At 51.9% G+C, this 57671-nt stretch carries 43 protein-coding genes (2 of these 43 only partly in view); 26 read left to right on the top strand and 17 right to left on the bottom strand.

Annotated features, from left to right (window positions below):
- From P2W70_RS10970 to P2W70_RS10955, 4 genes are all read left to right on the top strand, one after another.
- On the top strand, window positions 1-1746 hold the 3' portion of the coding sequence (locus tag P2W70_RS10970; RefSeq protein WP_276481499.1) for a hypothetical protein. 711 nt of this gene lie to the left of the window's left edge; the window shows 1746 of its 2457 coding nt (coding positions 712-2457); the start codon falls outside the window, past its left edge; the stop codon is at window positions 1744-1746.
- Window positions 1747-1953: 207 nt separating this feature from the next.
- Window positions 1954-2472, top strand: coding sequence for an HmuY family protein (locus tag P2W70_RS10965; RefSeq protein WP_276481498.1), 519 nt, complete (start codon window positions 1954-1956; stop codon window positions 2470-2472).
- A gap of 72 nt (window positions 2473-2544) precedes the next feature.
- Window positions 2545-3783, top strand: coding sequence for a 6-bladed beta-propeller (locus tag P2W70_RS10960; RefSeq protein ID WP_276481497.1), 1239 nt, complete (start codon window positions 2545-2547; stop codon window positions 3781-3783).
- A gap of 2 nt (window positions 3784-3785) precedes the next feature.
- Window positions 3786-6620, top strand: a complete 2835-nt coding sequence (locus P2W70_RS10955) for a carboxypeptidase regulatory-like domain-containing protein (protein WP_276481496.1) — start codon at window positions 3786-3788, stop codon at window positions 6618-6620.
- A 51-nt stretch (window positions 6621-6671) separates the two neighbouring features.
- Here P2W70_RS10955 and P2W70_RS10950 read toward each other — a convergent pair whose 3' ends face one another.
- Complete coding sequence (locus P2W70_RS10950; RefSeq protein WP_276481495.1) at window positions 6672-9275, bottom strand: histidine kinase dimerization/phosphoacceptor domain -containing protein; 2604 nt, start codon at window positions 9273-9275, stop codon at window positions 6672-6674.
- 204 nt (window positions 9276-9479) lie between these two features.
- On the opposite strand from P2W70_RS10950, the gene P2W70_RS10945 reads away from it, so the two are divergent.
- Entirely contained in the window at window positions 9480-9746 is a 267-nt protein-coding gene (locus P2W70_RS10945; RefSeq protein WP_276481494.1) for a hypothetical protein, read from the top strand.
- Between the two features lie 23 nt (window positions 9747-9769).
- Here P2W70_RS10945 and P2W70_RS34385 read toward each other — a convergent pair whose 3' ends face one another.
- The 8 genes from P2W70_RS34385 to P2W70_RS10910 form a co-directional block, all read right to left on the bottom strand.
- A complete protein-coding gene (locus tag P2W70_RS34385; RefSeq protein ID WP_338119829.1) occupies window positions 9770-10027 on the bottom strand; it encodes a helix-turn-helix transcriptional regulator in 258 nt (85 codons plus the stop codon).
- Entirely contained in the window at window positions 10011-10691 is a 681-nt protein-coding gene (locus P2W70_RS10940) for an AraC family transcriptional regulator (protein WP_338119828.1), read from the bottom strand. Before P2W70_RS10940 ends, P2W70_RS34385 begins: the two co-directional genes overlap by 17 nt.
- Before the next feature lie 57 nt (window positions 10692-10748).
- A complete protein-coding gene (locus tag P2W70_RS10935; protein WP_276481493.1) occupies window positions 10749-11591 on the bottom strand; it encodes an SDR family NAD(P)-dependent oxidoreductase in 843 nt (280 codons plus the stop codon).
- A gap of 293 nt (window positions 11592-11884) precedes the next feature.
- Window positions 11885-12658, bottom strand: coding sequence for a hypothetical protein (locus tag P2W70_RS10930; RefSeq protein ID WP_276481492.1), 774 nt, complete (start codon window positions 12656-12658; stop codon window positions 11885-11887).
- A 26-nt stretch (window positions 12659-12684) separates the two neighbouring features.
- Window positions 12685-13488 (bottom strand): hypothetical protein, encoded by an 804-nt coding sequence (locus P2W70_RS10925; RefSeq protein ID WP_276481491.1) that lies wholly within the window; start codon window positions 13486-13488, stop codon window positions 12685-12687.
- 23 nt (window positions 13489-13511) lie between these two features.
- Entirely contained in the window at window positions 13512-16955 is a 3444-nt protein-coding gene (locus tag P2W70_RS10920; RefSeq protein WP_276481490.1) for a TonB-dependent receptor domain-containing protein, read from the bottom strand.
- 170 nt (window positions 16956-17125) lie between these two features.
- Window positions 17126-18082 carry a FecR family protein gene (locus P2W70_RS10915; protein WP_276481489.1) on the bottom strand — a complete coding sequence of 319 codons (957 nt, stop codon included), beginning with the start codon at window positions 18080-18082 and terminating at the stop codon, window positions 17126-17128.
- Between the two features lie 124 nt (window positions 18083-18206).
- Entirely contained in the window at window positions 18207-18785 is a 579-nt protein-coding gene (locus P2W70_RS10910; RefSeq protein WP_276481488.1) for an RNA polymerase sigma factor, read from the bottom strand.
- 161 nt (window positions 18786-18946) lie between these two features.
- Between P2W70_RS10910 and lpxD the strand changes: the two genes are divergently transcribed.
- The gene (lpxD, locus tag P2W70_RS10905; RefSeq protein WP_276481487.1) at window positions 18947-19975 is read left to right on the top strand and encodes a UDP-3-O-(3-hydroxymyristoyl)glucosamine N-acyltransferase; all 1029 of its coding nucleotides are present in this window, start codon (window positions 18947-18949) and stop codon (window positions 19973-19975) included.
- 74 nt (window positions 19976-20049) lie between these two features.
- Here lpxD and P2W70_RS10900 read toward each other — a convergent pair whose 3' ends face one another.
- Window positions 20050-20943: a helix-turn-helix domain-containing protein gene (locus P2W70_RS10900; protein ID WP_276481486.1), complete on the bottom strand. Its 894-nt coding sequence runs from the start codon at window positions 20941-20943 to the stop codon at window positions 20050-20052.
- A gap of 158 nt (window positions 20944-21101) precedes the next feature.
- Here P2W70_RS10900 and P2W70_RS10895 point away from each other — a divergent pair, with 158 nt between their 5' ends.
- The 10 genes from P2W70_RS10895 (at window position 21102) to P2W70_RS10850 (ending at window position 31210) form a co-directional block, all read left to right on the top strand.
- Window positions 21102-22703: a carboxylesterase/lipase family protein gene (locus P2W70_RS10895; protein WP_276481485.1), complete on the top strand. Its 1602-nt coding sequence runs from the start codon at window positions 21102-21104 to the stop codon at window positions 22701-22703.
- 92 nt (window positions 22704-22795) lie between these two features.
- A complete protein-coding gene (locus tag P2W70_RS10890; protein ID WP_276481484.1) occupies window positions 22796-23647 on the top strand; it encodes an aldo/keto reductase in 852 nt (283 codons plus the stop codon).
- A 35-nt stretch (window positions 23648-23682) separates the two neighbouring features.
- A complete protein-coding gene (locus P2W70_RS10885; protein WP_276481483.1) occupies window positions 23683-24429 on the top strand; it encodes a carboxymuconolactone decarboxylase family protein in 747 nt (248 codons plus the stop codon).
- Window positions 24430-24461: 32 nt separating this feature from the next.
- Complete coding sequence (locus tag P2W70_RS10880) at window positions 24462-25523, top strand: alpha/beta hydrolase (RefSeq protein WP_276481482.1); 1062 nt, start codon at window positions 24462-24464, stop codon at window positions 25521-25523.
- Window positions 25524-25528: 5 nt separating this feature from the next.
- Window positions 25529-26005 carry a cupin domain-containing protein gene (locus tag P2W70_RS10875; RefSeq protein ID WP_276481481.1) on the top strand — a complete coding sequence of 159 codons (477 nt, stop codon included), beginning with the start codon at window positions 25529-25531 and terminating at the stop codon, window positions 26003-26005.
- 29 nt (window positions 26006-26034) lie between these two features.
- The gene (locus P2W70_RS10870) at window positions 26035-26520 is read left to right on the top strand and encodes a nuclear transport factor 2 family protein (protein ID WP_276481480.1); all 486 of its coding nucleotides are present in this window, start codon (window positions 26035-26037) and stop codon (window positions 26518-26520) included.
- Between the two features lie 14 nt (window positions 26521-26534).
- Window positions 26535-27647, top strand: coding sequence for an alpha/beta hydrolase (locus P2W70_RS10865; protein ID WP_276481479.1), 1113 nt, complete (start codon window positions 26535-26537; stop codon window positions 27645-27647).
- Window positions 27648-27668: 21 nt separating this feature from the next.
- Window positions 27669-28283: a flavodoxin gene (locus tag P2W70_RS10860; RefSeq protein WP_276481478.1), complete on the top strand. Its 615-nt coding sequence runs from the start codon at window positions 27669-27671 to the stop codon at window positions 28281-28283.
- 150 nt (window positions 28284-28433) lie between these two features.
- Window positions 28434-30716 carry a xanthine dehydrogenase family protein molybdopterin-binding subunit gene (locus tag P2W70_RS10855; RefSeq protein WP_276481477.1) on the top strand — a complete coding sequence of 761 codons (2283 nt, stop codon included), beginning with the start codon at window positions 28434-28436 and terminating at the stop codon, window positions 30714-30716.
- A 26-nt stretch (window positions 30717-30742) separates the two neighbouring features.
- Window positions 30743-31210 carry a (2Fe-2S)-binding protein gene (locus tag P2W70_RS10850; protein WP_276481476.1) on the top strand — a complete coding sequence of 156 codons (468 nt, stop codon included), beginning with the start codon at window positions 30743-30745 and terminating at the stop codon, window positions 31208-31210.
- Window positions 31211-31325: 115 nt separating this feature from the next.
- On the opposite strand, the gene P2W70_RS10845 is transcribed toward P2W70_RS10850, so the two are convergent.
- Window positions 31326-32003 (bottom strand): phosphonatase-like hydrolase, encoded by a 678-nt coding sequence (locus P2W70_RS10845; protein WP_276481475.1) that lies wholly within the window; start codon window positions 32001-32003, stop codon window positions 31326-31328.
- Complete coding sequence (locus P2W70_RS10840; protein ID WP_276481474.1) at window positions 32000-33298, bottom strand: MFS transporter; 1299 nt, start codon at window positions 33296-33298, stop codon at window positions 32000-32002. Before P2W70_RS10840 ends, P2W70_RS10845 begins: the two co-directional genes overlap by 4 nt.
- Before the next feature lie 147 nt (window positions 33299-33445).
- Between P2W70_RS10840 and P2W70_RS10835 the strand changes: the two genes are divergently transcribed.
- The 10 genes from P2W70_RS10835 (at window position 33446) to P2W70_RS10790 (ending at window position 47805) form a co-directional block, all read left to right on the top strand.
- Window positions 33446-34051, top strand: a complete 606-nt coding sequence (locus P2W70_RS10835; RefSeq protein WP_276481473.1) for a helix-turn-helix domain-containing protein — start codon at window positions 33446-33448, stop codon at window positions 34049-34051.
- An 80-nt stretch (window positions 34052-34131) separates the two neighbouring features.
- A complete protein-coding gene (locus tag P2W70_RS10830; RefSeq protein WP_276481472.1) occupies window positions 34132-35007 on the top strand; it encodes an alkaline phosphatase family protein in 876 nt (291 codons plus the stop codon).
- Window positions 35008-35015: 8 nt separating this feature from the next.
- Window positions 35016-36119: an SGNH/GDSL hydrolase family protein gene (locus tag P2W70_RS10825; protein ID WP_276481471.1), complete on the top strand. Its 1104-nt coding sequence runs from the start codon at window positions 35016-35018 to the stop codon at window positions 36117-36119.
- Between the two features lie 28 nt (window positions 36120-36147).
- The gene (locus P2W70_RS10820) at window positions 36148-37254 is read left to right on the top strand and encodes a zinc-binding dehydrogenase (protein ID WP_276481470.1); all 1107 of its coding nucleotides are present in this window, start codon (window positions 36148-36150) and stop codon (window positions 37252-37254) included.
- Between the two features lie 30 nt (window positions 37255-37284).
- Complete coding sequence (locus P2W70_RS10815; protein WP_276481469.1) at window positions 37285-38181, top strand: metallophosphoesterase family protein; 897 nt, start codon at window positions 37285-37287, stop codon at window positions 38179-38181.
- A 25-nt stretch (window positions 38182-38206) separates the two neighbouring features.
- The gene (locus P2W70_RS10810) at window positions 38207-40435 is read left to right on the top strand and encodes an alpha-L-fucosidase (RefSeq protein WP_276481468.1); all 2229 of its coding nucleotides are present in this window, start codon (window positions 38207-38209) and stop codon (window positions 40433-40435) included.
- Between the two features lie 115 nt (window positions 40436-40550).
- The gene (locus tag P2W70_RS10805; protein WP_276481467.1) at window positions 40551-41558 is read left to right on the top strand and encodes a metallophosphoesterase family protein; all 1008 of its coding nucleotides are present in this window, start codon (window positions 40551-40553) and stop codon (window positions 41556-41558) included.
- A 556-nt stretch (window positions 41559-42114) separates the two neighbouring features.
- Window positions 42115-45333 carry a SusC/RagA family TonB-linked outer membrane protein gene (locus P2W70_RS10800; protein ID WP_276481466.1) on the top strand — a complete coding sequence of 1073 codons (3219 nt, stop codon included), beginning with the start codon at window positions 42115-42117 and terminating at the stop codon, window positions 45331-45333.
- 39 nt (window positions 45334-45372) lie between these two features.
- Window positions 45373-47322, top strand: a complete 1950-nt coding sequence (locus P2W70_RS10795) for a RagB/SusD family nutrient uptake outer membrane protein (RefSeq protein ID WP_276481465.1) — start codon at window positions 45373-45375, stop codon at window positions 47320-47322.
- 39 nt (window positions 47323-47361) lie between these two features.
- Window positions 47362-47805: a DUF5018-related domain-containing protein gene (locus P2W70_RS10790; protein ID WP_276481464.1), complete on the top strand. Its 444-nt coding sequence runs from the start codon at window positions 47362-47364 to the stop codon at window positions 47803-47805.
- 164 nt (window positions 47806-47969) lie between these two features.
- Here the strand turns inward: P2W70_RS10790 and P2W70_RS10785 are convergent, their stop codons facing one another.
- The 5 genes in view from P2W70_RS10785 to P2W70_RS10765 are tightly spaced (at most 23 nt apart) and all read right to left on the bottom strand, a layout consistent with a single transcriptional unit that may run on beyond the window.
- A complete protein-coding gene (locus P2W70_RS10785) occupies window positions 47970-48746 on the bottom strand; it encodes a hypothetical protein (RefSeq protein ID WP_276481463.1) in 777 nt (258 codons plus the stop codon).
- Window positions 48700-50526 (bottom strand): glycoside hydrolase family 2 protein, encoded by a 1827-nt coding sequence (locus tag P2W70_RS10780; protein ID WP_276481462.1) that lies wholly within the window; start codon window positions 50524-50526, stop codon window positions 48700-48702. The genes P2W70_RS10785 and P2W70_RS10780 overlap by 47 nt, the downstream gene beginning before the upstream one ends.
- Before the next feature lie 11 nt (window positions 50527-50537).
- Complete coding sequence (locus P2W70_RS10775; RefSeq protein WP_276481461.1) at window positions 50538-53783, bottom strand: glycoside hydrolase family 2 TIM barrel-domain containing protein; 3246 nt, start codon at window positions 53781-53783, stop codon at window positions 50538-50540.
- Window positions 53780-57154 carry a DUF5107 domain-containing protein gene (locus tag P2W70_RS10770; RefSeq protein WP_276481460.1) on the bottom strand — a complete coding sequence of 1125 codons (3375 nt, stop codon included), beginning with the start codon at window positions 57152-57154 and terminating at the stop codon, window positions 53780-53782. Before P2W70_RS10770 ends, P2W70_RS10775 begins: the two co-directional genes overlap by 4 nt.
- 23 nt (window positions 57155-57177) lie before the next feature.
- Window positions 57178-57671, bottom strand: the final stretch of a protein-coding gene (locus P2W70_RS10765; RefSeq protein WP_276481459.1) for a sugar porter family MFS transporter. 850 nt of this gene lie beyond the right edge of the window; only the last 494 of its 1344 coding nucleotides appear in the window; its start codon lies off the right edge, out of view; its stop codon occupies window positions 57178-57180.

Below are 57671 nucleotides of genomic sequence, written 5' to 3'. Positions count from 1 at the left end.
CTTAAAGCCGGCTCCCTGCAACCTGCTACACCCGAGGAGATGGGTGTATTGGCCAGTTGGAATGGCACCGCCTGGAACATCATCGAGCGGAAGCAATTTACCGATGTAACCGGCCCGGGTGGTATTTATGGGGCACCCGACAACAAAAGCCCCTTGTGGGCCATTGGCTGGGACCGTCGATCCGTCATCCTCAAACTGCTCGATAACGGGCAATGGTACACGTACCGGTTGCCGAAGGCTACTCAAACTTACGATCACCGGGGTGGCTGGTATACGGAATGGCCACGCATCCGCGAGATCGGCAACGGCCAGTTGATGATGGACATGCACGGCATGTTATACGACTTCCCCAAAACCTTTACCCGCACCAACAGCGCGGGCATTGCCCCCATCAGCACCCACCTGCGGTATATTCCGGATTTCACGTACTGGAATGGCCAGCTGGTGTTGGCGACCGATGAAACGACGATGCTGGAAAACCCCATGGCCGGTCGTTCACAGTCCAACCTGTGGTTTGGTCAATACGAGCAATTGAAACAATGGGGCACGCCCCATGCCTGGGGAGGCCCCTGGGTCAACGATACGGTACAAGCTAACGAACCATCTGATGCTTTCCTCGTCAATGGCCCGCAGCAAAAAGTACTGCACCTGGTGCACAACCAACCATCACCTGTCACCTTTACGGTAGAAATAGACAAAGCGGGTAACAACCAGTGGACTAAATACAAGACGATCACAGTGGGTGCGGGTGGCTATGCGTTCGAGGTATTACCTGCCAGCTTCCGCGCCAACTGGATCCGCTTTACCAGCAACAAAAGCTGTGTGGCTACTGCCTACCTGTATTGGGTAGGTGCTCCACAAGCTTCGAAAGCAGCACCCCTATTTGCCAGCCTCGCCGATGCCAGCGATCAACGCCCGTTTGCCGCCAGCCTTATCCGTCCCGCAGCCCACAATACCAACCTGCAGGTATTGTCGTTGACAACGCCTGGCACCGGTTACCAGGAAGTGCAGGAGGACATTGGTTTTATACAGCCAGCAGCCGACAGCACAGCTGCCATGCAACGGATACTTGCCCTGCAAAAAGATTTCGACCTCGACGACGCCTCCGTGATCGTGCACGATAAAACAGGCACCTTCCGCTTACCAAAAGGACATGCCGCCTTCGACCGTCCGATGGCCGGCCAATGGCCCCGCGGCCGGCGCGAGCTGGAATCGGAGCGGTTGATGCTGAATGCCCACGGTACTTTTTATGAGGTGGGCCGCGAAGCAGGTTACAAGGCCATGCGTCCCGTGACCACGCATAACAAAAAGATCATGGACTTTTGTACCTGGCGCGGACTGCTGGTGTTAAGTGGTACCCAAACAGGCGCTACCAACGATGGACATTATTTTTCGAACGACGGTAATGGCCTGTGGTTTGGCGCCATCGATGACCTGTGGGCATTGGGCAAACCGCGTGGCGAAGGGGGCGTATGGAAAAACAGCGCAGTAAAAGCTGGAGCAGCTTCTCTTCCCTTCCTCATGACGGGTTACGATAAAAAAACGGTGACCATCCAGGCCGACAAAACCGTCAACATCACCCTCGAAGTTGATGTAGACCTCAACGGCTGGCAGACCTACGGGCAATTTACCATCCCGGCCGGCAAGACTGTTACGCATGTTTTCCCCGCAGGATACAGCGCCCGTTGGGTAAGGGCCAGGGCCGACAAAGACTGCCAGGCTACGGTATGGTTCAAATACGAATAAGCGTTCATTCATTTTACAAATTATTCGACGGGGCCCTGCCGGTCCCCGTCTTTTTTTTGTCGATAGCCCGGCTCTGTCGCCCAAAACTGGCGCAGCAACTGGCTTCCCCTTTTTCCGCTTTGCGCAAGCGTTTTTCCCGTCCGGGAAAAAAGTAAGCTGCACTTTTGCCGGCATCCGAACCCCTTCGGTACACCATAACCCACGATCATGAACAAAATATTTTTCGCAATAGCCCAAACCATCGTTACTGTTTTTATCGTCCTCATCGCTGTACCAGCCACTGCGCAGGAGGTGAAACGACTTGCCAATATCGATGGCAGTGAAAAACCGGCTTATATCAACCTCGTGGAAGGTAAGGCGGTGAGTCAGTATGGAGATTGGAATATCGCCTTTCACAAAACCACCATACTGATCAACAGTGGCACCAGCGGATCCAAAAAGGATTCTGCACAACTCGTCACTGCATCCTTCGACCAACTCAACACCGCGCCTGTATCGGGTTACAAAGCCGATGGTGATCAAAAAGCCATTCCCCAGGGCAGTGGTAATGGCTGGTACCTGTACGACATGCAGGACCATTCTATCAATCCTATTCCCGATCGCGTGATCATCGTGAAGACCAGCACCGGTCAGTTTATCAAGGTTCAAATTATCAATTATTACCGCAATCAACTCACATCTGAACCAACAGGATTTTATACCATACGATACGCCATCCTGAAATAACGCCGCAAGTAAAGTATTAAGAGGGCCTTAACATTTACAACTATACTTTTGGGTGACCAACTAACCCTTAAGATGAATTGTATTCGTGGCCTTTTCCTGATCGCTTGTAGCCTGAGCATCGCTCTATCCACCCAATCACAGGTCCAGAAGATCTACCTCCATCCCAAAGCGGCCGGTAGCGAGAAACAATCCAAATTTATCGACTCCGTGCGTTTCATTCCCCTGGAAGTAACACCGGATGCACAGTTCACCCAATACAGCAATGTAGAAGTGACCCGGGATTATTTCATGATCCGCAACTACCAGGCAAAGGAACTAGTACTGTACGACAAACAAGGCCGGTATATCAAGAAAATCAGCTATAAGAAGCTCGCAGGCGACTTGTATCCCGCTTATGACCTGCGCACCAACCAGCTCATTTTTTTTGGCTACAACAGCACCTATGCCCTTACGCCCAAAGACCAGATCAAAATTGAAATGGACTGGAGCAGTCCCAAAAACAAAAAGTACTTTAAAAAATATTCGATCGATCTGAATGACTCCACCTTTGCCATCAAAAAGGAAAAACCGGAACAAAAAGATATCATCCGCGCTTATCACTTTTACGATGATATCTATGCCGCAGGGGTGATCAAAACGAGTGAACTCTTTACCGATAGCCTCGATTACGAGTACAAGCTATACCGCGACAATAAGTTCATCAAAGGATTTTGGCCCTACAACCGGATCAATGAGTTAAAATATCAATATCAACCGGAAAGTATCAGCATCGGCAGAACGGACACCCCCTATATCAACTATATTACGCGCCCTTACAGCGATATTATTTACAAAATGGTGCACGACAGCATCACCCCCTATTACCAGGTCGTGTTGCCGCTGGAAAACAGCTTGCCCCAGAGTTTTTTTACCAAACCTTTCAAGAACAAGACGGAGAAAGATAATTTCAGACGCAACAACGGGATGCTGCTCCACGCGATACATCCCATGTATGAAAATGACCGGTTCCTGTATTTCATGGTAGCTTACCTGTATAACTGGGAAGCATACATTTACCAGAAGCAAACGCAGGTCACGCACAAAGCCAAAAACATCAAAGGGGATAGCAGCCAATATAATTTATCCTTGCTCTCCGATTTTGGTCTTACCCGGAATAAAGACCAATTCTATAAAACACAAAAGGCCGGCGACCTGATCAGCTATTTTGAAAAACACAAAGACGTGGCCATTCCCCCCGAGCTGGAAAAGTTCATCAAAAGCAATCCGCCCGCCACTTCCCCTATCATCATCGAATTCAAATTTAAAAACTAGCCGTGAAGCCGCTAACCCTTACCTGTTTCTTGCTCGCCCTATCCATCCTGACCTATAGCCAATCCGGTAAAATTACCGGCTCCGTCATGGATAGCACCAGTAAAACACCACTCGAACTGGCCACGATCACCATATTGGGACCAGATTCGTCGGTGATCGCTTACAAACTATCCGACAAGGAAGGTCAATTCTCCTTTGAGAAATTACCACTCCGAAAAAAATTGCTGGTCAACATCACCTATACGGGTTATGGATTGTTTCATACTACGATTCAACAGGATTCGGCCCGTACGGATACCCTGAACGTGTTGCTATCGTTGAACAGCAGCGATGCGGTGATCGTTACGGCCGCTATCCCCATCAAAATGAATGGAGATACCCTCGAGATCAATCCGGCTGCCTTTAAGATGAAAGGCGATGCTGTAGTAGAGGAAATGTTGAACCAGGTAAGCGGTATCGTCGTTTGGGCCGATGGCTCCATCACCGTCAATGGTAAACAGGTATCCAATCTCCTGGTAGACGGAAAACCTTTCATGGGATCGACGGATACGCGGGTGGCTACGCAAAACCTGCCCAAAGCAGCCATCGAAAAAATACAGCTTTACCAGGAATTCGACCGTAGCAAGATCGGACAGCCGGGACAAGCGCAGGGACAACCGCAGGATTCGCTACTCACCATGAACCTGAAACTGAAAGAAAGCGCTAAGAAAGGCTATTTCGGAAAAGCGGGTGTGGGATATGGTACGCGTGACCGTTTTGAAGGCGATTTTTCGATGCAGATGTACAACAAGACGAGCAGCGTAGGTATCGGCGGAGGCATCAACAACATCAACAAGAGCATCGGCAACCTGCAGGAGATGTTTCAAAACAACACCTACCGCAATTCCAATCCTAACCTGAACAATGTAGGCCGGTTCGGCACCAATGGCATCAACAAGAACCACAGCTTTGGCGGTGTGCTGGTACACAACTTCATCGAGTCGTCGAATAGCCGGCAAAATGACCGAATCACCCTTAATTACAACAAATCGGGCGTCAATGCCTTCGTCACCGACAACTCCTTCCAAACCAGAACGACGGTGGAAAAACCACAGTTCATCCACGACGAAGGGCAATCGAACAACCGGTCGGACAATCACGATGTCGGGCTTCAATATGTGAAGACCAATAGTTATAACGATAATTTCAGCATCAACGGGTCGTTCAATACCCGCAACGGAAGCAGCAACTCCCAACGATTTACCGAAGTGCGGGATTCTGCCAATCAATTGCAAAGTACCAACCGGGTTAGTAGTTCAGGCAGCAACCGCTCCGACAATCAATCCGTCAGGATGTCCTTTGCCAAAAGCAATAACGATGCACCTGCCCAAAATTTCAATGCCCGGGTCAATGCCTCCCGCGACCAATCATCGTCGGAAAGAAACACGATCAGCGATTTCCGATCCATGACCGCTGCCGGTAACAACACTTTCCTCGACCGCCTATACAACAACCAGAGCGAACGGATCGCCTTCAATGCCGAGCTCAGTTATGCCGGCTTTAAAAGACTGCTGATGGGCCGGCACAACCTGTTTGGTTTCAACCTCAGCCTGGACCAATCGTTCAATTACGACCGCAACACCGACGAAGCTGCAGTATCCGACTACGATACTACCATTAAAAAGCGCAACATCAACGAAAAACTATCGAACTACAACAGGCGCGAGTTGATCGAATACACCCCTTCCCTCTCGTTGATGAAATGGTTCAGCAAAAACACGGAAACCGGCTATCGCAGTATAACCATGTCCTTCTCCCTGATGAATGACTTTAAAATCGACAAAAACAGCTCATCGATCACCCAACGAAACCTGGATCGAAACTTTAGCTTTTTACGATATTCGGGATGGCTTGGTTATAACAAATCCGAATGGCAGAAATACCAGGGAAACGCCAGTCTGTTCATCTCAAAAACATACGGGTATCCCTCCATCGACCGGTTATACACGATCGTAGACGACATCGACGCCTACAATATTCAGGTTGGTAATCCTTTCCTGCGCAACAATGTCAACCATTCGATAGGTCTGAACAGTAATTTCAGTACACAAAACAGAAAATCACCTTATTCCTTCAACGCCGGCCTGAGCGGCAACTACAACACCTCCAAAAACCCCGTCACCGACAGCACGATCAATGATACCAGTGGTAAACGGATCACCTATTTTGTCAATGCCGACCATTCACGCAATGCGAACCTGAGCTACAATTTCAACATCTCCCGGAAATTTGGCACCAACACGCTCCAGTTAATGTACAATGGTAACTTCAACTTCAGGGAGCAACCCAACTACATCGATGGCATCAGCAATACCAGTACCACCAACACCCTGTCGAATACCTTCAAACTGTTTTTCATGTTGGGTTCGAAGTATGTCTTCAGTGCCGAACAGGTGTTGCAGCGAAACAAATCAAAGCCAACCGCTCCCGGGTTAAATGCTTTTACGAACAACAATGGCGTTTCGAGGCTGGGCATCACGGTGAATGCGACCAACAACCTGACCTTCAGCAGCACGGCTGAACGAGTCACCAACAGCAACCTGGACAAACCGTTCATACTCTGGAACTCCTTTGCCACTTATCGATTCATGCAGCAACAAGGAGAGCTTAAGTTCTCGGCGATGGATCTCTTAAAGAAATACCAGAATATCACCAACAGTGTGTATTCTTATGGTACCACCACGCGGATCTCGAATGGCTTGCAACAGTATTTTCTGCTGACCTTCTCCTATTATCCCCGCAAGTTTGGGAAAACGGAGATCAGGCGGAAAGAGGGCCCCAAAAACGATTGGGATTAAAGGGCAGCCGGGTTTTGGAAGTAACCAGCGTTGCCGTCATTCAATACCTGGCTAAACACCGACGGACCCACGCTCAGCAGGCTGAAATACCGGACGTGCAAATACCACACGAATATGGGTACCATGGTAGCTGTCGATGGTACAGGTGCCATTGAAATCGCGACATAGGCCCTGCATCAGGCTCATACCGAGCGAAGCGGGTCGTACAGCAGCCTCATTGGCCGCCATCCCTATTCCATTGTCGGATATCCGCAGCTCCCATTGCTGGTCGTGAAGCGGTTGTAAAGAGATGGCCACCTGGCCACGGTCGCGGCCGGTGAAAGCGTGTTTGAATACATTGGTGACGGCCTCGTTGATGATGAGGCCGAGTGGAATAGCCAGCGTTACATCCATCGCTACGGGCGCTACTTCAATATCGAACCGGATCCGCGTACGTGATACAAAGCTATCCTGCAGGTATTGAACCAACTCCGGAATATAGGTATTCATTTGAATGGTCGTCACATTATCGGCCTGGTACAGCTTCTGGTGTATGAGCGCCATGGCCTGTACCCGGTGTTGACTATTGTGTACCGCGTCGAGCGCTTCATCCTGCAGATACACCGACTGCGATTGCAACAGGCTGACCACCACCTGCAGGTTGTTCTTTACCCGGTGATGCACTTCTTTGAGCAGCCATTCCTTTTCCTGGAGCAATCCATTGAGCTGGTCATTACGACTACTGATCGCCTGGTTGTTGCGCTGCTTGATACGATATTGGTTGTACAGCAGCCCCACGATAATAAGCAAGAGCACGATGCCGCCGATCGTCATGGTTTTAAGGAAGTTTGCTTGCCGCAATTGCTTGCGTTGCAGCTGATCACGGCTTTCTAGCAGTCCGATATTCTCCTGCTGCAGTTTCAACTCTTTTTCTTTCTGCTGCAGGTCCTGTAGTTGCCTGCTGGCGATGGCCTGCGCCAGATCAGCTTCATGCCGCAGCAGGTCAATATGCTGTTGTTTTAGTTGCAGGTCTTTTGTTTTCTGATCGGTCAGCGACTGCTGCAACTGCTTTTCCTGCATCAGCAGCTCGATGTCTTTGTGTTGTAAGCGCAGGTCCTGGTCCTTCTTGTCCATATCGTGCAACACCTGCAGCTCGGCTACCTGGCGGGTGCGTAAAGCGGAAAAGATGGAATCATTGATCTGTTTATGCAGTTGCAGGTGACGCAGGGCGGACGCATAGGCTGCGCGGGAAGAATCGATGTGTGACAACATCAGGTGTGCTTGTCCAATACCTGTAATGGCGGTGAACATGCGGGGAGATTGCAGGTATTCTTCCAGGTAGGGGGCAGCTTTCCCGTATTGCCGGGTATCGTAGTAAAATTTACCGATCGTAAAAGGGGCCGACGCGGAGAAAGGGGCAGTCAGCAACCGCGAATAGCGCATCATCCTGGCATAGCATTTTTCTGCTTCAGCATAATCTCCCAGGGCCGCATAACAGTTCCCCAGGGCTTCCGCATATTCCATCTGGCAGTAATCGTCAGTAACGTTTAACCGGTTGTATTCTTGCAGGATCATTTGAAGCGCTTCCCGCGCCTTGCCACCTATCACCATACGTTTTGCCTCCTGTTTGAGGTGAGTGACATACAGATCGCCTTCCGTGTTGTTGTCCAGCCGTCCCGGCAATACACCGGCATCGCCCTGGTACAGGAATACATGATCCAGCCTGTCATCGGGATATTTTTCACCACCTTTCTTTACTTCAAAGGAGTAATACAGGGCCTTCTCGAGGTCGCCTTGCTGAAAATAGTAATCATGCAATTTTAAAGCGGCCTGCATCACCTCGGCGCTTCCAGTCTGCTTCAGCAAGGGAAATGCCTGCAGGTAGTATTGCTCGGCAAGAGAAGTATTACCAGCCAGCAAATAGCTATCCGCCATCCAGAGCAGATTTTCACCCACCTGTTTTTGATCGTTCAGTTGGCGGTACAGGCGGATGGCGTTTTGGTGGCAAGTGAGTTTGAAGGAATGCAGGCTGGTAGTCTCGCTCAGCGTTCTACCCATGGAGGTCCATACCCTGGCCACATCGGCGGGTTTATTTTTACCGGCAAACAGCCTGATCTCGCGTAGTGCGGTCAGTGTATCGCCAGCCTCCATATAACAACGAAAGATATGGCGGTGACTGGCCTGTATCCATTTGGTCGACCCTACCTTTTCGCTAATGGCCAGTGCCTTTCGGTAAAAGATAAGGGCCGAATCGATATCAGGTGTGCGCCAGATGCTGTTTTTAAACACGACCCCCGAACTGAACAACATTTGCACGACATGGGTATCCACGAAGTTTTCGATCAGCCGGAAACTTTCGGTGTAGTTACCGTAAATGGCATAACTGTCGTAGCAAATATCGAGTGCCCGCCAGTAACCCTTGCTATACCCGGTCTTTTTGCTAAGGGCGAGGGCCTGCCGGCTGTAAACAATAGCACTGTCCCGGTTGCGGTAGGCTCCCCGACTCTCGTAGACATAGGCGATCTCATTGAGGATGTCCACCTTCATGACCGGTGTACTGGCGTGCGGCAATCTCGCCAGCAAACGCGACACGGTCTGCCGTTGGTCCTGCGCCACAGCAGTTAGTTGCCAGGCGGTTCCCAAAAGCAGCAATACAAAGCATAAGCGGTACATCATCCTGGTTATTAAAACGGGTGATCGATGGATAGACAGTAAATAATGGGTAGTACCGCAAGTTAGCTTTTTTGCGTATAGGTAGGCCATGGCCCGCCCCCGCCTTCTGTTGTACATTTCATGGTAGCGGCAACCTTTCAAAGGCATTCCCTATTGACAAACCACTTCAGAACTGCTATTTTAGAGGCAGCAACACCAACTACCACTATGTACAAAGCAGTCATTGGATATACAACTGGCCTGGCAGCCTTGCTCGTTTACATCATTTACACGGCCAGGTTTATCAAACCGTTGCTGCGATCTCCCTTGTTTTCGAAGCCGGTGAAATGGTTTCACCTCATCATGACCTGGTTGATTCCTTTTATCTGGCTGGTGCTATTGAAGGTCATCATGAAACCGTCACCAGGCTCACACCAGGTAACACAGAAAGATAAGTGGAAGCCTTTTTCTGATGCGTATAAACCTCCACGATGACGATAGGAGAAAATACGTAAACTTTAATTAAAACTCCGCCTGAACACCAGGGGCGATAGGTTGGTTTTGGTCTTGAACAGCTTACTGAAAGACTGTGGATGCTCGAAGCCCAGGGCATAGGCGATCTCGCCCACGGATAAGCGCGTTGTTGACAGCTGCTCTTTGGCCCGCTCGATCAGTTTGTCGTGAATATGCTGTTGTGCATTTTGGCCGGTAAGGGTGCGGAGCATATCGCTGAGGTAGCTGGGCGACATATGCAGTTCATCAGCCAGGTATTGCACGGTGGGGGTACCTTTTGTCAATCCTTTCTTCCCCACTAAAATAATCCGAAAGCAGACCTTCCAGCTTTTGCAGCAGATCATGATTCACCAATTTACGGGTTATGAACTGGCGTTTGTAGAATCGGTTGGCATAACTCAGCAACAACTCGATCTGCGAGATCACCACATCCTGGCTCAATTCATCGATGCGGCCATTCAACTCCTGCTCCATGATGCTGAATACCGACATGATGATCGTCTTCTCTTCTTCCGACAGGTGCAGGGTTTCATGGGTGGCATAAGAAAAGAATCCATACTCACCGATCTTACCAGCAAGTGGATACCCCAACAGGAAATCCGGGTGTACCAGCAAGGTATATTCGGAACAGATGGCCCCTTCGTTTTCTGCGACACCGATCACCTGTCCGGGCGCAGCAAACAACAATCCACCTTCATCGAAATCATAATAACCCTGACCGTATTTCAGCTTACCACCCAACTTCGGCTTATACGACATTTTATAGAACCCCAACACATGCTGATGCGACGGCTGAGCGACATCTGCCCAGGAAGGCGCTCCATGCAGCAAACTGATCAACGGGTGTTTGGGCTGTGGCAGGCCAAAAGCCCGGTGCGCATCGGAAAGGGTTTCAAAGCGCTGTAAGGAATTTTCTTCTTTTTTCATGCGTCCACGATTTAAACATAACCGACCACCAGGTTGATGGCCGGCTGTTGATCACACTTATTGAGATAATGACTGGGCAGACTGTGCCACGTCATCCCATTTTTCCCACAGTGCCATCCGCTCTGCATAGACGCCTTTTACCCAGGCCAGGTTTTCGCTGCCCAGGTGGATGCGCAGTGGCGGATGGGCGGCATCAACCACCTGAAAGAGGGCTGCCGGAGTGGCTTGCGGATCACCTCTTTTCAGCTCTTTCAATTGACCAAAGAACTGGTTTTTGTAATCCGTATAAATGTCCATGCCCGCGGCGAACTTCAGGGAATGCTCACTGCCAAACTCCGTGGCGTAGGCACCCGGTTCGATGATGGTCACTTTGATGCCGAAAGGCGCTACTTCCAGGGCCAGGCTTTCATGGATCGCCTCAAAGGCCCATTTCGACGAAGCGTAGTAACCGATCACCGGTAAGGTCACATGCCCCAGGTTGCTGGAGGTGCCCAGAATATGGCCATAGCCCTGTGCGCGCAGCAAAGGCAGGGCCGCCTGAACAACAGCCAGGGCGCCGAAAATGTTCGTTTCATACATGGCCTTCACCTCCTCCAGGCTGGCTTCTTCGATGGTGCCGACCAGCGAATATCCCGCATTGTTCAGCACAATATCCAACCGCCCGAAATGGGTATGCGCCTGGTTTACTGCGGCTTGCGCCTGCCCCGGTTTCGTTACATCCAATTCGAGGATCAATACCTGATCGCCATACTTATCTTTGAGGGCGGCCAGGCTATCCACCTTCCGGGCTGTTGCCGCCACCAGGTCACCGCGTTCGAGGGCTGCCTCGGCCCATACGCGTCCAAAACCGCGGGAAGCCCCGGTAATGAACCATATTTTACTATGCTGTTGATTTGCCATACTGTTTGTTTTTTTTGATACCACAAAATTCAGCATGGGCCGTCAGGCAGAAGTAGGCTAATCGGGGGAGTTTGTAGTCGAATTGAGGATGGTCGTCAGTAAAGCCTGACGAAACCCCAAATCCATGTCAGAATCATACGGATCTTCCCGTACAATATGGGCTTCCACAAATAACCGCCATCGGCTTGTTGCGAGTTGCCAGCATTGCTTGAACATATGCCTATCAGTTAAAAAAATACCGGCCAGGTCCTTACCTGTGCCGGCAACTACTCAATATAGAACGGGAAAAATGCCTAGTATAACTTGTTATTAGGAAACAACCGGGCCACATCTACACCATACCCCGAGGGCGATGGGGTCATGAAATACGACTGCACCTTACCCAGGTTGTAAAACCGGTGTGGTATATACATGCCATGGCCATAGGATTGGCTATTGTACTCATTGTCATTGAATGCCCAATCGAAGGTGCCCGCCTTGGTAAAATATACCAGTGAAGCCTCAATGACGTTCTTATCGGTCAACCCGGGCTGCGGCAGGTAGTCGACATAGGTCATCGTGCCCGGCATCACTTTTTCAGCCAGGTAGGCCATGGCGCCCGTATTCGTATTGTACAGGATGATATCGATCGGTTCGTTGCTGGTGGGATAATGAATATAAAACCCCAGCTTATTCGTGGACGTATCCACTGCAGGCTCCTTTACTTCTACCAGTTTGCCATCGATATGCAGCAGGTTGTAGTAGAACTCCAGCTTGCCCGTTTCCAGCGACATGGTTTGTGAAAATAATTCTTTACCCGTCTCTTTGTTCTTCACGCGGAGGGTAGCGTCTTTTTTGCCGGCAAAATAAGGATACACGGCACTGAAACCGATCTGCTCGTTGGCACGTAGCAACATGTCTGTATAGACAGCCGTATCTACCGACACCTCCAGCTGATCATCACCGATATTATAGCCATGGATAGCTACAGTAATAGCCTTATCAGTCTCCACATCTTTATTACAGGATACCAGTGATAGCAGGGTGAGTGCGGCCATCACGAATCCTTTTATATAGCTGTTGTTCATAAAACGATGGTTGCTTTTGTTGTTGTTTAGAATTTGACAGACTGGTAGTTCTCGATATAAGCAGTTCCCGGCGTGCCGAATTCCGTTACGCCCAATATGTCGGGTACCGAATTGTACGACAAGGGAATGTTGGCATAGGGACTGGTCGTAAAGCCAAGACCTTCCAGATAAGGTGTATCAGTACCTGCCTTGTAAAACAGGATCAGCGGGTTGACGATATACCGCTCACCATCAATGACCTGATTGCCGCCTGGAAAGCTGGGCATTTTGAAGAATTCGGAAAACTGCCAGGGTTTTACTGTCATCCGGGCTAATTCATCTTTTTTAACAATCACCAACTGACCATTCTTCACCACCTCATATTTTTTGTAATAGACCGCATCGATGTCGCCCGAATAACCGGTCATAATCGGCAGGAACAGGTAACAGGATAGCCTAAACCCAGCCGGGTTGTTCGCCGGCGCAAGGGGTTTGCTGATCAGCTTGCCATTCACATAGATCAATTCTATCGAGACGCTGTATTCCCCACGTCTCACGAACCTTTCGTACACGGGTACACCAGTTGCTTTTTCCTTAATGACCAGCTTTACGCTGTCTTGTCCTTCGCCAAACGTATATTTATCCGTACGCTTGAATGGGTAGCCCGGATCAATCGGGCTTTGCAACGTAGCGGTATCGACAATGATCTCCAATGGGTTGGTACTGCCATTGAATCCACTGGTAACGATCGCAAAGGCTTCCTGTTTCTCCAGGAAATTGTCATTTTTATCGCAACCTGTCAATAGTGAGAGCAGCAGTATGGCTGCAAATCCTATAGAAAGAAACTTCATGTATGTCGTTTTAAATCCGGTGATCAAAAAGTGTAAGAAACAGTAAGGCTGAACGAACGCCCCACTTTACGCACAAAAGTGTCGGTATCGCCGATACGGGTCTTGGTTTTACCATCTTCGGATTCCTCGTAATAGCCTTCTTCATATTTCTCGGAGAATCCATACTTCCATTCGTAGCGGTCACCCCATTCTACGGTACCATAGAGCACTCCCTTCCTTTCTTTGTACGTCAGGTTGCCATTCACATAAAAACGGTGTGCATTGTCAAGCAGGTTGGTCATGTTCAGCTTCACCTTCAGTGACTTGTCTTTGAGGAAGGAATAGGCTATCTGTGCATCCAGCTGATCACGCGGGCGCTCGTACTCTACATATTCGGGCATCATGCCTACGGTAAAGGTTTTATAGCCCATGTGGTTAAAGACGGCATTGAGACTCAACCGGTCTGTCGTATAAAGCAATCCCAGGTTGTACAATACCGGTACCTGGCCATACAAAGGACGTTTTTCTTTCAGCAGGATCTTCTCACGGTAAGAATAGCTCAAACCGCTTTTATCGTAAGGGGACTCGCCAAAACTGGTATAATTGAACCGGCTTGCCTGCACCTGTGATTTTTGCAGGGTAAGATTGGCCGTTAAGACAAGGTTCTCCAGCGGTTTGAAACCAGGTGCTGCAAACCCAAGGCTCTTGCGCAGGTCAAACTCAAAGCCATGAACCTTCGCCCAATCAGAGTTACCCGTAAGCGCATCCACACTCTGGCTGGAATTCGTAACATCCAGGTACAGCTCCACCGGGTTCTTGAAATATTTGTAGAAATAACCCACCGAGATCACTTCACCTGCACCGGGATACCATTCGAGTTTCGAATCATAGTGATCGATGACCGTAGACAGCACACCAATATTGTGCTGGATACGACCAATGGTTGGATTGAGGCGGGAGAATCCGGAATTCTCGATGAGTGAGGGCCTTACCACCGATTGTGCATAGGAAGCACGGATATTGAAATTCTCAAGCGGGGTGACGGTCAGGTTCACCGATGGCAGGTAACGCCATTTCTTTTCTTCCGTAGCCGCGTCGAGGTATTTGTGTACCAATTCACCGGTCACCGGATCGACATACCTTCTTTTTTCTTCCGCCTGCTGATCGATCTGGTTGATGAGTTTGCTCACGCCATCTGTGATCTCCTCATACACATACGACTCGATACGCAGGCCGTAAACAAGGCGTATCCATTTGGCGATGCGGTTGTCCATCATGCCAAAGAAAGCCTCATTGGTATTTTTACCTTCGTAACGACTCAGCGAAAAACTGCCGGGATAATAATAGATATCGTTCATCGGATCTTTGAACTCCAGGAATTGCCCCCACTGGTGAATGGGAATGCCCCCGTAGCGCGTGCCATTCAATGTTCCGATGGGCAGTATATTCCAATCGTAGTTACCATGACGTTCGAGAAACTGGTAACCTGTTTTGAACTTTTGATTCCAGGAAGCAATTTTAAAATGATAGCTGAGCGCTATATCTGCCATGAGGTTGTCTTCATCATAAAGGTATTGTGCGCGGTTCAGGGCGCCTACACCAGGGTCGGTCACACTGTTGGGAGCATAGCTATACACCGTCGCATTGGCCGTTTTTACCGGTCCGGCCCAGGCTTCTACGGCATCATTTTCATGGTTCGACACCTTGTTGCGGGCCAGGTTCCAGTCGATCTGGAAATGACCGAGCTTGTGTTCACCAGTCAGTTTGTTCTGCAGCAGTTCGATAAACTTTGGACTATCATTCTCCAACACGGCAGGATCTTCGCCATAGCCGATATCATTGCCCCAGCCCTTGACGCGGAAAAACCTGTTTTGAAAGCTGCGGGAATAGAAGTTGCGGGTGATGATCTTGTGATTGGCTGTTTGCCATCCGCCATTCACCAGGGCAGCCCAGGTCGTGATGAAGTTGTATTGCCTGGCACCAGTTTCCTGGTTCTCTTTACCCGTGATGGCGTCGTAGCTGTTGTTGCCATTTTTGGACCAACTACCTCTTTCGAAATGGAGGATATCGTCGATCGCCTGTTCGTTTCGGTAACTGATGGACCCTACAAACCCCAAACGGCTTTTGCCGATATCGTAACTTCTACCCAGGCTGAACTGGTAGTTCTGACCAGGACGCGCGGTGTAGATACGCGTTCCCAGCCGCTCCGTACCACCGATCTTTTTATTCTGCTCTGCGATCATGTCTACCGTAATGGGGGTAAGCGATGATCCGGGAGGCACCGGGCTGACATATGGGTTGCGGGGATTGTAGCGATCCATATCGAAGTAGAAAAGGTCCTTGGGAAAACGGTCTTTACGTTGACCGTCGTCGATGCCCAGGTAGTCATACTTGCCGCGACCGTAGCCGAGAAATTCTTTTCCGGTACTATTGTCGTTGTATTTGCTGCCCGCATTAATGGTCGTAAAATTCCGGGAAGGCACAGCCAGCGTATTGATCTGCACCAGGCCACCTCCAAAACCAAAGCTCATATCGGGCGTATACCCTTTCGATACGATGATGTTGTCGATGAGGTTACTGGGAATGATGTCGAACTCGAATTCACGCACCTGTACATCGGTGCTGGGCAGCGTAACGCCATCGAGCATGGCCACATTGTAACGCTCGGCGATACCGCGGATCACTACCCGCCGGTTATCGTTGGTGCTGACACCGGAGATGCGCTTGAGCACCTCTCCCACGTTCTTATCGGGGGTGGCAGCGATCTGCTCGGAAGAAATACCATTGGAGATCTCGGCCGTCATTTTCTGACGTACCATCAACGCAGCAACGCCCTCTTTGCGGGCCGTACTTCTGACCACTACAGCCGACAGCTGTCCTTTTTCTCTTTTGAGGGCTACATCGAGTTGAAAAGAGCCATTGTCTTTCACTTCGATGCCCGTGACAACTTTTTTACCATATCCGACGGCCGATATTTCAGCCTCATAATTTCCCTTGGGTAAAGAAATGGTAAACGTTCCATCGACATTGGCCACGATGGATTTATCGCCGATACGGATGCTCGCGTTGACGACGGGCTGACCATCGGCTTCATCGATAATTTTGCCCGTCACCTTACCCGGATCTTTGGGAGCCGATGCTGCGGGTTTGTTGTTGGTCGATACAAGAGCAGGTTTGAGAATAACAGCCCCGCTCCCATTGATGCTGTGCGTAATGTGCGCAGCTTGCTGCAATACATCGAGTGCCTGTTTGATAGAAATGCGGGTATCGGAAAAATGTACCGTGTTTTTCAGGCGGTCACTGACGGTGGCGCCATAAGTAAACTGCAGCGGATTGTTTTTTTCGATCAGGGAAATAACGGCCGCGCCGGTCATATCCTGCTGCGGCAACTGAATGATGCGGCTGATATCCTGCGCCCGAAGGGCCGTGATGCTGAGGACAAAGAGGCCTAGCGTAAAACAAAAAATACGTAGTATAGCTTTTTGCATAACTTTATACTTAAATAATACTGTTCTTTACTGGACGGTGTGTTTAAACGGGCAGCTTTCGGTGGTGAGATACTGAAAGGCGCCATGACCGGACTGTTCACGCAGACCGGTTTTTTTATGTGATTAGTGGGTTGTTTCCTGCATATAGTAAACTTGGCGTTGGGTTTTGGTTAATAAATAAGGACCTGGCCGTTTTCCTTTTTGTAGTGGAAACCGAGCGTTTGCGACAGCAGCGTGAGGGCTGCAGAAAGGTCCTGGTCTTTTATGCGGATAGTGACTGGTTCGGTCATCCATTTCGTATTGGTCATCCGGATCGGTACATTGTACCAGTTTGTCAGTGTCTGCATCACTTCGTACAAGGGCGCCTGGTGGAAGACCATGCCATTGTTCCACCACTCACAGAGCATTCCGGCATTCACCTGGTCGATCAGTAACTTATTCTGTTGTGCATCGAAGCGAAGCCGCTTACCCGGCGTTAGCTGGGCGAGTCGTTGCTGGCCGTATTGCACGCCCACCCTACCGGTTCGTACGATAACAGATTGGTGCAGGCTGTCGCTGGCATACACTTCGAATGAAGTACCCAATACGCGGGTGCGTAGCTCGCCCGATTGTACATAGAACGGTTTGGCGGTATCGTGTTTTACTTCAAAGAATACCCGGCCGGTCGCTTTGAGCATTCGCTCCTCCCGGTTGAAATTGTCGGGCACTGCTACCGTAGCACCGGGAAACAGGTGTACCGTAGAGCTATCGGGCAGCTGGATGGTTTTCGCCTTACCTGGCAGGGCGCTGATGAGCTGATAGGTCGGCGCTGCTTTCTTCACCATGCCATGGTATACCACGATGCTACCGGTCACCAGCACAGCCACGGCCGCCGCATACGGCAACCAGGTACGGCGTTGCACCAATTGGCGCAGCAGGCCCGGTTTGCCCGTTGTTGGCTTATCTACTGTTTGCAGGGCCACCGATCGCCACAGGGTGTGCTGCAACGCTTGCTGTCGTTCAGCGGCGAGTGGTTCGGCATCAGCAGGCCTGGTATGAAGCCAAGTGGTGATGAAGGCTTTTTCTTCGGGGGAAGCTTGGCCCGCCAGGTAGCGGTCGATAATCACTTCAAACTGGTCAATGTGCATGGTAGCGCGGAGCTTTTAGGGTTCCTGACTATATGCGCATAAAAGGAGGATTTTTAACTAGTCCCGATTGTTACGGAATTATTACCAAACTAACCGGCTGGTGGCCGCGGGTTTCGTTACCACTTTATATATGTTGGAGAAAGATGGCGGCGAGTACGGCGTTCTTTAGGTTCACACGCAGCTTCTGGTAGCTGTTGTTGAGCTGGTTGCGCACCGTTTGCTCGGAGAGGCCTAGGCGCCCGGCAATTTCTTTGATGGAGAGGTTCTCTTCGTGGGTGAGGCGGTACACCCGCTGCATTTTGGGAGGAAGGCGGCTAACCTCGGTTTCGACGATGACGAGTAATTCTTTCAACAGCAGCGGATCGGTCTGACTGACCAGGTCTGGAAGGATGTTGCGTTCCAGCTCGGCCTTACGTTCAGTCGATTTAAGGGCACGGGAGAGGTGGGCGAGCAATTCATATTGAACGGCGGCGTGGAGATAGGCTGCCAACGTCGTTTGAATGACTACGGTGGACCGGCGCAGCCAGAGTTTGATCATCACTTCCTGTACCACATCCTGGGCATCTGCTTCCAACTTTAAGCGGTTGTACGCATATACATATAATTTTTCCCAATATTGGTCGAAGAGTAGCTTAAAAGCAGGACCATCGCCCTGGCGCACGAGCTGCCACAGTTCTGTATCGTGTTGGGAATGCACTGTCATTGGCTGCTTTCTTTTTGCTGCTTTCTTTAGCGGCGCAAATATATAGCGCTAATGTTATCGAAATGTTATGTGGCGGGTTGGATGTTCGAACCACTTAATTCTGTTATCTTTAGCCGGGTACCTGTACCCTGTTACCCTTTAAATAACTCTAAACACTGAACATGAAATTTACCGCCCGGCAAATTGCCGACCTGCTGCAAGGAAAAATAGAAGGCGACGAACAAGTGCTGATCAGCAAATTATCCAAGATCGAGGAAGGCGAACCAGGTTCCATCTCCTTCCTGGCCAACCCGCTGTATACCCCCCACCTGTACAAAACAAATGCTTCGCTGGTGATCGTGAGCCAGGATTTTGTGGCTACCGCGCCCATCGCAGCTACCCTGATACGGGTGGCCGATCCAGGCAGCGCGTTTACCAAACTGCTGGAAATGTACAACCAGGTGAAGCTGAACAAAAAAGGCATTTCCAAAATGTCTTGCATATCAGAAAGCGCCACGGTAGGAAAAGATATTTATGCCGGTGAGTTTTCATTTGTAGGAGAAAATGCCAAAATAGGCAACAATGTAAAGATATATCCGCAAGTCTATATTGGCGACAACGCCGTGATCGGCGATAACACCACCCTGTTTGCCGGAGTGAAGATCTATTCGGAGACGGTGATTGGTAAAAACTGTATCATTCACTCCGGCACCGTGATCGGCAGCGACGGCTTCCGCTTCAACCCGGAAAACAATCACCAGAAGGTGCCGCAGATCGGCAATGTGATCATCGAAGATGATGTGGAGATCGGCGCCAATTGCGCCATCGACCGGGCAACCCTGGGCTCCACCATCCTCCGCAAGGGGGTGAAGTTTGACAACCTCATCCATATCGCCCATAACGTCGAAGTGGGCGAGAATACTTATTTCGCCGCACACGGTGTAGTAGCCGGTTCTACTAAGATTGGCAAGAACTGCATGTTCAGCGGACAGGTCGGCATTGTGGGTCACCTGCAAGTGGCCGATAATACCATCATCACTGCGCAATCGGGTATCTCCAAGAGCATCACCAAAGCCGGCGAAACCTATATGGGATCTCCCGCCTTCGATGCCAATAAGTACCGGAAAGCCTTTATTCATTTCCGTAACCTCGACACCCTGGTGCAAAGGGTGAACCAACTGGAGAAACAACAGCAGCAGCAGACCTTGTAGACGGCGCAACTTCCGTAAAATCAATCAGCCGGACACAACTTGCCCGGCTGATTGATTTTTATATCCTGCAATTCCTACTGCATTCCCCGGTACTCGTTCGGCGTGTGCCCTACCCGCTGTTTGAAGAAGCGCGTGAAATGCGCCGGGTATTTGAACCCTAGTTCCGTGGCCACCTGGCTCACTGACTTGCTGAGGTCGAAGATCCGCTCTTTAGCAATAGACAATATCTTGGTTTGAATGTATTCCTGCGCCGAGCGACCCGTTTCCTTCTTTACGAGGTCACCGAAGTAATTGGGGGACAGGTTCAGTTCCTGAGCACACCAGGCCACCGAAGGCAGGCCGATCGTTTGTGTTTTATCAGAAGTGAAATAATCATTCAGCAAGGCTTCAAAACGCTCCAGGATGCCTTTGTGCACATGCTCCCGCGTGATGAACTGCCGGTCGTAGAAACGTTGACAATAATCCAGGAACAATTCAATGTTGGAAGCGATCAGTTTTTTGCTGTGCTTATCGATAGACTGCTCCAATTCATACTGGATCTTCGTAAAACAGTCCAGCACGATCTGTCGCTCCCGTTCGGAGATGTGCAAAGCCTCCCGGCTTTCATACGAAAAAAACGAATAATCATGAATGTGCCGGCCCAGCGATGTGCCATGTATAAGGTCTGGATGAAAAGCCAATACATTCCCTTTGGGCTGATATAGGTCCGGACTATTGCTGCCCGCGATCTGACCGGGCGACATAAACACCAAAGTACCTTCCTGGTAGTCGTACGTATCCCTGCCGTAAGTCAGGTCACCGCATTTTACTTGCTTCAGGAACACCACATAAAAACCGAAATACATGCGATGGCCCCGCCGGGGATCGGCTTTCGATATATCCAGTATGCTGACCAGCGGATGCAGGGTTGGATTGTTGTTGAAAACATTGTAATCGTTGACCGTATTGAATTGCAATAGATTATCCATGATCGCGTGGTTTACTGTCCTAAAATTACGCCATATTCTATCCTATTACGCCGAAGTGCCGGCCCTTCAGTAATAATGGTAAGAACGCCAGTAATCGGTGTAAGGATCGTTAGGCATTTGCCCGCCACCTTTGTGCTACACCCACCATTCAAACACCAATGAAACGACTTTTACTAGCACCTTTGATAATGACCTGCTACCTGCTACCGGCACAACAAACAAAACCGGTAGTTCGTACAGCTGCCGGAGCTGTCCGCGGCCTGCAGGAAGGCGATATAAATGTTTTTAAAGGAATTCCCTACGCAGCCGCCCCTATAGGCCCTTTACGCTGGCGTCCACCGCAACCCCTGCCTGCCTGGCCGGATATACGGGACGCCACTAAGTTCTGCGCCGATTGCGCGCAAGCTGGTGCCCGCGGAGCCGGAACTCCTATCAGGACTGGTTCTTCCGAAGATTGTCTTTTCCTGAATATCTGGACACCGGTCAATGCCCAAGCAGACGCCAAATTACCGGTGATGGTGTGGATACACGGCGGAGGCTTTGTATTTGGCAGCGGCGCTCAGCCAGATTTCTCTGGAACTTCCTTCGCCAGGCAGGGCGTCGTCCTGGTCACCATCAACTACCGACTGGGACGATTAGGCTATTTCGCCTTCCCGGCGTTATCACAGGAGCACCCCAATGAATGGAAAGGCAACTACGGCTATATGGACCAGGTAGCCGCCTTGCAATGGATACAACAGCACATCGCCTCCTTCGGCGGCAACCCGAAAAATGTTACCATTTTCGGAGAATCGGCTGGAGGCGTATCCGTACAGACCCACCTGACCATGCCTGCCTCACGCGGTCTTTTTCACAAAGCGATCATTGAATCCGGCGGTGGCCGCGACGGCGTACTAACGGGCCGCCCCATCCGGGAGAACGGTAATGATCCCTATTACCCGGTTTCGGCCGAAACAGTCGGCATCAACTTTGCCCGTCGACACCACATAGAGGGCACCGATGCAGTTGCCCTGGCCAGCCTGCGTTCGCTATCCGTAGCCGATATCGTCGACGGTGGCCAGGAAACAGCTGGTCCAGGCGGCCCCATCACCTACCCCGGCCCTATTCTTGATGGCCGATTGGTAGTCACCACGGCGCAAGCGGCCTATGAGGCCGGAAAAGCACCGCGGATACCATTGATCATTGGCTCCAATAGCGCCGATTTTGTAGGATTCATCCAGGCAAATACCAAAGACTCCCTATTTGCCCAGTTTGGCCTACATAAATCGGAAGCGATGTCCGCTTACGACCCAACGGGCAGCACCGACTTACGAACGTTGCTGGTGTTGGCAGGCACCGATCGCGTGCAAGCCGAGCCTGCCCGGTTCACGGCCCGCGCTTTCGCCGCCAACGGCGCCCGCACTTACGTGTACCGCTTTTCCTATATACCCGACTCGGCGCACCGTTGGATGGCCAATGGCGTACCGCATGGCGCTGAGATATCCTTTGTATTCAATACCCTTGACTCCAACCGTAGAAGTACCCCTACTGCAAAGGATCATTCCGTGGCGCGCACTGCTAACCAGTATTGGGTCAACTTTGCGAAAACAGGCAACCCCAATGGACCAGGCCTACCAGCATGGCCGCGTTATGATTCGAGGGAGAATAAGATCCTTGAGTTTCAGCAAAACGGATCGGCTGCCGGCATACCCGACCCTATAAAAGCACGCATAGATGTCACCGAGAAAGCAGCACCACGTAGCCGGCGACAGGCTAGGTAACCCTATCAGTAGCATTGGTAAATAAACCTGTAATCGGGATACCACACCCCAGCCCGATCAGTAGGACCTTTGCATTACAAAAAAGAGATACCATGAATACAGTGAGCCTCAATAACGGTGTTGAAATGCCCCTACTGGGCTTTGGCGTGTTCCAGGTAAATGACCTGGCCGAATGTGAAAAAAGCGTATTAGATGCCATTGAAACCGGTTACCGGTTGATCGATACAGCAGCTTCCTATGAAAACGAAGAAGCTATTGGCCGGGCAATCAAACGCAGCGGCATTCGGCGGGAAGACCTATTTATAACGACCAAATTGTGGATCCAGTCCGACGGATACGAAAGTACCAGAAATGCCTTTGAACAATCCCTGAACAAACTGCAGTTGGATTATATCGACCTGTACCTGATACACCAGCCTTTTGGCGACGTATATGGTGAATGGAGAATCATGGAAGAACTATACCGGGAAGGAAAGATCAAAGCGATCGGTGTCAGCAACTTTCAGCCAGACAGGCTCATGGACCTGATCATCCACAATGAAATCGTTCCTGCCGTCAACCAGGTAGAAACACACCCCTTTCACCAACAGGCGGCTTCACACCAGTTCATGAAGGACAACAAAGTCCAGATCGAATCCTGGGGCCCCTTTGCAGAAGGCAAGAACAACCTGTTTAAGAATGAACGGCTTATGTCCATCGGCAGAAAATATGGAAAATCTGTAGCACAGGTTGTGCTGCGCTGGCTCCACCAACGTGGCATTATAGCTATTCCCAAATCAGTGCGCAAAGAAAGGATGGCAGAGAATTTCAACATCTTCGACTTCGAGCTGTCCAAGGCCGACATGGAAGCCATCAAAACCCTGGACACCAACGCCAGCAGTTTCTTCGACCACCGCGACCCGGCAATGGTAAAATGGTTGGGAGAAAGGAAACTCGCTAAGTAGTGACAGGACACCCACCAGGCGGAAAAAATCATCAAATGAAACCTATGAAGGCACAGATCATAAAGTTCACAGCGATACTGCTGCTCGGCATTGCAACGGCAGGCAACCTCACCGCACAAAACAACAGCAAGGTTCAAACTACATTAACGCCCTTGCAACGCCACCTCATCGCCGTCGGCGCGGAGACTGCCCAAGGTGATCTCCCCCGTCTCAAACAGGTGCTATCAGCGGGATTAGACAGTGGTCTTACGATCAACCAGGCGAAAGAAGCGATCGTGCATTTGTATGCTTATTGCGGCTTTCCCAGAAGCATCCGCGGGCTGCAAACATTGATGACCGTACTGGAAGAACGCAAGGCAAAAGGGATCACCGACGAACCCGGACGCACGGCATCGCCCATCAGCGATACCAGCAGCAAATACGAACGTGGCAGGAAGTTGCTGACTCAGTTGACGGGCGCGCCGCAAAACCGACCAACAACAGGTTACGGTGCCTTTGCACCCGCCATAGATGTATTCCTGAAAGAACACCTGTTCGCCGACCTGTTCGAACGTGATGTACTCAGTCATGCCGAACGTGAACTGGTGACCATATCCGTGTTGAGCAGTATCGGAGGAGTTGAACCCATGTTGAACAGCCACTTCAACATCTGCCTCAACGTCGGCATCACGCCTGCCCAGTTGCAGGAATTCATCGGCTTCATTGGCTCCACCGTGGGAAGTGATGCAGCCAGCAGTGCACAAGCAGTGCTGGAAGCAGTCCTAAAAGACAAGGCCAGGTAAACACCAGGCCTGCACAATCAAAAAATACAAGTATGAAAAACTTATCAATAGTCTTATCGTCTGTTTTATCCATAACGAGCTTACAGGAGGTGGAAGCACAAGGTGCTCAAAAATCACCGCACAAGAATCCATATTCGTTGGTATACAAAGGCGCCATCACGCGTAACGAAAAAGGAAAAGTAAATATTAACGCAGTAACCTATCAACTCAATGGGATCGATATCGCAGCGAATGTATATACACCCGCGGGGTTTAATGCCACGAGGAAATACCCGGCCGTAGTAGTTGCCCACCCCAACGGCGGAATCAAAGAACAAACGGCCGGACTGTATGCGCAGCGACTGGCTGAATTGGGGTATATAACGATCGCTGCCGACGCTGCCTACCAGGGCGCTAGTGGCGGCCAGCCACGCCATACGGACAATCCCGCTTACCGCACGGAAGACATTCACGGCATGGCAGACTATATCACCCGATACTCAGGGGTCGATGCTAACCGCTTAGGCGTATTGGGAATTTGTGGCGGCGGCGGCTATACTTTGAAAGCAGTGCAAACTGACAAGCGGTTTAAAGCGGTGGCTACACTTAGCATGTTCAACTCCGGTGAAGTAAGAAGAAATGGCTTTCAGAACTCCCAATTAGCGACTATCCAGGAACGCCTGCAAAAAGCTTCTGAAGCCCGTGCGCAGCAAGCGGCAGGCGGTGAGATCATCTATGCCGGTATGGCAAGTATTACGGATGAAGAGATCGCCAAAACCACCACCGACCTGTACCGTGAGGGTTATGAATATTATTATAGAACACATGCCCACCCCAACTCTACCTTCCTGTATACCATGAGCAGCCTGCTCGATTTGATGAACTGGGATGCGGCCGCCAACATGGACCTGATCGATCAGCCCCTGTTGATGATGGCCGGCAGCAAGGCAGATACAAAGTATATGACCGATGAAGCATTTGCGAAAGCTTCCAATGCCAAAAGCAAGGAATTGTTCTTGATCGATGGCGCTACCCATATACAGACCTATTGGAAGCCCGAATATGTATCGCAAGCGGTTAATAAGTTGAAAACCTTCTATCAACAAAACCTATAAACACCATGAAGCATTATAAAACGCTGAGAATATGCCTGCTGTCCGGCATGATTTCGTTTTCCTGTAACCAGCAGGCAGTATCTCCGCAACCTGCGCAAGAACCCGTTTTTGCGAAAGGGGGGAAGATCACCAACGACAACTTTACCGGAAACGTTTGGTTGAATTCCCTCGTAGCAGCCGATAGTGTGAACCAGGTTGCTGTTGGCAGTGTCACCTTCGAACCCCGCGCCAGAACAAAATGGCACAGCCATCCTGCCGGGCAGATCATACTCGCCCTCGACGGCGTGGGCTATTACCAGGAAAAAGGTGGTCCCAAAAAACTTATACGCAAAGGTGAGACCGTGAAATGCCCGCCCAATATTCCGCACTGGCATGGCGCCAGCAAAGACAGTGGGTTTGTGCAGGTTGCCATAACAGGCCGGGAAAAAGGAGACACCGAATGGCTGGATGCCGTTAATGAACAAGAATATGACCAGCAATGAAAACATCCAACACATAAAATATACTCCGCATGATCTACAGTAAAATTATCATCAATCTCATCGTCGGCCTTTCTTTCATCACCGTTATTCCGGTCTCCTCAAGCGCACAGGCGGTGACTGCCACCGGTATCCTCCTCAACGACAGCAATAAGGAGCAGGGCATCATTGCACTCTCCAAAGAAAAATGGAAATGGATGGCGGACAAGAAGGTGGATACACTAAAGTCATTATTTCACGACAAATCGGTCTTTGTACACATGGGAGGCAGCTGGGGCAAAGACCGCGAACTGGACGTCATCAAAAGTGGGGGCATACACTACAAACAGGCTGACATATTTGAAACGACTGCCCAATTGATCGGCAATACAGCCATCGTACTCACGCGCATTCGATTGCTGGCAGTAGTAGGCGGCAATGAAGTAACGAATCCATTCATGGTGACAGAAGTGTACATCGCGGAAGGCAACGCCTGGAAAATGGGGTCACTGTCCTTCACGCGATTAATGGGTCAATAACGAAAATCAAAAAGATGAAAAATGAACTTCTGTATCATAAGACCAAATGGCTGGCTGGCTTTGTGATCGCCGCAACGATAACATCCTGCAACACCGCAAAACAAAGTACCAGTGGACCACTTGTCATTGACAGGCAAGGAAGTTTTGCCGCAGGAGGTGCCTTGACGACTCAGCCGGGTATATTCGACCCCATCAAACATGGGGCTTACCAGCCCGTAGATCCACCTACGGAAGGTCAAACCTTACATGGCGATCATGCTTATGTATTTTACCAGGTGCCAGCCAATCGACGCAAGCTGCCCCTGGTCTTTTGGCATGGCCATGGCCAGTTTACCAAAACCTGGGAAACGACGCCGGATGGTCGGGAAGGTTTTCAAACCCTATTCCTACGTCGCAGGTTTCCGGTTTACCTGCTCGACCAACCCCGACGTGGCCATGGTGGCCGCAGCACCGAACCCATCAACCTCATCCCCACACCGGATGATCAATTGTGGTTTGGCATATTCCGGTTTGGCGTATGGCCGCAGTTTTACCCAGGCGTACAATTTTCCAACAACCCAGGCGCACTGAACCAATTCTTTCGCCAGGGAGCACCAAACATCGGCCCCTACAACGCAGACGTAAATATCAGGGCGGTATCGGCGATATTCGACAGTATTGGCGCCGGCATTTTGGTCACACACTCACAAAGCGGCGGGCCAGGTTGGCGTACCGCTTTGAGGAATCCGAATGTAAAAGCCATCGTTGCTTATGAGCCTGGTGGCGATTACCTGTTTCCCGAAGGAGAAACACCCGCAGCCATCGTCCTCCGCGGCCGTACGATCGTGCCACCTACCGTACCGGTGCAGGAATTCAAAAAACTAACGAAGATTCCCATCGTGATCTACTATGGTGACAACATTCCTGACAGCCCGAGCGAGAACCCCGGTCAGGAACAATGGCGCGTATTCCTGCAGGTAGCGCGACAATGGCGTGACGTGGTCAATAAATACGGCGGAGATGTTACCCTTGTGCACCTGCCCGAGATCGGTATTCATGGCAATACACATTTTCCGTTTGCAGATCTCAACAACGTTCAAATCGCCGACCTGCTGTCTACCTGGCTGCGGGAGAAAAAATTGGATTGACACTTTAAATAAGGATCCACTATGACAAACACCATCAAGCCCGGCTTGCTATTACTCGTCTTCATCTGCATGCTTTCCGGATGTTCCAACGGACAGTCTTCGGCTAACAAGCTACCTAAAAAGACGCTCATCGTGTACCTGTCGCGCACCGGCAATACCAAAGCCATAGCAGCCATCATTCAAAAACAGGTAGGCGGCCATTTGGTGGCGTTGGAAACGCAACAACCCTATCCTGCCAACTACCAGGCGACCGTACAACAGGTTGCCCATGAAAACGAGACCGGCTTTCTTCCGCCCCTCAAAACCACCATCGACAGTCTGCAGACCTATGAGGTGGTATTCCTGGGTTTCCCGACCTGGGGCATGAAATTGCCCCCTCCGATGAAAAGCTTTCTGCACCAATACGATCTCAACGGCAAAACGGTGATCCCTTTCAACACCAATGGAGGCTATGGCGTTGGCAGCAGTTTTGAAACGATAAAGCAACTATGTCCCGGTAGCACCGTATTGGATGGCTTCTCCCTGGAAGGTGGATCGGAACGAGATGACAAACTGCTGGTGATTCGAAACGAAAAAGGCGTCGCGGCAGAAAAAGCAGTCACCGGCTGGTTAAAGAAAATAAGATTGGTACAATAATAAATTTCATCGTTTGTCCAATAATCCGCAGATCAGTAATATTGGTAAGACGATCAGTAATGTATATAAGCGGTCCATCAGCAAATACCAGTAAATTACGCACAGGATTACCCACGCGGTAACCATTACCCACAACAACAACCTTGTAAGATGGAACAAACCAGGACCACCCATAGCAGGCGTTCTTTTTTAAAGTCTTCTTTACTCGCAGGTGGCGGGCTGATGATTAGTTTTTCGTGGCTACCGAAGGCCGGGCAAGCCAATACCCCGCACCATCCTGTCGCGCCAGAAGCGTGGAATGAACTGACCGGCTACGTCAGGATCTATCCCGACAACAGCATCACTATACTCAACCCCAACCCGGAATTCGGCCAGAATGTGATGACCTCCCTCCCCATGATGGTGGCGGAAGAACTGGAGGCCGACTGGAAAAAGATCGTGGTGGAAATGGGGCCTCATGACAGCACCAAATTGGGCGCCCAATTTACCGGGGGCAGCAATTCCGTGCGCATGTATTGGCGTCCGCTACGCGAGGCAGGGGCCGCGGCCCGGCAAATGTTGTTACAAGCCGCCGCTGAATCCTGGAGTGTGCCCATCGAAGAGCTGACAACCAGGGCAGCGATCATCTACCATGAAAAAACGGGCAAGTCCGGCACATATGGCAGCTTTGCCTCCAAAGCCGCTACGCTACCCGTGCCCAAAGGCATGAAGCTGAAAGCACCGAAAGATTTCAAAGTCGTACGCAACTCGCAGAAAAATGTGGAGGGCATTAAGATTGTCTCCGGCCAGCCACTCTTCGGTATCGACTACAAAGTAGATGGCATGCTGATCGCCATGATACAGCATCCACCGGCATTCGGCATGAAGTTGAAATCGTTTGATGCAACACAAACCCTGAAAATGCCGGGTATTAAAGATGTTTTCACGCTCAAATTATACGAAGAAGGGTTTGAACAAGGCGGATTCGATACCCGCAGCTTCAACGACCTGTTGGTCGTTGTCGGCAATACGACCTGGGAAGTGATGAATGCCCGCAAAAAACTTATTGTAGACTGGGTACCTGCTGGTGATACGAAAGATACCTTTGGAGGCCGCGGTACCAAAAGAGAAGTGACTGTGCCCGGGGCTTTGGAAAGCACGACTGCCCAGCTGGCAAAAATGGAAGAATACGCCCAAAAGCCCGCCCAGCAATTGCGCAAAGACGGTGATCCCGAAACGGCCTTTAAGAACGCCGCCCAGATCATCGAACGCACCTACAACGCTCCCTTCCTGGCCCACAACTGTATGGAACCAATGAACTTCTTCGCACATGTAACGGCAGAAAAAGCCTTGCTGGCCGGTCCCTTACAGGCTCCTGGCTGGAGCGAACCAACGCTGGCGAAACTACTGCAATTACCCGCCGAAAAGATAGAAATACAAATGACGCGTATGGGTGGCGGTTTTGGTCGCCGTGCTTATGGCCACTACTTGTACGAAGTAGCGCTGATCGCTAAAAAAGTGCAGGCACCCGTTAAACTGATCTATACCCGCGAAGATGATATGACCTATGGCATCTACCGGCCCATGTACACGGCAACTTACCGCGCCGCACTCGATGCCAATAAGAAGCTGATTGCCTTTCATGTGAAGGGTGGTGGCATTCCCGAACATGCCATACATGCTAACCGGTTCCCGGCAGGCGCTGTCGACAATTACCTGGCAGAAGGCTGGCAGATCCCATCCAATATTACCATTGGAGCATTCCGGGCGCCACGGTCCAACTTCAATGCAGCAGCTGAACAATCCTTTCTCGACGAATTGGCAGAAGCCATGGGCAAAGACCCCATCGATTTCCGGCTGGAGTTGCTGCAGAAAGTTAAAGAAAAACCAGTGGGCAGGAACAACGAATACGACGTAGACAGGTATACAGGCATATTGAAACTGGTGAAAGAGAAGTCAGGCTGGGGCAAACCGGAAAACAACAAATATAACCGTGGTGTGGCCGCCTATTTCTGCCACAACTCCTATGCAGCTCATGTAGTTGACATCGTGATGCGCAATAACCGCCCCTATGTAGAAAGAGTGTACAGTGCCATCGACTGTGGCATTGTGATCAATCCCGATGCCGCCACCAACATGGTTGAAGGCGCAGTGATCGACGGCATCGGCAATGCCTTTTATGGCAAGCTCAGCCACAAAGATGGCGCCGCCGAACAAAGCAATTTTCACAATTACCGGATGATCCGGCACAGTGAAGCACCAGCAAAAATAGAAGTGCATTTTGTACAAAATGACATCGATCCGACCGGCCTCGGTGAGCCTCCCTTTCCTCCTGTATTCGGGGCTGTGGCCAATGCCTTGTACAAGCTCAACAAAAAAAGGCACTATAACCAGCCCTACCTCAACAACCCACTGCAGTCGGGCACCGTCACCAACAACAAGAAACCCTTTTAGCCAAACGAACCCATCAACTATCTACCATGCTCAAGTTAACGATCAATAAAAAAGTATACAACCTCGATATAGACCCCGAAACGCCCTTATTATGGGCACTCCGGGATGTGATCGGTCTGGTAGGCACCAAATACGGTTGCGGCATGGCTCAGTGTGGCGCCTGTGTAGTACACCTCAACGGAGAAGCGGTGCGTTCGTGTGTCACGAGGGTGAGCAGGGCCGCAGGCAAAGAAGTAGTGACCATCGAAGGATTGTCGGACAACAACGATCATCCGCTGCAGCAAGCCTGGCTCGAACTGGATGTATCGCAATGCGGCTACTGTCAGGCCGGCCAGATCATGTCGGCGGCCGTATTGCTTCGCGAGAACAAGAACCCGACAGACAAAGACATCAACAGTGCCATGGAAGGCAATATCTGTCGCTGCGGCACTTATCTGCGCATTCACAAGGCCATACAACTGGCGGCGGATATACAGCGAAAAGGGTCGAAATAAAAGTATATAAACGAAACACTACCCTACAAATCAATCCCGGTGATCACCGAATGAGTTCTCGTTACCAAAACTACCGCCGGCAGGTGCTATTCCGCTTCAGCTAAAAGTGGCCCTACTACAATTCACCCCGCACGATCGGCAACAATTCGATCAGGTTGTCGATGATAAAATCGGGACCCGCGCTGTGTAATTGATCATAGGTATGTGCGCCGGTGGTAATGCCTATGCTGTACCGGCAACCCGCATTACGCCCCTCTTCAATGTCGATGATGGAATCACCCACTTTCAATACACTTTTGCCATCAGCAATGCCCTGTTGCTGCATCGCGCGCAGGATCATGTCTGGCTGCGGCCTGTTCTGCGCCACATCGGATGCCGTTACCAGTCCGTCAAAATCCACCCCCTGCCTCCAACCGATCTTTTGGATCAGTGCTTCAGCAGTTGGGCGGTTATAGCCGGTATTCATCACGACCTTGATGCCCTGCTCGCGCAGTTTATGAAATAGCACGGTGGCATTTACCTGCTCGGTGATCGGTTGTGTGGAGTATGCAACATCGAGCATGACGAGGAATTTTTGAAAGATGGAAGCCGCCAGTGCATCGTCCTGCACCCCCTCCAGCGCCAGTACACTTTTAATGGCCTGCAGTTTCTCCTGGCCTGCTCCAGCTGCCAGTACCTGGTCGAGTGTAAACTGGTACCCGGCCTCATTGATGGCCTCACGCAATGTTTTATACACCAGGTTATCTTCATTGACGGTGGTACCCGCCATATCAAAAACAGCCAATTGGATCATACAGAACTTTTTATAGATGATAGTGAATGGAGTGTAACAACCTTTCCCCCGGTATGCTTCTTAACGAGGGTCGTCAACAGGATACTGATGGCACTCAACAGCGCGATGAAGGCTACGGTGAGGAAGATGACCGATTTGCTGCCGGTACGGTCGATCAGGTGTCCCATCAGCGGCTCACCGATCGCAGCAAACAGGTAAGCGCACATATTCATGATGCCGATACCCGTACCTACATACGCATGCCCCAGCAATTCGGGCGACAGTGGCCAGAAGTTGGCTTGCGGTCCGTAAGAAAAAAAACCGGCACAGAACACGAAAACGCCCACCAACCATCCACTGTGCACCGGGAGCCAGTACAACAGCAGGGATACCACGCAACACAAGCTCATGCCCAGCGCTATTGACTTCACCCGGTTGGCATTGAATAATCTATCCGAAATAAAACCAAAGGATAAAGCACCGGTGGCCATACCGATCGGCAGCAACAGCGAGATCCAGACATCACCCATACCGCGCTGCACCTCCTTGCTCATAAAGTACAGCGGCACCCAAAAAATAAGGGCATACCGTGCCATGCTTTGAAAGCCCAGCGCCAGGCATACGATCAAAAAACGTTTATTGGAAAACACAGCCTTATAAGCTTCCAGCCAGTTCGGACGTTCCGTGGCCACCGCTCCTGCATCCGTATCTTCCGGTGCGTTACGTACGAACAGGAAGAAGATGACGACCGCCACCGCAAGAAACAATACCGGTATACGAAAAACATTACGCCAGCTTTCATGCACCAGCAGGATGGAGAACAGGTAGGTGATCACAGAAGAACAGCCCGCCGCCATCGTGTACATGCCAAAAGCCATGCCCCGGCGCTTATCCTGCCACCAGTTGGAAATGATGCGGCTGCCCGATGCCCAGGCCATGGACTGGAAATAACCATTCAGGGTCCACAACACCAGGATCACCGTAAAGGAACTGGAAAAACTGATCAATACATTCGCCACTACCGACAGCAGGCCACCGGCCGCGATCATGTGTTTGGGACTGAAACGATCCGCCAGGTTGCCGTTGATCAATTGCCCGGCGGCATACCCGATCAGCATGGCGAAACTCACCCACCCGATCTTTTCATAAGAGATATGCAAGGTAGCAGCGAGGTGCTTGGCCGCCCAGCCAAAATTGTGACGCCCCGTATAAAAGAAGAGATAACAAAACATGGTGAGCAACAACATCTTCCATTGCTGTTGACCAAACTTGCCGCCGGCTTTACCGGCGCCGTTGCCATTTTGTGTGCTCATCATTTTTCAGGTATCTTGCCGCCGCAAATGCAGTTTCCATTCGCCGGAACAAGGTATAAAAATAGTAGTTTAATATTTCCGATGGCGAAATTATTTTTCTTTTTAGTAAATATTAAAGATCTATTCTTTAAGTAATTATTAAATTACAGCATGAAACAGGAGTCAGCCAACCAGGGTCAGTTGGAATATTATAAGATCGGTGGCCTCGTACGGAAGTACCGGAAAGAAAAAGACCTCAAATTACTGGACCTTTCGACCCTTACCGGTATCAAATCCGCCATGCTGTCTAAGATAGAGAATGGCCGCATGGTGCCCACGATCCCCACCCTGTTCACCATTATCCAGAAACTGGGCATCAAACCCGATGTATTCTTTGCCCAGCTCAGTACCGAGAATGATTTCCCCGGCTATTTCTTCTTGCCCAAGGATGGCTTTACCAGCTACGAAAAGGAGGAAGGCGCTGTAGGCTACCAATACCAGTCCATCCTGGAATACAATTTTGAAGGCGGAGCTTTCCAGATCTCTCTGCTTACGCTGCAGCCCGGCTCGCAACGCTCGCTCGTCACCACCTCCGCCTACGAGTTCATTTATGTAATCGACGGCAACCTGCTGTACCAGCTGGAAGATAAAACCTTCCACATGACCGCAGGCGACGCCCTCTTTTTCGACGGCAACATCGCCCACGTACCCGTCAACAATTCCAACGCGACGGTCCGCCTGTTGGTCTTGTACCTGTTTACCGACCAGGGCAAATAGTTTCTGTGTAAGAAATTAACTTTCCAATAAAGAAATATTAGTAGCTTAGCAACTTTCATTCACCTGCTAAAAGCACATTCATGAAGTTGACAAGGCTATTGATACTGCTGTCGATGCTAGCTGCTCGAGCCCAGGCCCAACCGGTAAAACATGTCATCCTGATCGGCAGCGACGGCTTTGGCGCCTATGCCTTTAACAATACCAAAGTGCCCAATTTGCGGAAAATGATGGAGCAGGGCTCCTGGTCGCTGCAAACCCGCACGGTACTGCCTTCGTCCAGCGCCGCCAACTGGGCCTCGATGGTGATGGGAGCAGGCCCCGAACTGCATGGCTATACCACCTGGGGCAGCAAGAAACCAGATATGCCCGCCCGTGTACTCGACGAGTATGGCATGTTCCCCACTTTGTACGCACTGCTGCGGAAAGCCAAACCCAACAGCGAGATCGGTGTCATTTACGAGTGGGATGGCATCGGCTACCTGTTTCCCAAGGCAGCCGTCAACAAGGACCTGAACGCGAATGGCGACATCGCCGTCACCAAAGCAGCCGTTGATTATATAAAGACCAGCCAACCAACCTTTCTGTTCGTGCACCTGCACGATGTAGACAGCGTAGGACATAATGTGGGCCACCATACGCCGGAATATTATGCCGCGATCGAGCGCACCGATACCCATATCGGCGAGATCCTGCAGGCGATCACCGATGCCGGCATGGAAAAGAATACCGTGGTATTGTTTTCCGCCGATCATGGCGGCGTTAACAAAGGACACGGCTCTATTTCGATGAATGAGATGCAGATACCCTGGATCATCAAAGGTCCTCGAATCAAAACCAACCACGAAGTAACCGCCAGCATCATGACCTTCGACACAGCCGCAACCCTGGCCAAACTGCTCGGCCTTACGCCACCGCAAGTTTGGATCGGCCGGCCCGTAACCGATGCCCTGAAATAAATCATTGTATGAGATCATATAGCCTGAGTTGCCTGTATGTACTGATGGCCCTGTACAGCAGCGCCCAACGCGTCGATAGCCTACAGTGGTGGCAGCCCTTACGCGACCCGGCCGCCGTTATAGGCGGACGCCTGCCTGCGGCCGGCGGGAATGGTCATTATGGACGTTTGCCCGTCAGCGCCAATCCCCGGGTGCGGCGGGAAGTATGGAGGCTGAGCCAGAACAGCGCCGGTCTTTACCTCGAATTCCGGACCGATGCCACAGAGATCACGGTACGCTATACACTGGCAGGCAATACCCGCTTTGAACACATGCCCCTGACCGGTATAGCTGGTGTAGACCTTTATGCGCAGGAAGCTAACGGCCCCTGGCGCTGGGCCAAAGGCAAATACAGCTTTGCAGACACTGTCGTATACCGCTTTCAGCAACTGGCAGCGACCCCGCAGGCCATTTACCGTCTGTACCTGCCACTATACAATGCCCCGCAATGGCTCAGCATCGGCGTAGCCACCACCAACAACTTTGAAGTGCTGCATCCGGCCATGGAAGCCCCGGTAGTACTCTACGGCACCTCGATATTACAGGGCGCTTGCGCGAGCCGGGCAGGACTGGCGTGGACAAATATACTGGGCAGACTGCTCGACCGGCCACTGATCAACCTGGGTTTTTCGGGTAATGGGCGCCTGGAACCGGCCCTGTTGCAGCTCATGCATGAAGTACCGGCTGCCGCCTATGTGCTCGACTGCCTGCCCAACCTGTACGACGAGCAACTGTACCCCGATGAGGAATTGCTCCGCAGGATCGACACGGCCGTAAAGACACTACGCAACAGCCATCCACAAACGCCCATCGTACTCGTAGAGCATGCCGGCGGCTCGGCCGCCTTCACACTCGATACCCTGCAGAACCGGCGGTACCAGCGTGTCAACTACCTGCTCGACCGCGCCTTCCGATCCTTGCGCAAGCAGGGGGTACGGCATCTTCATCTGCTGCGGGCAGCAAAGATCCGGCTCGATGCCGATGGCACCGTCGATGGCACCCACCCCAACGACCGGGGCATGTACGCGTACGCCGAAGCCATGAATCAACTATTACGACAAGCGATCAAATAGCAATCACCCAACAAACCCACACCATAGCATGGGAGACACACAGTCAGACAAAGGAAAATTGGCACTTTTTCACGGACCGGGCGCACCGCTTGAGATCAAGCAATTCGGTATCCGGGACCTGCTGCCCGGTGAAGTACTGGTCAAGAATGAATACACGACACTCTGCGGCAGCGACCTGCATACGTATTGCGGTCTGCGCAACGAGCCCTGCCCTACTGTGCTGGGCCATGAGATCGTTGGCCGCATCGTAGCCATGCATCCCAACCATCCCGGCTTTGACCTGCGCGGCAAGGAGATTGGAACGGGCGACCGCATTACCTGGACGGTATTCAGCAGCAATCCCCAATCGCCCAATTCACTGCGCGGCATACCACAGAAAGGAGAAGACCTGTATAAATACGGACATGTGCGCGCGGAAGGCAACGAAGTTTTCCATGGCGGCCTGGCCGAGTACTGCATCCTGAAAGCCAACACCGGCATCATCCGGCTGCCCGAATCATTGCCGCTGCCTATTGCGGCTACCCTCAACTGCTCGATCTCGACAGTTGCCGGCGCCCTCCGCATGGCCGGCGACCTGAAAGACAAGACCGTACTGATCACGGGCATGGGACACCTGGGCATTACCTGCGCGGCCATGTGCCGCGAAGCAGGCGCGGAATGGATCGCTGCGGCAGATATCGCCGATAAAAGACTGGAAGAAGCCCTGAGCTTCGGGGCCGATGAAGTATTCAACATGAACGGGCACACGCCACAAACCCGGCAGGCGCTGCAACAACGCACGAACGGTAAAGGCATCGACGTGGTTTTCGACATGAGCGGATCGCCCGATGCGATGGAATTTGGGATAGAAAGCCTGGGCATTGGCGGCTGCGCCGTACTGGTCGGGGCGGTATTCAACACCAGGCCCTTGCAGATAGATCCCGAACAGGTGATCCGAAAACTGATCACCATCAAAGGCATCCACAACTACAATTTTACCGACTTCAAGAATGCATTCGACTTCCTGCGGCGCAACTGGGAGAAGTATCCCTTTGCCGCAGTCGTGGAAAAAGAATTTCCGCTCGAAGAGATCAACGAAGCATTCCAGTATGCCGTTTCGCGCAAACCGTTGCGCGTGGGCATCCGACTCGATTAAGTTACCTTACTGACGGTACAAACCAACAGCATGAAAAGAAGAAAATTCCTGGGCAGCCTGCCCCTGCTGGCCATTGCCGGCGCAGCGCAGGCCAATAGCAGCGACGCAACAATGGCGCGCAAGAAACCGGCATTGCGCATTGCGCATATTACCGATGTACACATACGCCCCGAAGCCAACGTGCCCGATCGCTTCAAGAAATGCCTGCAGGAAGTACTGACGCATAAAGTGGATTTCTTCCTCAATACCGGCGACTCTATCCACGCGGCCGACTACAACAACATCACGCGCGAAAGGGTACTGGAACAATGGAAGAGCTGGGATGAATGCATGGCACTGGTGCGTGATCATGAAATGTACACCTGCATCGGCAACCATGATCCCTGGTGGGCGGCGCCCAATAAAGAAGATGCCATGTACGGCATCCCGTATGTAGTAAAACGTACCGGCATGCCACACCGATACTACAGTTTCACCAAAAAGAACTGGCACTTCCTCGTGCTGGATGGCAACAATCCCGGCGTGTCGCTCGATGCCGAACAAATGAACTGGCTGAAAGCTGAGCTGGACAAAGTGCCGGCCGATCACCATGTACTCCTGATGTCGCACTACCCCATCCTATCTGTAACCGGCAGTTTTGTGGGAGGCGGCCAGCACAAGGATTATAAAGAGCTCAAACAACTTTTTTACCAGCACGGTAAGAAAGTAAAAGTATGCCTCAGTGGCCACCAGCACCTGCTCGACAACTGTGTGTACAACGGTGTGCACTACCTGTGCAACGGGGCCATGAGCGGTTATTGGTGGGACAAGGGTGATGAAAAATCTGCCGGTCCTTATTACCTGCAGGAAACACCGCCAGGCTATGCCATCCTGAACCTGTACGAAGACGGAACGATCGACAATACTTATATAGCGCACCAGCATTGACCGGTGCGCCGCCAATCACCATTATATGAAACAACTGCTAACGATGTTGCTGCCCGGTCTTCTAACAGCCGGCATGGCCCAGGCACAAACCAACAATAAGGGCACCGCCTACCGCAATACCATCGCTGTACAGGCTACCGATACGAAGGAAGACATTGTGCGCAAGGCAGCGCACGTTGTACCTACGGCGAATCAATATGCAGCCCTGCGGAATGAGTTTATCGCTTTTATCCATTTCGGGCCCAATACTTTTACCCGTATGGAATGGGGCAACGGCCAGGAAGATCCCCGCATCTTCGACCTGAAGGAACTCGACACCGATCAATGGTGCCGGGCCATGAAAGCATCGGGCATGAAGATGGTGATCCTGACGGTAAAACACCACGATGGTTTTGTGTTGTGGCAAAGCCGCTATACGCAACACGGCATCATGGCCAGCGGTTTTCAGCAAGGCAAAGGGGATGTATTGCGGGCGCTCACCAACTCCTGTGCAAAGGTTGGCTTGAAAGTGGGCATCTACCTGTCACCAGCCGACCTGTACCAGATCGAATCGCCCAACGGACTCTATGGCAACCTGAGCCCCTACACCACACGCACCATCCCACGGCCAGTCCCCGGTCGGCCTTTTGCCAACAAGACCACCTTCCAGGCCAGCGTGGACGACTACAATGAATATTTCATGAACCAGCTCTTCGAACTGCTTACAGAATACGGGCCTGTGCACGAAGTATGGTTCGACGGTGCCCATCCCAAAACCAAGGGCGGGCAACAATATAATTACCAGGCCTGGAGAAAACTGATCCATACACTCGCGCCACAGGCCGTGATCTTTGGAAAGGAAGACATACGATGGTGCGGCAATGAAGCCGGCCGTACAAGGCCTACCGAATACAACGTGATGCCTTATGCAGCCAACCCCGATACGCTGGCCAGTTTTGGCGACCTCACGGCCGATGACCTGGGCAGCCGTGACAAACTGTATACGGCAAATTATCTGCATTATCAACAAGCGGAGACCAATACGTCCATTCGCGAAGGATGGTTTTACCGCGACGAAACAGCGCAGCAGGTGCGCAGCGCCGACGATGTATTCGATATTTATGAAAGGTCGGTGGGCGGCAACTCCACCTTCCTGCTTAATATACCACCCAACCGCGACGGGAAGTTCTCCCCGGCCGACGTAGCCTGCCTGGAGGAAACAGGCAGGCGCATACGCGCCACCTATGAGGTAAACCTATTCAAAGGTGCCCGCGGACCAGCAGCGGTGCTGGACGGGCAACCAACCACTTTTACAACACTTAACCCTGCCAACCCGGAAATCATCATCACCCATTCCCGGCCTGTCACTATCAACCGGCTGGTATTACAGGAAGCCATCGACACCCATGGCGAACGGGTGGAAGCGCATACGGTCGATGCCTGGTTAAATGATCAATGGCAACCCATCGCCACAGCCACCAATATCGGCTATAAAAGGATCTTACGGTTTGCAACCGTCACTTCCCCCAAATTCCGCATCCGCTTTACACAGTACAGGGATACACCGGTCATCAGCAATATCACCGCTCATTATTACAAGGCCCGACCACCGCGGCTGCAGATCACCCGCGACAGCAAGGGCATGGTCAGCATTGTCCCCTTCAACGAATCATTTGGCTGGAAACCGCACGGTGAAAATGCAGCGAAGAACCTGCAAAGCGAGCTGGACATCCGGTATACGCTGGATGGATCGGAACCGGGCGCACAGGCGTTGCGCTATACCGAGCCCTTCCAGGCGGCACAAGCCAACATCAAGGCCGTCGCGCTCACGAAAGGACAACGCGGCCCGCTGGCCACGCAAAAGCTGGGTATGCTCAAAACCAACTGGACCATCACTACGAGCAGCGAGTCGGCTACCCATAAAAGCCAGGCAGCGATCGACGACAACCCCAACACCTGGTGGCAGGCTGCCGACGGGGATGCTTCCGTCACCATCGACCTGGGCAGCGAATACAAGTTATCGGCATTTGCCTATACGCCCCCTGCCCGTTCCGGCGCCGGACTGATGAGCAGTGGTACCGTGCAAACCAGCACCGACGGACAGCATTGGCAAGAAGCGGGCAATTTTGTGTTTGGCAACCTCGTCAATGATCCCACTACCCGGTATTACCCCTTCACCCAAAAACGCCCGGCGCGTTATGTACGCATCCGCGTCACCGGACTGGAGGGTAATAGCCGGCAGGTCGCCATCGCAGAACTGGACTTTTTCGAGTAACCTACAAGAGATTCTAATTATGACTTAATGGGAAATTAACTTTCCACACAGGAAATAACATTATCTTTCCTAATCGCTTCTAATACACGACTTTCCATCACCAGTAAGCACCCAGATGAACCAGCAACTCCCTTCCAACCTGCATAGAAGAAGTTTTATCCGCCAGGCTGCCGCAGCAGGCTTTTCCCTGGCAGTGCCCGCATTGGCGCAAGCCCTGGTAGGCCGGCAGCCACGGCTGTCGGTTGGCCTCATCACCGATCTTCACCAGGACGTCATGCACGATGGCCTGGAACGGATGAAGGCCTTTGTCGGTGCCATGCAAACGACCAACCCCGACGCCATCATGCAGTTGGGAGATTTTGCCTACCCCACTGTTAAGAACCAACCCGTCATCGACCTGTTCAACCAGGCGCACCCCACGCGACTGCACGTGATCGGCAACCACGATACCGACAGTGGCTTTACGCATGCACAATGCGTAAGCGTATGGGGTATGTCCGCACCTTATTATACGCAGGTCGTTAACGGGTTTCGCTTTATCATCCTGAATGGTAATGAGAAAGGTTCTCCCGCCCACAAAGGAGGTTATCCAGCTTATATCGGTCCGGCACAAACCACCTGGCTGCAACAGCAACTATCGGAAGGCACGGAACCCATTATCGTAGTGTCGCACCAGCCACTGGTGGGCTACCTGGCCGTAGACAACGCTGCAGCCATTCAACAATTGCTGACCGCCGCACGCCACCGGGTGGTGCTGGCCATCAATGGCCATACGCATGTAGATCAATTGCAGTATGTGGACGATGTCCCCTATCTCACCATCAATTCCGCCTCTTATTTCTGGGTGGGGCAAAATTTCATCCACGACAGTTATGCCCCCGACATCCACAAAGCCTATCCCTGGATCTCCCGCACCTGTCCCTATAAAGAGGCTCTGTTCACTACTCTGACCATCGATCCTAAAAAAATGACCATCACCCTGTTGGCCAAACAATCGGAATGGGTGGGCCAATCGCCGGAGCAACTCGGCTTCAATGAACAAAAGCCGCTACAATTGGGAAAGGATATCGTGCCGTTTATCCGGTTCTATAAGCTATCAGCCAGGAAGCGCCTTCGTAAATAAGGAAACGACTTACAGATAAAACAGCCGGACCCACAGTAACGGGATCCGGCTGTTTGTTTTCCGGCAGGATCACCTCCTTTGAGGCAGCTTCCCTTACCAACCAACACCCCTCCTGCCTTAATCTTAATAATTACGTAAACTCCCAACAACTTAATTTACTATTAAGAAAACTATTTTCGCACCAGGAAATATAAAATAACCTATATTCACTGTCGGAAAACAGGTAACAGGGTTAGCCCACCTGCGTGATCGGAGCAACGAGTAGGCAGAAAGAAAGGGTTCAGGACCACCGGAAAACAGACCGGCCGCCGGACGTACCGGCCCGGCAAATAGCACAAACCTTATTGCATGAAAAAGCAGTGAACGGCCAGCCACGCTGGTAACCACTGCAGCGTGCACCCGCGCACGAACGGTTTTGGACCGAACGGATAACCCATGTCGTACCGCGGCGCAACTCAGTATTCTTAACCAATCAAATAAAAAAATGCCTACGAAGCTTCAGGGTAAAAGGCATGCAAGCCCCCCGCCCTCCATTGTACGCTGTGCATTGCTGCTTATGATGACTGTATTTTTCCTGCGCACACAAGCCACTGACCTTATCCGCCGGCAGCTGCCGGTGGCAGGTACGGTCACCGCCCGAAGCGGAGAGCCGCTGACCGGTGTATCCGTGATGGAAAAAGGAAAGACCAACGGAACCGTAACCAACACAAGCGGCTCCTTTACATTGACGGTGACCGGTCCGGATGCCGTGCTCGTGTTCTCTTACGCGGGTTACATTCCCCAAGAAGTGAAAGTAGGTAACCGTACCAGTTTCACCATTCAGCTGGAGGCCAACAACACCGAGATGGGCGAAGTAGTGGTAACCGCTTATGGTAAAGTGAAGAAGACCAGTCTCACAGACGCCGTGTACGCTGTACCGGTCGAAAAGATAGCCAACCGTCCTACACGTACCGTGGCGGACGGACTGGTCGGACTGGCGCCCGGCCTCAATATCCGAGTACCAAGCGGAGCGCCCGAGAGCAGTCCCTCCATTAACATCCGCGGTTTTACCTCGCTGAATTCAACGGGTTCTCCACTGATATTGATAGATGGCGTCGAGCGCCCTTTAGCCGATGTGAACCCGAATGATGTGGAAAGCATTTCGCTGCTGAAAGATGGTGCCGCTACCGCCATCTATGGCTCGCGCGCTCCTTATGGCATCCTGCTAATCACAACCAAGAGTGGCAAATCGGGCAAAATGGCTGTAACCTATTCCACCAATGTAAAGATTGGCAAGATGGTTTTATTCCCGACCCAACCCAATTCACCGGATTGGGCGCGTTGGATCAATATTGCCCAGCGCAATGGCCAGCCCAACGGCACCGGCACAGATGGCGTAGATGCTGTCACCATCAAAAGAATGGAAGCGTGGTTGGCAAAAGACTGGAACAACCCCGTATTCGATGACCTGCGCGCACAGTTTGGAGACAAAGCCCAATCGTATATCGAAAATGGCCAGTTCCCCACCACCGATGCGAGTTTTAAGAACTGGACACGTGAACAATCCTTCGCTACCAATAAGCTTTACGACTCCTATTTCAACAATTCAACCGTCAGCCAGCAACACAACCTTGGCTTCAGCGGTGGCAATGATAAGCTGCAATATTTTTCCAGCTTTGGCTACAACAACACCAATGGCCTGTTGAAAGGCGACTTCAACTACAACAAGCGCTTCAACCTGAACACGAGGCTCACCTACAAAGCCAATGACTGGCTGGAGCTGAGAACCGACCTGAGCTATGTAAGGCAGCAGAACCAGGGCACCAACTACCGGGCTGCTTCCGGGTCCGATGCACAGAGCGGCCCAATCTCCGATTATGCCAGCATCTTCGGGACGATGATGCAATACTTCGCAACGCCATTGCGGGTACCCTCGGGCAATGCATACTCCTGGATCCTGGGCGCATCCAGTATCCTCGGTGAAGGTGGCCTTAACACCAATGAGCGCAATGACATCGTACTAACCGGTGGCGCCACCATCAGGCCACTCAAGCACCTCGAACTGCGGGCAGATTATACCTGGCGTATCAGCGATGCTGACTATCAACGCGTGGACAAGATCGCTTATACCGAATTGCCCAATGGCACCAAGATACAGAACAACCGGTCGGCCAACGTAAGCGGCATCAGTAAGAATGATGTAGGTTCACGCTATGGTCTGACACGTTTCAGCGCCCAATACCAGCGTTCTTTCGGCAAGCACAACCTGCTGGCACAGGCAGGCATGCAGGCCGAGGAATACCAATACAAATCACTCACCGGCAGCCGTACCGACCTGTTCTCACAAGACATTATACAGGCCCTGAACGGCGCTGCCAACAACCAGCTCACCAACGACAACCTCTACGAGTGGGCGGTACTGGGATACTACGGCGTACTGGCCTACGACTACGCCGAAAAGTATATGATCAAATTTGCAGGTCGCCGCGATGCCAGCTCCCGCTTCTCGCCCGACTCCCGCTGGGGCTCCTTCCCGTCCGTATCGGTGGCCTGGAATGCCGCCAGGGAAAACTTCTGGCCGTTGAAGGACTGGATCACCGAGCTCAAACCCCGTGCTTCCTGGTCTACTTCCGGCGACGTAGCCTCCAGCGGCAGCGTATACAGCTACCTGCCTACCCTGGCCTTCGGCGTAAGTCAAAACACCTTACTAGGGGGCAACTACTCCAATATCGCCACAGCACCGGGGCTGGTCAGTTCTACCCTTACCTGGGCCAAGCCAACGGTCATCAACCTCGGCTTCGATCTCACGGCCCTCAACCGCCGCTTCACGCTGACCTACGAGTGGTATCAGCGTACCGTTAAAGACCAGGTTGGTCCGCCCAACCCATTGCCGGCAACACTCGGAACCTCCGCACCATCCCTGAACAATTCGGTCTCTGAAACACGGGGCTGGGAATTGAGTGTAGGCTGGAACGACCATATCAAAGTGGGCAAAAAACCATTGACCTATGAGATCAGGTTCAATATGAGCGACTATATCGGTTACGTAACGCAGTATGCCGAAAACAAAACCGGCACTACCGGCACCTGGACGCGGGGTGAATTGTTTGGACAAAATTATGTCTATGATTTTGCAGGCATCGTGCAGAACAAAAACGACCTGAATGGCAAAACGCTTTCGGGCACTTACAACTATCCCGGATACATCACATACAAGGATCTCAATGGTGATGGGTATATCAATTCCGGCAATGGTGGTTACTGGTACAGCAGAGGCGATGTCATCACCAACGGCTTCAACTATCCCCGCAAATCGTATTCGATCCTGCCAAGCGTTTCCTGGAATGGTATTACCGTATCGGCCGTGCTGGATGGCGTGATGCAATGGACCGTGTACAATGGTAGTGAGTGGGTATTCGGTACCCGCGCTGGTGCCGACCTGGCCTATTTCTACACGCCGGCATTTGAAGAAAGCACGAAACTAGGTTACTGGAGTCCCAGCACACCGAACGCTTTCTTCCCTGCCTTCAATACTGCCTATGCAACACCAACCAACAAGTATTCGCTCAACCTGGCCAACCTGCGCGTCAGGAACCTGACCATAGGATACGATCTGCCTGCGAGATGGATCGAACGACTGAAATTGAAGAGAGTGAATATCTATGCCAGCGGCGACAACCTCGGCTTCATTTACAACAAATCGTATATCAAGTACGATCCTGAATTGCTGGCCAATGGCGTTAACGGATATCCTCCACTGCGCTACTATTCTTTCGGCGCAAATATCAATCTCTAATACCAGCCTATTCCTTCAACAATTTAATCAGACCAAACAATGAATCGCAATAAATACAGCCGCTGGAAGATGATGCTGGGCGCCTGCTGTCTCGCCGCTTCCCTCGCTTCCTGCAAAAAAGATTTCCTGGACAAAAGACCTTTATCGTCCGTTGATGCCGACAATTTCTTTCGCTCAGCTTCCGATCTCAGGATCTTTGTCAATGGCTTTTATTCAAGGCTGGCACCGCAATACAATACCCAGAGCGGAACAGGAACGGTCTCGGGTGGCAACAGCAACCTGGCCCTCGATGCCAACTCAGATATGATGATCGTACAAACGAACGTTACCAGCAACCTGTACCGGTGGGGGGTGGCTTCGGTACCCGCCGAAACCAACAGTTCCTGGAACAATGGGTATGCCTATGTCCGCAACGACAACTACTTCCTGTTTTATGCTTATAGGAATGCAGAAAAGACGACCGCCGCGAACCATTATATCGGCGAAGGTTATTTCTTCCGCGCCTGGGATTATTACAACTTGCTGAGAAATTTTGGCGGCGTTCCGTTGATCACCGAATTACTAACCGATAAAGACACCGACAAACTGTTTGCCCAGCGCGCCAGTCGCGATGCGGTAGCCCGCCAGATCATCAGCGATCTCGACTCGGCCATTGCCAAACTGCAGTGGAAAGGAGAAGGAGAAGCAGCATCGTCTGGTCGTCTCAACAGAGAAGCTGCCTTGACGTTTAAAGCAAGGGTTGCACTGTATGAAGGTACCTGGGAATACTTCCATGGCAAAAAGAACACTGCATTTGCCGTCAGTGGCAAGAACGGTAGTGAATTCCTGAACCTGGTCGCCCCCACTGTCGAAGCGTTGATGGCAAAGCAAGGAGCGAAGATCTACCTCGGTGGCGGAGATAAGGCCAGCGCTTACAACCAGCTGTTTGCCCAGAAAGATGCTTCCAACATCGACGGCGCCTTCCTGATCAAGGTGTATGATGCCGCCAAGCTCGCGTTAAGTCATAACTTCTTCTTCAAGATTCTGGACTCGGGCCCTTCGATCACGGATCACCTGGTGGACATGTACCTGAAGAAAGACGGTACTGCCCGAATACCGCAAGCCCCTTACACCGACCGGCTCAATGACCTGAGCACCTCACTGGACCCCCGGTTCCGTCAAACCGTATGGACACCTGATCGTGGGCCGCTGAATCAACTGCCCGGTCGTGGTGGCGATGGAGACCCTTTCCGTTTCCCCGTCATCGCCTCACAGGCACCGTATACCAGCATCGGTTTTACATCTACCGGTTATCGAAACTACAAAGGCGCTGTGCTTGCACAAGAGGCTACCAAAGGTGAAACGGATGATATCCTCATCCGCTACGAAGAAGCCCTGCTGGCCTATGCAGAAGCGAAAGCTATCCTCGGCACCATCAACCAGGGCGATATCGACAAAACGATCAATGTCATCCGCAACCGTGTCGGCATGTCACCCCTGAGCCTCGCCACAGGCACCGGCGACACCTATCGTTCAGATCTTGGGTTCGATCTGGCCGAATCGCCGATCGTCAACGAGATCAGAAGAGAACGGGCTGTAGAATTTGCACTCGAAGGATTCCGCCTCGACGACCTGAAGCGCTGGGCAGTCTACGATAATGTGATCAATGGCTACCAACCCAAAGGCGCATTGCTCCAGGAATGGCTCGATTACTTCAACAGAACACCCGCACAGGTGACGCTCGACAAAGGCACCGATGCAAGCCAGTGGAGCCAGATCCGCAAAGACGGCTATGTAAAGGATGAATTTAAATTGACAACGGGCAGCAATGTAAGCGCATTCGCCAACGGCCGGATGAACCCCTGGTTCAAGATCGTGGATTTCAGCGCCGGCGGAAGAGGTTTGTATATCGAACCCACCAGAGATTATCTGAGCGCTGTACCCCTCGACCAGATCAAACTTTACCAGGCCAATAATATCACCTTGCAACAAAACCCTGGGTGGAATTAATCATCTACCCCATTTACTCACAATGGAAAAACACATCGCATGAAACTCAATATAGTGGCAATCTTACTCGGCATCCTTTGTCTCAGCACCATTTCCTGCATGAAACCCCGTGTAAAGTTCGACGACTCGGTATGGGGTGATAACGCCACCATCACCGCAGCTGTACTATTCCGGTACACCGAAGTCACCAACAACCTGGGATATGGAGAGCCCGTTACCGGTTACCAGAACGTGGCCGTGGCCACCAAATCGAACACGATCGACAAGACCGGCTTTACCGTGAACATTGTCGCGGTGAAAGGCACCGACCTTTCGAAGATCGGCATCCGTTTTTCGCATTATGCCAAGCTCATCACCCCCCTCGATGGCGCACCGGCCGCCGGCATCATTGCAGATTTTACCAAAGGTAAATTTGTATACCAATTGACCTCGGCCGACGGTACCGTTCGTGACTGGACCGTGAATATTGCTGTAGAACCATAAACCCGACCCTTACCGCACCCTACGAAAAAAGCCTGGAATGGATCCAGGCTTTTTTCGTACTATCAGTAGGATTGATTGCCGCATCATATTTAATCCAACAGAAAAACGACAGACCATTTATTACTTAATTGGCGCCCGTTAGCGGGCCTTTTTAATCAGGGCATCTATTCTTTGATCAATTGCCAGATCCATTCTGCTGACACTTTCGTCTTTGGATCAAAATCTTTCGATTGCAGGTAGGTGACCAGGGTATTGTACAATTGACGAGCGACAGGACGGTTGACCTGATCCGTCAGCAGGTCGATGCCGGAGAACAACAACTTACCTTTTCCGACCTGTACTTCGAAAAGATTCGCCAGGTTTCTATTGGTCACAAAATTATCGATCACCCGTACAAGGATCGCTTCGTCGGGCAGGCTATCCACGGGTAAGCTCTTGCTTCGCTTAACCAGGTCCCACCACTGCCAGTCCGTATGATCGGCAGTAGGGAACTGTCGTAAAGCCGGGTGATCCGCCTTGATCAGCTGCCCCATCGTACCGGGCTGATCCGGGAAATGCACCGGGCTCCAGAACACAGGAACAAAGCGGCCTTCGACACCGGTCAGCGACTTCAGACCCGGTGACAACAGTACCGTTGCACCGTTTTGCAACGCATCGATGGCGGTACGATAAGAGTCTGTAACAATTAAGCCATTGGGGGCGGCCACCGGTGCTGCAGGATATACCCAGCAACTCCAACTATTGCGGTAGGGAGTACCACTAACGCCGACCTCCACTGCAACCCTGGTGGCCGATAATAGGGTATGCAACGGGAGGTTGATAGTACCTACCGGCAGGCAGTTGCTTACCGGGTAATCGGCCTTGTTAAAAGCACCTTTCCCGAGCAATGCTCCCTTATCGGTGCTGACCTTCCAATACACCCTGCAGCAATTGGAACCCATCAAATGTTTTTGTTTTTAACGCACGTTCTATTTCCTCTTTGTAGAGTAGTGTAGCCAGTTTGCCGGAAGCCCGTAAAAAATCACCTGCCATGCCCAACCGCCCTTTCTGCTCCAGGTCATTTTTAATGGCGATGAGGTTATGGGGAACAAGATTGCCCGTATAGCGGGAGATCTCCGAGAGGTCGGGATACACAGCATACTGGCCGACCTCGTGCGAGATCAGGGGAATACCCACCTTACCCGCCGCCTGGCTGAAGTCTTTGGAAAAATCCGGCGGCTGGCTATTGAAGACTCCTTGTCCCCTCACCCATCCATCTTTCGTCCACTGCGTCACCAACAGATCATCGGCAGGCTGCGGTACGCCCGAAATATCTTTTTGAAAAGTAAAAGAGGTGGTTGCATACAGGTGGCGCCTGTCTATGGTTTTTAACTCCTGTACGAGCGTATTGAGCAAGCTAAAGTCTCCCTCCAATTCATTCCCCATCGAAAAGAACATAAAAGAAGGGTGATTGCCATATTGCTGTACGATGCGGTAAGCCTCGCGCCGCAGAAAGGCAAACGCGGCCGTATCGGCGCCCACCTCCAGGTTCCAGTGTGGCAGTTCCACCTGCAGGTAAAACCCCGCTTCATCGGCCGCTTCAAACGCTGCACGTGGTGGACACCAGCTGTGAAACCGGAAGCTGTTCAACCCATACGATCTGGCAGTCAGATACAGGTCCCGCCACGCAGCCTTGCCGGTGGGCGGATAGCCCGTCAGTGGGAAAATGGCACATTCCAGGTTGCCACGGATAAACAGGCGGTTACCATTCAGGTACAGATCACGGTCCTGCACACGCAGGTCGCGGATACCAAATGAAGTGATCGCCGTATCACGCCTCTGGTTGGTCTCCAGAATGGAAACGAGGTGGTATACTGTTGGTTCGATGGCATCCCAAGGGGCAGCCTTTTTGTCGAAGTCGATGACTGCCTCCACCAAAGAACCCTGCAATGTCGTCACCACCGTGTGTTTCCAGCGGTGGCGCCCCTTCGCATCCGTCACATAACTGGTGATACGGCCAACCGGATGATTGGTTCCGTTGAGGGTGTACCTGATCTTTAACCGCCGTTCATTGACCAGCGGCTCTGTGAAAACATCTTCGAGGTACACCGGTGCTTTTGCCTGCAACGTGATCGGACCAAGTATACCATTCCATTTTACCTGTGTATGGTTGGTATAGGCATGGGCCATTTCATAGCTCCGCGGGTCTGGGTATTTTCGTTCATACACATTGATCCCGGGATATTGATTGCCATTGTCGATCAGGATGGTGAGCGTATGTTTACGCCCCGGAAGGAGTTTACCGGTAAGATCAAACCGGTGACCTGCCACCAGGCTTTCTCCCGTTTCGTCTACCCACACCCCATCGATGTTAACGCGCGACCGCCACAACACACGCTCCAGTTGCAGCAGGATCAATTTCCCCTGCCACCCGGCAGGAATACTTACCTCCCGCGTGTAATAGGCTTTGCCGACAAAACTGGTCTTCCTGCTCAGGTGCGCCAGCGACGCTATGTTGAGACGGGGCGTCCCGTTAAGTGGCTCGCCGATACCGGCATCATCCAGCGTACCGGGCAATTGGATCTTTTGTGGTAGTTGTCTTTCTCCCTCCAGTTTAACCGTCCACTGCCCTTGCAGGTCGAGCGTTTGCGCATTGGCGGATCCTGCATGGAGGCATAGGCACAACAATCCCAGCAGGGCAGTTTTTCCATACTGCCCTGCTGCATACTTTATTGATTCCATCTTATGTCGTATTATTCTTCTTCGACGATCACAAGGCTTTTGATGTCGATGGCACTATTGCCGTCAGCAATGATCTCCAGTTCTACTTTACCGTCATTGGTATCCTCCCGCATCAGCAGCACCTTGATCCACTTACCGCCTTTTTCGATAGCACCGGTGTTGATCTCCCGGTTGTCGAGCGTCACGATCGCACTGGCGGCCGCATTACCCGGGTTACCCAATTGCAGGTATATTGTTCCCTTTACGCCCCTCGGAGGTTCGATAGCGATCTTCATCTTTCTGCCACGCCATCCTTGTGCGGTTTCAGACCGCACGGCATTGGCGCCCGTTACTGTATACTTGTACTGCCGGCTATTCAGGAGCACGCTGTCGCTGCCCGCTTCCCAGGCACCGGGTTTGCCGGCCGAAGCCCGCGCCCCTGCCCTCACAAACAACGAAGCGTTGCCAAACCCATCCGGCAACAGGGTCACAGCCGCCGCCACGGGCGTTTTAGCGACCAGCAGCCGCAAAGGCGCTTCCGGCAGCCGGTAAGCCGGATCAAAGGCAGGACTGTTCATGTATTGCAACAAGCTGTAATAAAGTTGCTGCGCATAAGCGTTGTCTGGCTGCTGCAGGTTGTACCCGCACACGAGTAACTTGCCATTGCCCACTTTCGTTTCGAACAGCGTGCCGAGTTTTTTATTGATGTGAAAATCCGAGATTGGCTGCACCAGTGGCCGGAAATCGTGCGGCATGCCCTGCAGGTTGAAATAGCGGCCACCACCCGACACGGCATACCATTGCCAGTCGGTAAAATGGCGGGTAGGAAAATGGCGGAACGCCGCGCTGCTGTCAACAATATAAGATCCCAGTGTTTCATTGCTCTGGCCGGGAAAAAAGCTCGTCGACCAGAACAGGGGGGTAAAGTTGATCGGATGTGTCTGGGCGATCGTTCCCAGCTTATGGGCCAGCAGCAATACGCTGCCGCCTTTGTCCAGCACTGCCTGGGTGGCATCATTCCATTCCGCCGTCACCAGTACTTTACCGGCATCGATCTGCGCGTGCCGCGGCACCACATAGAACTGCCAGCTATTGCCGTAAGATCCATCAGCCAAGCGTAGCCGGAAGGTATACACCGCAGCTTTGGCCGGGAATGCGCTGCCAGGCAGCTCGACCTTTCCCACCTCCGTGACCACACCCTGTGGAAACGCCTGTACGGCCGCTTTACCGCTTTTCAGCACCACCCCCTGTTCGTCTGCCACTTCCCACACCAGCGGCTTCCGGATATCATCCTGGTAATTGTTGGCAATCGCCAGCCCGATGTGGATCGTATCGCTGGTGGTATAGGTAAAACTATTGGTACGTATCAGCGGCACTACCGCATTGGCATACTCGCGTACCTTTTTAGGTACCGCTATACCTTTATCACCCCAGAACGCATCGAGCCAGCCCACCAGCGCCTCACCCTGCCCCTGGTAGTCCTGCATACTGAGCAGTTGGTACCCGGCACTGGACGGTGCCAGTTGAATATTTTCGATCAGGTTCTTGTACAGCAGTGTTTGCAGCGCGCCGCTTGCTGCATGGAATTGGCGGTCCTGCTTTTCCAGGCCACGGATGGCAGCGGTATCCCTGAACAATTGCAGGTTGCGCGCTTTCAACACCCCGGTATATTTATCGATCTCCTTCCATTCGGGGTACACGGGAAACTGGCCCACCTCATGCGCGATGATCGGCAGGGTGGCCCGGCTGTAGTTCTTCTCCAGCCCGGCATCCGTCTTGTTCAAACTGAGCCCGTAGGTGCCCCCTACATTCGGAATATTGTGGGTGACACTGTAATCATCCACGCCGGTGATCTTGCGGGCGGTAGACACGGCATACAAGCGGCGGGGATCATATTTCTTTGCTTTATCGATCCATTGCGCCATGACATCAAAGTCGGAATTGCCCAGCTCATTGCCGATGCAGAACATCATGAAGGAAGGATGGTTGCCGTAAGCATCCAGTATCCTTTTCATCTCCGCCTGCACAAACGCATCTGCGCTGGGATTTTTACCGAGCCCTTCCGGATGACCCTTGGTATCCATCTCGGGACGGTCTTCCGGCGCCGTGGTCATCCACCAGTCTATCCAGATTATTTCAGCCTGGATATAGATGCCCAATTTATCGGCAGCGGCAAATGCCGCTTCGGGCGGACACCAGGAGTGAAACCGTACGGTATTCAAACCATAGTCCTTGTATTTTTTGAAGATCGCTTCCCAATCCTCCTGCTTACAGGAAGGATAACCCGTCAGCGGAAAATGCACGCAATCGAGGTTGCCGCGCAGGTAAGTTACTTTGTCGTTGACGAGTACCTTGTGCGTATTCGTGGATACCTTACGGAACCCGGTTGTTTCGGTCCAGGTAGACACTTCATTCCCCTGGCGGGCCTGTACAGTAACCGTATACAAAGCAGGATTGAATTCGTTCCAGGTTTTGATACCCGGGATATCTTTCATCACCACATCGATCGCCTGGTTGCCGGATAAAGTGGCCTGCTGTTGTGTCATCTGCTTTACCAGTTTTCCCGTTAGCTTTTCCCGCAGCGTGATGTCCAGCGCACAACTGGCAGCAGCCGGCAGTACATTGCGCAAAGACAGTTTCAGGGCCAGTTGCCTGGCCGCTGCATCCGGATAAAGCGCCACACCGGTAATGGCCACAGGCGGTTGCTTACGCAGCTCCAGTCGTCCTACTATGCCGTTCCAGATGCTTTGGGTATACTCTGTATAGCCATGTCCTTTGTCGCCGATGTTGTGGATCAGCTCGTTGTTGACACAGATGGTGAGCGTATGCCGGCCCGGTGTCAATACACCCAGGTTGTGCAGGTGTGGTACATACAAAGGAGATTGGGCCGATACTTCCTTTCCATCGACATAGACCTTGCTTTCCCACAGCACCCGCTCCAGGAACAAGGTCACTGCCCTGTTTTTCCAGCTTGCCGGAATGGTGATGGTGCGTTGGTACCAGGCTGGTCCAACATATTTATACGCCCGGGTGAGGATACCATAATCCGACCCGGATGTCTTGGTGCCCAGGTGGGCTTCATCGGTCGTGCCCGGCAATTGAATGGATTGGTTAAATGTCTTCAGCGACCAGTTTTCGCGGTACCCTGCGCTATCGGGATCGAGGGCCACCGTCCACTTTCCCGCGAGGGAAAGCACTTGTTGTGCGAACCCGGCGGTGCTTTGCAAGACAATAGCCGATAAAAGGCAGGCAACGTATTTCAATAGGGCTTTTTTCATTGCTTAGTGCTTTCAGTTCCTTGTTTGATTGCTTTGGCCAGGTTGATCAGCGACCGGTTGATCAGGGGCGCATTTTTATGCAGTCCGGTATGGCTGCCATCCAGGTCCATCGCCGCGTTGTAATGGGACATGGCTTCTTCGGCCTTCCCCAACCCCGCATAGCCGAGGTATAGCAGGTAGTGGCAATGTACTTTGTTCCTTTTGTCGGCATCATCTTCAAAGATCATGAAGTCGGGCAACGACACGGCAAAATAATGTATGCTGACTGTATCATCGATATGCTCCTGTGCATACTGTAACAGGTCGCGGAATTTTTTCCTGGCTTCACCGGCGCGTTGCAATCTATACAGTGCAAGTCCCTGGTAAAAGATCGCATCGGGTGGCGTATCGTTGTAATAGATGGCATCGGTGGGCGCAAGGTGGCCTTTTGCGGCAGCCTCCCAACACCCGCGTGCCTGGAGGGCGTCACCCAACAGGTCGTAACAGACACCTTTCAGGTAATGCAGTTCCTGTTCCGGCGTATTGGGCAGTTTGCCTTCTCCCAGGTTATCGGGATAGGTCGATGCTTCCTCCAGGTATTGCAACGCTTCAGCGGCCTGGCCGGCATTCAGGGCTGTTTTTGCCAGCGCCGTCCGGGTAAAAAGATATTGACCCGTCACTTTACCCTCTCCCCCTTCCCAGGGATGAAAGGTCCTTTTCTTTAGCCATGCATCGGCCGCCGCATGGTCGCCCGTGATATTGAGCAGGGTAATATACTCCAGCAACAGGTCATCACGTTGTGGCAGCAGCGCAGTATGCCGGTCGAGCAGCGCTTTCCGTTTCTTAACGGGGTAATTCTGTTTCTTATACAATTGGTCCAGCTCAAACAGGATACGCGCATCCTGCTCATTCAGCGCAAAGGCTTTTTCCATGGCGGCCAGCGGCCCAAACGTTTCTCCGCCTTTGTTGTACCAGGCAATGCTCAGGTTACGGTACACGGTGGGGAATGCATCATAGATCTTAACCGACCGCTCCCAGCAACCGATCGCCTCCTGGTATTGCTGCTTATCATACCACAGGTTGCCCAGGTAATACGGTGCTTTGTGGTCACGGGGCTGCCGGTCTGTTACAAATTGCAACACGGCGATATCTTCGAGCCGGTTGGGAAATACATACGCCGGGTCTTTTTGGTATCCTTGTTCCAGGTATTGCGTGGCTGCCTCGTCATCGCCGCTACCGCAGCTCCAATAACCCAGGTAGTAATTGAACAGCGGATCTTTCGTTCCTCCTTCACAGAGCAACATAAACCGTATGGCATCCCCGTAAGCTCCACAGTTGGCGTAATCCATGGCCAGGTCGATATAAGAAACGGGATTGTTCCGCATACCGCGCACCAGTTGTTGGCGGTAGGTGGTTGCCTGCCCGGCATCACCGATCCCTTCCGCACAAAGCACGAGCTCATACAGTGTATTGAAGGCAAAGGCATCATGACAAAGCGTTTCACCCGCATAGCGGATCGCCTCTCCGAGCCTGCCCGTATGGCGCAGGGCGATCACTTTCAGGTGTCTCGCCTGGTAGTTGTATACGTTCCGCGCCAGCGACCGGTCTGCCAGGTCCAAAGTCTCCTGCCAGTTTCCCTGTACAGCCTCGAGTTGGGCCAGCTTCAGGTAGGCATTCTCCTGGCATTGGGCATCCCAGGCCGATTTATAGAACCAGTTACAGGCTTCTTTCATCTTCCGCTGGTAGTACAGGCTTAGCCCCAGGTTATACACTGGCTCTGCATCGTAGGGGTTGGGATTGTACTGCAAGAGGCTGTCCACTGCCTGCTGAAAATACGTTTCCGCTTTCGCAAAGCGGCCCCGGCGCAGGTACCAAAGCCCCAGCGCATTGTTGTTGCGGATATCCGTCCGGTCGCGGCGCAATGCTTCCTGGTAATAAGCTACCGGGTTATAGGTAGCATGGCGGTATTGCTCCAGGTGCAGCCCTGCCATGTACAAGGCCTCCGTACTCTTCAGCACTTCCGGGGCAAGCATGGGCGTTGCCGGGCTGGGCACGGGCGTTTGCTTATCTGCCACCACGGGGGTATAAGAAACCAATACCCGGCCCCCGCCGTCTGTCACGGAAACGGTCAAGTGCTGCGGAAGCACTTCCTGCTGCAAACTGAGCTGGTGCCGGAAAGCGGCCAGCGGCGACAGCACGACCTGTTCGGTATATACTTCCTGCCCTTTATGGTGTAGGGAGATAGTGACTAACTTATTGTGCTCTGTAACGTACACACATAGGGATGCCCGTTGCCCTTCCAGCTCCAGGTTTACCAGCGCTTCTTTGGTGGCGTTCTTCACATATCCGATCTCTTTATAAGGCAGAAAGTATTGCTGAAAGGAAATTTCCTGCCCCGGCATGATCCAGGAAAAATCGGGCTGGTTATCGGTATACATACCCGTCATGATCTCCACATAGGGGCCATCCTCATCGGTCAGTTGCTTGTCCCACGCGCGGCCAAAGGCGCCATGGCCCCAGGTCCACTGCTTTTTACCCGGCGATACATGGTGGTTGGCAACATGCAGGATACCGGCTTTTCGCCGGTGATGATAGCCGCCCACAAAATCGAAGTTAGAAGCCACCGCCATGAAAGAAGTAGGTACGGGAATGTTCTTGTACCAGGAGATATCGGTACCGGGTGCATAATCCGTTTTATAGTAAGTACCCTTCGCAATCGGGAAAGAGGACACATCTCTTTTACCATGGTCATACACCGCGGTCACATCGGGAGGAAAGACCGACTGGTAATCATTATCGACCGCCACGGCGGGATTGGCCCACCACAAAAAAGTTTGTGGCAAAGCGGTACGGTTGTGCAGCTTGCCCGTGATCTCCAGGTAAGCCTTACCGGGATACAACCGGAAACCAGCCATGCCCTTGGTATGGAACATCTTTTCCACTTCACTCACCCACACCGTGGCGCTGCCATCGGCATGTTCTTCTATACTGAAATCGATCGGATCGAAAGTACTGGGCCGATGGTGCTGCGGCCAGTTGAATTCAATACCACCCGAGATCCAGGGACCTGCCAGCCCCACCAGGGCCGGTTTGATGACCCGGTTGTGGTACACGAAATGATAATCGTTGGTCTTATCATAGGCCATCTGGATCCGTCCGCCCAGTTCGGGCAGTATCATGATCTTCAGGTATTCATTTTCGATGAACACGGCCTGGTATTCCTTATCGTATTTTTCATCATATACCTGGTCGATCACGGCATGCGGATATACTTTACCGCTGCTGCCCTGGTACACACGTTTTTCAAAGAACATCGGATTAGGATCGGGTTTGCCTGTCTTGTAGGTAGGAATGATCACTTTCTCTTCCCAGGCGCTCACTTGTTTGCTCATATCGCTGTTACTTATTGGGATACTTAATGGGATACGGGGAGGTTGTCGATCTCTTCCAGTGATTTACCCTTGGTTTCCCGTACCGCCCGCCATACGAGCAGGAAACCCAGCGCACATACACCGGCATATAGATAGAAAGTATTTTCCTTGAAGGTCTCGAAGAGCACGGGAAAGGTAAATACGAGGGTAAAATAAGCGAGCCAAAGGAACATGCCGGCCACTGTGATAGCCTGCACCCGCACTTTGCCCGGAAATATTTCCGCCATCAATACCCAGGTGACCGGCGCCAGCGACAGTGCATACACACCGATGGCCGACAGCAACAACCACGACACCGAAGGAGATTGCTGCTGCAGCAGCCAGGCGATCAGCAGGTACAGTACACATAACCCGCCCGCGCCTGCCAGCATGAGCGGCTTCCGCCCCAGGCGGTCTACCAGCAGGATCGCCAGTACGGTAAACAGAAAATTCACCGCGCCGATCAACACCGTCTGAAAGAGCTGGTCGTCGGGCGAAG

The sequence above is a fragment of the Paraflavitalea pollutisoli genome (assembly GCF_029360705.1).
In the GTDB taxonomy this organism is placed as follows: Bacteria; Bacteroidota; Bacteroidia; order Chitinophagales; family Chitinophagaceae; genus Paraflavitalea; species Paraflavitalea pollutisoli.
This window is presented reverse-complemented; position numbering and strand designations above follow the sequence as displayed.

Bases quoted from the DNA above. Each gene is read 5' to 3' on its own strand.
- P2W70_RS10965 (WP_276481498.1), top strand. From the start codon at position 1,954: ATGAACAAAATATTTTTCGCAATAGCCCAAACCATCGTTACTGTTTTT.
- P2W70_RS10960 (WP_276481497.1), top strand. From the start codon at position 2,545: ATGAATTGTATTCGTGGCCTTTTCCTGATCGCTTGTAGCCTGAGCATC.
- P2W70_RS10950 (WP_276481495.1), bottom strand. From the start codon at position 9,275: ATGATGTACCGCTTATGCTTTGTATTGCTGCTTTTGGGAACCGCCTGG.
- P2W70_RS10945 (WP_276481494.1), top strand. From the start codon at position 9,480: ATGTACAAAGCAGTCATTGGATATACAACTGGCCTGGCAGCCTTGCTC.
- P2W70_RS10940 (WP_338119828.1), bottom strand. From the start codon at position 10,691: ATGAAAAAAGAAGAAAATTCCTTACAGCGCTTTGAAACCCTTTCCGAT.
- P2W70_RS10935 (WP_276481493.1), bottom strand. From the start codon at position 11,591: ATGGCAAATCAACAGCATAGTAAAATATGGTTCATTACCGGGGCTTCC.
- P2W70_RS10930 (WP_276481492.1), bottom strand. From the start codon at position 12,658: ATGAACAACAGCTATATAAAAGGATTCGTGATGGCCGCACTCACCCTG.
- P2W70_RS10925 (WP_276481491.1), bottom strand. From the start codon at position 13,488: ATGAAGTTTCTTTCTATAGGATTTGCAGCCATACTGCTGCTCTCACTA.
- P2W70_RS10920 (WP_276481490.1), bottom strand. From the start codon at position 16,955: ATGCAAAAAGCTATACTACGTATTTTTTGTTTTACGCTAGGCCTCTTT.
- P2W70_RS10915 (WP_276481489.1), bottom strand. From the start codon at position 18,082: ATGCACATTGACCAGTTTGAAGTGATTATCGACCGCTACCTGGCGGGC.
- P2W70_RS10910 (WP_276481488.1), bottom strand. From the start codon at position 18,785: ATGACAGTGCATTCCCAACACGATACAGAACTGTGGCAGCTCGTGCGC.
- lpxD (WP_276481487.1), top strand. From the start codon at position 18,947: ATGAAATTTACCGCCCGGCAAATTGCCGACCTGCTGCAAGGAAAAATA.
- P2W70_RS10900 (WP_276481486.1), bottom strand. From the start codon at position 20,943: ATGGATAATCTATTGCAATTCAATACGGTCAACGATTACAATGTTTTC.
- P2W70_RS10895 (WP_276481485.1), top strand. From the start codon at position 21,102: ATGAAACGACTTTTACTAGCACCTTTGATAATGACCTGCTACCTGCTA.
- P2W70_RS10890 (WP_276481484.1), top strand. From the start codon at position 22,796: ATGAATACAGTGAGCCTCAATAACGGTGTTGAAATGCCCCTACTGGGC.
- P2W70_RS10885 (WP_276481483.1), top strand. From the start codon at position 23,683: ATGAAACCTATGAAGGCACAGATCATAAAGTTCACAGCGATACTGCTG.
- P2W70_RS10880 (WP_276481482.1), top strand. From the start codon at position 24,462: ATGAAAAACTTATCAATAGTCTTATCGTCTGTTTTATCCATAACGAGC.
- P2W70_RS10875 (WP_276481481.1), top strand. From the start codon at position 25,529: ATGAAGCATTATAAAACGCTGAGAATATGCCTGCTGTCCGGCATGATT.
- P2W70_RS10870 (WP_276481480.1), top strand. From the start codon at position 26,035: ATGATCTACAGTAAAATTATCATCAATCTCATCGTCGGCCTTTCTTTC.
- P2W70_RS10865 (WP_276481479.1), top strand. From the start codon at position 26,535: ATGAAAAATGAACTTCTGTATCATAAGACCAAATGGCTGGCTGGCTTT.
- P2W70_RS10860 (WP_276481478.1), top strand. From the start codon at position 27,669: ATGACAAACACCATCAAGCCCGGCTTGCTATTACTCGTCTTCATCTGC.
- P2W70_RS10855 (WP_276481477.1), top strand. From the start codon at position 28,434: ATGGAACAAACCAGGACCACCCATAGCAGGCGTTCTTTTTTAAAGTCT.
- P2W70_RS10850 (WP_276481476.1), top strand. From the start codon at position 30,743: ATGCTCAAGTTAACGATCAATAAAAAAGTATACAACCTCGATATAGAC.
- P2W70_RS10845 (WP_276481475.1), bottom strand. From the start codon at position 32,003: ATGATCCAATTGGCTGTTTTTGATATGGCGGGTACCACCGTCAATGAA.
- P2W70_RS10840 (WP_276481474.1), bottom strand. From the start codon at position 33,298: ATGATGAGCACACAAAATGGCAACGGCGCCGGTAAAGCCGGCGGCAAG.
- P2W70_RS10835 (WP_276481473.1), top strand. From the start codon at position 33,446: ATGAAACAGGAGTCAGCCAACCAGGGTCAGTTGGAATATTATAAGATC.
- P2W70_RS10830 (WP_276481472.1), top strand. From the start codon at position 34,132: ATGAAGTTGACAAGGCTATTGATACTGCTGTCGATGCTAGCTGCTCGA.
- P2W70_RS10825 (WP_276481471.1), top strand. From the start codon at position 35,016: ATGAGATCATATAGCCTGAGTTGCCTGTATGTACTGATGGCCCTGTAC.
- P2W70_RS10820 (WP_276481470.1), top strand. From the start codon at position 36,148: ATGGGAGACACACAGTCAGACAAAGGAAAATTGGCACTTTTTCACGGA.
- P2W70_RS10815 (WP_276481469.1), top strand. From the start codon at position 37,285: ATGAAAAGAAGAAAATTCCTGGGCAGCCTGCCCCTGCTGGCCATTGCC.
- P2W70_RS10810 (WP_276481468.1), top strand. From the start codon at position 38,207: ATGAAACAACTGCTAACGATGTTGCTGCCCGGTCTTCTAACAGCCGGC.
- P2W70_RS10805 (WP_276481467.1), top strand. From the start codon at position 40,551: ATGAACCAGCAACTCCCTTCCAACCTGCATAGAAGAAGTTTTATCCGC.
- P2W70_RS10800 (WP_276481466.1), top strand. From the start codon at position 42,115: ATGATGACTGTATTTTTCCTGCGCACACAAGCCACTGACCTTATCCGC.
- P2W70_RS10795 (WP_276481465.1), top strand. From the start codon at position 45,373: ATGAATCGCAATAAATACAGCCGCTGGAAGATGATGCTGGGCGCCTGC.
- P2W70_RS10790 (WP_276481464.1), top strand. From the start codon at position 47,362: ATGAAACTCAATATAGTGGCAATCTTACTCGGCATCCTTTGTCTCAGC.
- P2W70_RS10785 (WP_276481463.1), bottom strand. From the start codon at position 48,746: ATGGGTTCCAATTGCTGCAGGGTGTATTGGAAGGTCAGCACCGATAAG.
- P2W70_RS10780 (WP_276481462.1), bottom strand. From the start codon at position 50,526: ATGGAATCAATAAAGTATGCAGCAGGGCAGTATGGAAAAACTGCCCTG.
- P2W70_RS10775 (WP_276481461.1), bottom strand. From the start codon at position 53,783: ATGAAAAAAGCCCTATTGAAATACGTTGCCTGCCTTTTATCGGCTATT.
- P2W70_RS10770 (WP_276481460.1), bottom strand. From the start codon at position 57,154: ATGAGCAAACAAGTGAGCGCCTGGGAAGAGAAAGTGATCATTCCTACC.